This window comes from Shewanella sp. HL-SH2 (assembly GCF_051164935.1).
Classification (GTDB): Bacteria; Pseudomonadota; Gammaproteobacteria; order Enterobacterales; family Shewanellaceae; genus Shewanella; species Shewanella glacialimarina.
The window spans coordinates 4,081,495-4,139,165 of the sequence record NZ_CP195035.1; the positions used below are offsets into that span (position 1 = coordinate 4,081,495).

The 57,671-nt window shown below is 40.3% G+C and carries 47 protein-coding genes, 1 other RNA gene and 3 pseudogenes (2 of these 51 only partly in view); 18 read left to right on the plus strand and 33 right to left on the minus strand.

Annotation, left to right across the window (positions count from 1 at the left end):
- Positions 1-97, minus strand: partial view of a CBS domain-containing protein gene (locus ACRWP9_RS17855; protein ID WP_434927102.1) — the start only. It extends 329 nt beyond the left edge of the window; the window shows 97 of its 426 coding nt (coding positions 1-97); the start codon lies at positions 95-97; its stop codon lies beyond the left edge, outside the window.
- 387 nt (positions 98-484) lie between these two features.
- Between ACRWP9_RS17855 and ACRWP9_RS17860 the strand changes: the two genes are divergently transcribed.
- The 3 genes and pseudogenes from ACRWP9_RS17860 to ACRWP9_RS17870 all read left to right on the plus strand — a co-directional run bounded on the left by ACRWP9_RS17860 (position 485) and on the right by ACRWP9_RS17870 (position 4,626).
- Complete coding sequence (locus ACRWP9_RS17860; RefSeq protein WP_434927103.1) at positions 485-1,783, plus strand: sensor domain-containing diguanylate cyclase; 1,299 nt, start codon at positions 485-487, stop codon at positions 1,781-1,783.
- A gap of 57 nt (positions 1,784-1,840) precedes the next feature.
- Positions 1,841-2,379, plus strand: a pseudogene (locus ACRWP9_RS17865) (catalase-peroxidase); the annotation flags it as partial.
- Positions 2,380-2,718: 339 nt separating this feature from the next.
- Entirely contained in the window at positions 2,719-4,626 is a 1,908-nt protein-coding gene (locus tag ACRWP9_RS17870) for a methyl-accepting chemotaxis protein (protein ID WP_434927104.1), read from the plus strand.
- Positions 4,627-4,804: 178 nt separating this feature from the next.
- On the opposite strand, the gene ACRWP9_RS17875 is transcribed toward ACRWP9_RS17870, so the two are convergent.
- Both ACRWP9_RS17875 and ACRWP9_RS17880 read right to left on the minus strand, forming a co-directional pair.
- The gene (locus ACRWP9_RS17875; RefSeq protein ID WP_434927105.1) at positions 4,805-6,994 is read right to left on the minus strand and encodes a malate synthase G; all 2,190 of its coding nucleotides are present in this window, start codon (positions 6,992-6,994) and stop codon (positions 4,805-4,807) included.
- Between the two features lie 298 nt (positions 6,995-7,292).
- Positions 7,293-8,243, minus strand: a complete 951-nt coding sequence (locus tag ACRWP9_RS17880; protein ID WP_434927106.1) for a LysR family transcriptional regulator — start codon at positions 8,241-8,243, stop codon at positions 7,293-7,295.
- Between the two features lie 109 nt (positions 8,244-8,352).
- On the opposite strand from ACRWP9_RS17880, the gene ACRWP9_RS17885 reads away from it, so the two are divergent.
- On the plus strand, positions 8,353-9,933 hold the full coding sequence (locus tag ACRWP9_RS17885; RefSeq protein WP_434927107.1) for an isocitrate lyase: 1,581 nt from the start codon (positions 8,353-8,355) through the stop codon (positions 9,931-9,933).
- A gap of 308 nt (positions 9,934-10,241) precedes the next feature.
- Here ACRWP9_RS17885 and ACRWP9_RS17890 read toward each other — a convergent pair whose 3' ends face one another.
- Positions 10,242-11,177: an AraC family transcriptional regulator gene (locus tag ACRWP9_RS17890; protein ID WP_434927108.1), complete on the minus strand. Its 936-nt coding sequence runs from the start codon at positions 11,175-11,177 to the stop codon at positions 10,242-10,244.
- 515 nt (positions 11,178-11,692) lie between these two features.
- Here ACRWP9_RS17890 and ACRWP9_RS17895 point away from each other — a divergent pair.
- From ACRWP9_RS17895 to ACRWP9_RS17905, 3 genes are all read left to right on the plus strand, one after another.
- Complete coding sequence (locus ACRWP9_RS17895; RefSeq protein WP_434927109.1) at positions 11,693-13,009, plus strand: PD-(D/E)XK nuclease family protein; 1,317 nt, start codon at positions 11,693-11,695, stop codon at positions 13,007-13,009.
- A gap of 456 nt (positions 13,010-13,465) precedes the next feature.
- Positions 13,466-14,095, plus strand: a complete 630-nt coding sequence (locus ACRWP9_RS17900; RefSeq protein ID WP_434927110.1) for a nuclease-related domain-containing protein — start codon at positions 13,466-13,468, stop codon at positions 14,093-14,095.
- Positions 14,096-14,207: 112 nt separating this feature from the next.
- Entirely contained in the window at positions 14,208-14,900 is a 693-nt protein-coding gene (locus ACRWP9_RS17905) for a transposase (protein ID WP_434927111.1), read from the plus strand.
- A gap of 400 nt (positions 14,901-15,300) precedes the next feature.
- Here ACRWP9_RS17905 and ACRWP9_RS17910 read toward each other — a convergent pair whose 3' ends face one another.
- Entirely contained in the window at positions 15,301-19,470 is a 4,170-nt protein-coding gene (locus ACRWP9_RS17910) for an AAA family ATPase (RefSeq protein ID WP_434927112.1), read from the minus strand.
- Positions 19,471-19,706: 236 nt separating this feature from the next.
- On the opposite strand from ACRWP9_RS17910, the pseudogene ACRWP9_RS17915 reads away from it, so the two are divergent.
- Positions 19,707-19,993 (plus strand): annotated as a pseudogene (locus ACRWP9_RS17915) (IS4 family transposase); the annotation flags it as partial.
- 14 nt (positions 19,994-20,007) lie between these two features.
- On the opposite strand, the gene ACRWP9_RS17920 reads toward ACRWP9_RS17915, so the two are convergent.
- The 12 genes from ACRWP9_RS17920 to ACRWP9_RS17975 all read right to left on the minus strand — a co-directional run bounded on the left by ACRWP9_RS17920 (position 20,008) and on the right by ACRWP9_RS17975 (position 33,380).
- Entirely contained in the window at positions 20,008-20,583 is a 576-nt protein-coding gene (locus tag ACRWP9_RS17920; protein ID WP_434927113.1) for a dTMP kinase, read from the minus strand.
- The gene (locus ACRWP9_RS17925; RefSeq protein WP_434927114.1) at positions 20,583-21,830 is read right to left on the minus strand and encodes a B12-binding domain-containing radical SAM protein; all 1,248 of its coding nucleotides are present in this window, start codon (positions 21,828-21,830) and stop codon (positions 20,583-20,585) included. The genes ACRWP9_RS17920 and ACRWP9_RS17925 overlap by 1 nt, the downstream gene beginning before the upstream one ends.
- Before the next feature lie 77 nt (positions 21,831-21,907).
- On the minus strand, positions 21,908-22,042 hold the full coding sequence (locus ACRWP9_RS17930) for a hypothetical protein (protein ID WP_434927115.1): 135 nt from the start codon (positions 22,040-22,042) through the stop codon (positions 21,908-21,910).
- 558 nt (positions 22,043-22,600) lie between these two features.
- Entirely contained in the window at positions 22,601-23,275 is a 675-nt protein-coding gene (locus tag ACRWP9_RS17935; RefSeq protein ID WP_434927116.1) for a hypothetical protein, read from the minus strand.
- A gap of 195 nt (positions 23,276-23,470) precedes the next feature.
- Entirely contained in the window at positions 23,471-23,749 is a 279-nt protein-coding gene (locus ACRWP9_RS17940) for a hypothetical protein (RefSeq protein ID WP_434927117.1), read from the minus strand.
- Positions 23,749-24,672, minus strand: a complete 924-nt coding sequence (locus ACRWP9_RS17945; protein WP_434927118.1) for a hypothetical protein — start codon at positions 24,670-24,672, stop codon at positions 23,749-23,751. Before ACRWP9_RS17945 ends, ACRWP9_RS17940 begins: the two co-directional genes overlap by 1 nt.
- A gap of 588 nt (positions 24,673-25,260) precedes the next feature.
- The gene (gene gcvP / locus ACRWP9_RS17950) at positions 25,261-28,149 is read right to left on the minus strand and encodes an aminomethyl-transferring glycine dehydrogenase (protein WP_434927119.1); all 2,889 of its coding nucleotides are present in this window, start codon (positions 28,147-28,149) and stop codon (positions 25,261-25,263) included.
- Between the two features lie 200 nt (positions 28,150-28,349).
- The gene (gcvH, locus tag ACRWP9_RS17955) at positions 28,350-28,739 is read right to left on the minus strand and encodes a glycine cleavage system protein GcvH (protein WP_434927120.1); all 390 of its coding nucleotides are present in this window, start codon (positions 28,737-28,739) and stop codon (positions 28,350-28,352) included.
- Between the two features lie 68 nt (positions 28,740-28,807).
- Complete coding sequence (gene gcvT / locus ACRWP9_RS17960) at positions 28,808-29,902, minus strand: glycine cleavage system aminomethyltransferase GcvT (RefSeq protein ID WP_226413396.1); 1,095 nt, start codon at positions 29,900-29,902, stop codon at positions 28,808-28,810.
- A 231-nt stretch (positions 29,903-30,133) separates the two neighbouring features.
- A complete protein-coding gene (locus tag ACRWP9_RS17965; protein ID WP_434927121.1) occupies positions 30,134-31,357 on the minus strand; it encodes an FAD-dependent oxidoreductase in 1,224 nt (407 codons plus the stop codon).
- Between the two features lie 68 nt (positions 31,358-31,425).
- The gene (gene ubiH, locus ACRWP9_RS17970) at positions 31,426-32,709 is read right to left on the minus strand and encodes a 2-octaprenyl-6-methoxyphenyl hydroxylase (RefSeq protein WP_434927122.1); all 1,284 of its coding nucleotides are present in this window, start codon (positions 32,707-32,709) and stop codon (positions 31,426-31,428) included.
- Positions 32,710-32,804: 95 nt separating this feature from the next.
- The gene (locus tag ACRWP9_RS17975; RefSeq protein WP_434927123.1) at positions 32,805-33,380 is read right to left on the minus strand and encodes a UPF0149 family protein; all 576 of its coding nucleotides are present in this window, start codon (positions 33,378-33,380) and stop codon (positions 32,805-32,807) included.
- Between the two features lie 216 nt (positions 33,381-33,596).
- Here ACRWP9_RS17975 and ACRWP9_RS17980 point away from each other — a divergent pair, with 216 nt between their 5' ends.
- From ACRWP9_RS17980 to ACRWP9_RS17990, 3 genes are all read left to right on the plus strand, one after another.
- Positions 33,597-33,905, plus strand: a complete 309-nt coding sequence (locus ACRWP9_RS17980; RefSeq protein ID WP_226413388.1) for a cell division protein ZapA — start codon at positions 33,597-33,599, stop codon at positions 33,903-33,905.
- A 42-nt stretch (positions 33,906-33,947) separates the two neighbouring features.
- A non-coding RNA gene (gene ssrS, locus ACRWP9_RS17985) (6S RNA) lies at positions 33,948-34,130 on the plus strand.
- An 8-nt stretch (positions 34,131-34,138) separates the two neighbouring features.
- Positions 34,139-34,945, plus strand: a complete 807-nt coding sequence (locus tag ACRWP9_RS17990; protein WP_434927124.1) for a 5-formyltetrahydrofolate cyclo-ligase — start codon at positions 34,139-34,141, stop codon at positions 34,943-34,945.
- A 181-nt stretch (positions 34,946-35,126) separates the two neighbouring features.
- On the opposite strand, the gene ACRWP9_RS17995 is transcribed toward ACRWP9_RS17990, so the two are convergent.
- The 6 genes from ACRWP9_RS17995 to gloA2 all read right to left on the minus strand — a co-directional run bounded on the left by ACRWP9_RS17995 (position 35,127) and on the right by gloA2 (position 40,144).
- Entirely contained in the window at positions 35,127-36,449 is a 1,323-nt protein-coding gene (locus tag ACRWP9_RS17995; protein WP_434927125.1) for an O-acetylhomoserine aminocarboxypropyltransferase/cysteine synthase family protein, read from the minus strand.
- 109 nt (positions 36,450-36,558) lie between these two features.
- Positions 36,559-37,284, minus strand: coding sequence for a dihydromonapterin reductase (gene folM / locus ACRWP9_RS18000; protein WP_434927126.1), 726 nt, complete (start codon positions 37,282-37,284; stop codon positions 36,559-36,561).
- Between the two features lie 204 nt (positions 37,285-37,488).
- Positions 37,489-37,791, minus strand: coding sequence for an AzlD domain-containing protein (locus ACRWP9_RS18005; protein ID WP_226413380.1), 303 nt, complete (start codon positions 37,789-37,791; stop codon positions 37,489-37,491).
- Complete coding sequence (locus tag ACRWP9_RS18010) at positions 37,791-38,522, minus strand: AzlC family ABC transporter permease (protein WP_434929134.1); 732 nt, start codon at positions 38,520-38,522, stop codon at positions 37,791-37,793. Before ACRWP9_RS18010 ends, ACRWP9_RS18005 begins: the two co-directional genes overlap by 1 nt.
- A 224-nt stretch (positions 38,523-38,746) precedes the next feature.
- Positions 38,747-39,676 carry an ion transporter gene (locus tag ACRWP9_RS18015; RefSeq protein ID WP_434927127.1) on the minus strand — a complete coding sequence of 310 codons (930 nt, stop codon included), beginning with the start codon at positions 39,674-39,676 and terminating at the stop codon, positions 38,747-38,749.
- Between the two features lie 78 nt (positions 39,677-39,754).
- A complete protein-coding gene (gene gloA2 / locus ACRWP9_RS18020; RefSeq protein WP_434929135.1) occupies positions 39,755-40,144 on the minus strand; it encodes an SMU1112c/YaeR family gloxylase I-like metalloprotein in 390 nt (129 codons plus the stop codon).
- A 181-nt stretch (positions 40,145-40,325) separates the two neighbouring features.
- On the opposite strand from gloA2, the gene ACRWP9_RS18025 reads away from it, so the two are divergent.
- Entirely contained in the window at positions 40,326-41,246 is a 921-nt protein-coding gene (locus ACRWP9_RS18025) for a manganese-dependent inorganic pyrophosphatase (RefSeq protein ID WP_434927128.1), read from the plus strand.
- A 183-nt stretch (positions 41,247-41,429) separates the two neighbouring features.
- Here ACRWP9_RS18025 and ACRWP9_RS18030 read toward each other — a convergent pair whose 3' ends face one another.
- The gene (locus ACRWP9_RS18030; protein WP_434927129.1) at positions 41,430-44,498 is read right to left on the minus strand and encodes a transglycosylase domain-containing protein; all 3,069 of its coding nucleotides are present in this window, start codon (positions 44,496-44,498) and stop codon (positions 41,430-41,432) included.
- Positions 44,499-44,894: 396 nt separating this feature from the next.
- Here ACRWP9_RS18030 and ACRWP9_RS18035 point away from each other — a divergent pair, with 396 nt between their 5' ends.
- Positions 44,895-45,776, plus strand: coding sequence for a DUF72 domain-containing protein (locus ACRWP9_RS18035; RefSeq protein ID WP_434927130.1), 882 nt, complete (start codon positions 44,895-44,897; stop codon positions 45,774-45,776).
- Positions 45,777-46,103: 327 nt separating this feature from the next.
- Positions 46,104-47,180, plus strand: coding sequence for an ABC transporter substrate-binding protein (locus tag ACRWP9_RS18040; protein WP_434927131.1), 1,077 nt, complete (start codon positions 46,104-46,106; stop codon positions 47,178-47,180).
- Between the two features lie 254 nt (positions 47,181-47,434).
- On the opposite strand, the gene ACRWP9_RS18045 is transcribed toward ACRWP9_RS18040, so the two are convergent.
- Both ACRWP9_RS18045 and ACRWP9_RS18050 read right to left on the minus strand, forming a co-directional pair.
- The gene (locus ACRWP9_RS18045) at positions 47,435-48,274 is read right to left on the minus strand and encodes a DUF4339 domain-containing protein (RefSeq protein ID WP_434927132.1); all 840 of its coding nucleotides are present in this window, start codon (positions 48,272-48,274) and stop codon (positions 47,435-47,437) included.
- 23 nt (positions 48,275-48,297) lie between these two features.
- The gene (locus tag ACRWP9_RS18050; protein WP_434927133.1) at positions 48,298-48,729 is read right to left on the minus strand and encodes a DUF4339 domain-containing protein; all 432 of its coding nucleotides are present in this window, start codon (positions 48,727-48,729) and stop codon (positions 48,298-48,300) included.
- A 668-nt stretch (positions 48,730-49,397) separates the two neighbouring features.
- Between ACRWP9_RS18050 and ACRWP9_RS18055 the strand changes: the two genes are divergently transcribed.
- The 3 genes from ACRWP9_RS18055 to ACRWP9_RS18065 all read left to right on the plus strand — a co-directional run bounded on the left by ACRWP9_RS18055 (position 49,398) and on the right by ACRWP9_RS18065 (position 51,546).
- On the plus strand, positions 49,398-50,027 hold the full coding sequence (locus ACRWP9_RS18055) for a helix-turn-helix domain-containing protein (protein ID WP_434927134.1): 630 nt from the start codon (positions 49,398-49,400) through the stop codon (positions 50,025-50,027).
- Between the two features lie 77 nt (positions 50,028-50,104).
- A complete protein-coding gene (locus ACRWP9_RS18060) occupies positions 50,105-50,305 on the plus strand; it encodes a hypothetical protein (RefSeq protein WP_434927135.1) in 201 nt (66 codons plus the stop codon).
- Positions 50,306-50,490: 185 nt separating this feature from the next.
- Positions 50,491-51,546 (plus strand): DUF4892 domain-containing protein, encoded by a 1,056-nt coding sequence (locus ACRWP9_RS18065; RefSeq protein ID WP_434927136.1) that lies wholly within the window; start codon positions 50,491-50,493, stop codon positions 51,544-51,546.
- Positions 51,547-51,707: 161 nt separating this feature from the next.
- Here the strand turns inward: ACRWP9_RS18065 and ACRWP9_RS18070 are convergent, their stop codons facing one another.
- From ACRWP9_RS18070 to ACRWP9_RS18100, 7 genes and pseudogenes are all read right to left on the minus strand, one after another.
- Positions 51,708-52,295 (minus strand): hypothetical protein, encoded by a 588-nt coding sequence (locus tag ACRWP9_RS18070; RefSeq protein WP_434927137.1) that lies wholly within the window; start codon positions 52,293-52,295, stop codon positions 51,708-51,710.
- Between the two features lie 359 nt (positions 52,296-52,654).
- A pseudogene (locus ACRWP9_RS18075) lies at positions 52,655-53,733 on the minus strand (transposase).
- Between the two features lie 116 nt (positions 53,734-53,849).
- On the minus strand, positions 53,850-54,320 hold the full coding sequence (locus ACRWP9_RS18080) for a hypothetical protein (RefSeq protein WP_059746163.1): 471 nt from the start codon (positions 54,318-54,320) through the stop codon (positions 53,850-53,852).
- 2 nt (positions 54,321-54,322) lie between these two features.
- Positions 54,323-55,117, minus strand: coding sequence for a hypothetical protein (locus ACRWP9_RS18085; RefSeq protein ID WP_434927138.1), 795 nt, complete (start codon positions 55,115-55,117; stop codon positions 54,323-54,325).
- A gap of 266 nt (positions 55,118-55,383) precedes the next feature.
- Positions 55,384-55,815 carry a hypothetical protein gene (locus tag ACRWP9_RS18090; RefSeq protein ID WP_432309461.1) on the minus strand — a complete coding sequence of 144 codons (432 nt, stop codon included), beginning with the start codon at positions 55,813-55,815 and terminating at the stop codon, positions 55,384-55,386.
- Between the two features lie 79 nt (positions 55,816-55,894).
- Positions 55,895-56,248, minus strand: coding sequence for a hypothetical protein (locus ACRWP9_RS18095; protein WP_434927139.1), 354 nt, complete (start codon positions 56,246-56,248; stop codon positions 55,895-55,897).
- A gap of 154 nt (positions 56,249-56,402) precedes the next feature.
- Complete coding sequence (locus ACRWP9_RS18100) at positions 56,403-56,858, minus strand: hypothetical protein (protein WP_434927140.1); 456 nt, start codon at positions 56,856-56,858, stop codon at positions 56,403-56,405.
- Positions 56,859-57,244: 386 nt separating this feature from the next.
- Here ACRWP9_RS18100 and ACRWP9_RS18105 point away from each other — a divergent pair, with 386 nt between their 5' ends.
- Positions 57,245-57,671, plus strand: partial view of a hypothetical protein gene (locus ACRWP9_RS18105; protein ID WP_434927141.1) — the beginning only. Its footprint extends 1,334 nt past the window's final position; the window shows 427 of its 1,761 coding nt (coding positions 1-427); its start codon is at positions 57,245-57,247; its stop codon lies beyond the right edge, outside the window.

Here is a 57,671-nt window from a genome sequence, read left to right on the forward strand (position 1 = left end):
GAACATTACGACTTTGCATCAGTTCATGGGCATCTTTAAGGCTAGCCTCATCCGAAATACAAACAGGATTTGGGGTCATGATATCGCATACTTTCATGGTATTACTCCTTTACCGATTTATGCTTAAAGATTAGTCAAAATAATACTCAATAGCGAGAGAAAGCGCTGTCATAGTATTTAAAAAATAACTAATTAAAGAAAAAAAGCTGCTAAAAATTAACCTCATCATAGCCATCTAAATAATCAGACAACAATAAACTGATTAAAAGCATCTTAGATGTTCAAAGAATAGAGTAACACGAAGGAATTAGTCGGTTGTGTTTAACAAATAGAACCAATACACTTTCAGACATATAAAGCGGCATGATTATGTTGATCATGGCAGGTCACATTTGCACACGCTATTTGTAAAGTAGTTGCAATTTCATCTAACACAAAAAGTTTATGCTTGCTTCATTGCATTGTAACTCTTGTAAGGTTAATCATGGCAACACCACCACAAAACAAGCAAATTAACATCAATAAATTAATTGAAACACCACAAACGGGTGTAATAAGACTTGATAGAAATTTTGCTATCGTCGCCATTGATGATGTAATTGAAGCGTTATTGCTCTTATTCTTACCAGTAAAACCAATCAAACAACCACTTGGCAAAAGTCACCTATGTGGAAAACAATGGCTTGATATCATAGGCCCGCTTCAAACCTCGCCACAATGCTCACCCTGGTTACAAGCTGATCAAACCCAGTCTGATCAAACATCACAGTTAAACTTAATCAATAACCAAATTGATATGACATTATCTTTGCGTTATTCACCTGTATTTGATCATCACAGCAACCTACTTGAAATGCTGATATTTATTGTTGTTGCTAAATCAAAACAGCAAATTGAAAAAGATCTAAAAAATGAACAAGCCTTTTACCGTGCAGTTGTAGATGATATGCCAGCCTTGATATATCGCTACACCACAGAAGGTATAGTCACCCTAGCCAATGCGGCAGTATGCAGTTATTTTGGCGCAAAAGCGGATGATATTATAGGTATGAGTATCTATGATGTTATGGATGCTGAAAATATCGACAGGGCTAAAAATCACCTAGCCAGTATTACAGCTGAAAACCCAATTATGGCCCATGAGCATAGTGGAACTGACAGTGTTGGAAACAGAAAATGGTTTCAATGGACCGACAGATTAATTCTTTCAGATGACGGCCAACCACTCGGTTATCAAGGGATTGGACTTGACCTAACAGAACGAAAAATGTACGAAGAAGAACTATTAGAGTTAGCATCAACGGATATGTTAACAGGCTTATTAAATCGACGTCAGTGCATTCTTTTGGGTAAGCAGGCATTACTCAGTTGCCGACAAGAAAATCATTCATTCTCATTGTTAATCATAGATCTCGATTTATTTAAAAACGTCAATGACAGTTTAGGCCATCTTGCTGGCGACCATGTTTTGCAAAAATTTGCTGCTTTATGTACCAATATACTTGATGAAAGTAACATTATCGGGCGTTATGGTGGCGAAGAATTTATCATAATATTACCGAAAACTAATCTTAAACAAGCACTTGTAATTGGCGAAAATCTACGCGAAAAAGTTGAAGCTATGGAGATTAGCTTAGATAAACATCAATTCAACATCACCATTAGTGTAGGAATAGCCGCCAGTAATGACAGCTTACCTAACTCACTCAACAGCTTGCTTGCAAGTGCTGATGAAGCACTTTACAAAGCTAAAGCGACGGGTAGAAATAAAGTAGCATACTAAGCGAGCACTCATTAGCAATATACAATTGCTTATCTTTTACCTATTTTGACCGCTTAAGATGCAGGCGATACAGTCACAGTGCCGCTTAATCCAGGTATTGTGAGCAACACAAGCCATGACAGACGTAAACTCATTTAATGTACTTGAGCTAACATCAGATGGCTTTAAAAACTACTGTGACAGTGAGCAAAGCTACAAGTCACCGGTTGAAATGTTAGTGGATAAAGCAGACCAACTGGCGCTATCTGTGCCAGAAATAACCATATTGGCCGGCGGACTACGAGTATTAGATGCAAACTATCAAAGCCAAAAACATGGCGTACTGACCCGCACACTGGATTTGTTAAACAATAACTTTTCGTCAATTTACTCAACATATCAACAGCGTGGAAACAGTGGACTGCTGAGGGGATATATCAAGGTTTTGAACGTAACACAGGCGAGCTAATTTGGTCTGCAACTTCAGCAGTCTTAATCTTTGGGTCTAATTCAGAGCCTCGCTCAATTGCTGAAGTGTATTCATTTAACACATCTAAACAGAAGTTTGTTAAAGTTTTGTTACCGCTTGGATTAAAGTGATAGCGCTAGATCGTTAAGCTTCACATTGTTGAAAAAGTGTTGGCAACCTATGTGTTGCAGTACTTTTTTCATTTAATCACTCGTCATAGAACTACTTAGCAAAGCACCCACCGAACTTAACACTTGCAAAGCATACAAGTAACACATATAAAACATTGTAATAACACAAATGAATCAACAGCCTACATTTTAACCACCCAGATGTTTGCTACATAAAAATAACTGTTTATTTAAAAAAACAATACGATAATCACTAATAATCGCAACAATCAAGCCGATATAATAAACAATTAAAATTTGGGTCAACCTAAACCACAAACACGCTTTCAGTTTGCAGTGTGTAGGAGTCAATATTCATGAGTTTTCTGTCGACATTATCCATTCGAAATAAATTAATCACTGCCATGCTACTGGCGGTAATAGCATCAACCAGCATAGTGGCTTATGTCGGACAAACTAGTGCTAAAAACGTACTGTCCACAAGGTTAGAGCAATCAGACATGCCTAACTTATTGCAACGTATTCGTAACTCTATTGATGGTGAAATTAACCAAATGAGAGTAATGACTCAATCAATTGCTTCAAATAGCATGATCAAAATGTGGCTCGAGAAAGGCGCAAGTGTTGAAGGTGAGAAACACCTCATCCAATACTTGAAGCAAACAGCAAGTGATAATGGTTTTAGCAATGCCTCATTTACTGATTACGACCAGCAAAGGCATTGGAATACAAATGGTTTCTTAAGGGTGCTCAAGCCAGATCATGATAAGTGGTTTTTTAACTTTAAAGACAGTGGTAAAACAGAATCAACCAGTATCTATAAAGATAGCAAAGGGTCCACTGATATTTACATAAACTACCAACAACCCAATGGCTTCGGCATTGCTGGGGTATCTAAGTCATTTGATGAAATGGTGGATTACCTCAACAGCTTTCAAATAGAACAATCTGGCTTTGTTTATCTTGTCGATGGTAATGGTGTTATCAAGGTGCATCCGAATATCGATTACAAGACGAAACAAACCATTGCCGATTTATATCCTTCTATTAATAGCAATCAACTGGTAAATAAAAGTGACTATGCCTCAGCTATGGTTGGTCAAGAGCTGATTGCATCAAGCTACATTGCAAGTTTAGACTGGTACATAGTTGCCCAAGTGCCATTAGAAGAGCTTTATGCAGGACTAGATGAATCGCGTAATAACATCATCATCACCTTTGTGATAATTGCCGCATTATTTACACTTATTAGTATTTATTTGGGTAACAGCTTAGTGCGTCCGATAAATCAACTGGCAGATACCTTTAAAGAACTGGGTGAAGGCGAAGGGGATTTAACGCAACGACTTAATGAAAATGGCAACGAAGAAATGCGCCGTTTAGCACAAGGCTTCAATGCTTTTATCAATAAGTTACACAATGTCATTCAAGAACTTGCTACTACTACCTTTGATGTTAATAGCGCATCGCAGCAAGTCTATAAGGATGCGCTGCACTCGACAAAACTCACTGAGGTTCAACGTGATGGTGCCCATCAAGTGTCGGTAGCCATTAACGAAATGGGCAGCACCATTGCTGAAATCGCTAACAATGCTTCTGTTGCAGCACAATCAACCACCGAAGCGACTCAAAAAGCACAGCGCGCGCAAATTGTAGTAGAAGAGTCAAATTCAACTATTAATGACATGGCCACAAACATGGAAAGTGTGTCGACTAATATTGTGATCTTAGCCGAAAAAAGTGATGCGATTTCAAGCGTGTTAGATGTGATTAGAGCGATTTCAGAACAAACTAATTTACTGGCGTTAAACGCGGCTATTGAAGCTGCTCGCGCAGGTGAACAAGGTCGAGGCTTTGCCGTGGTTGCCGATGAAGTACGCAATCTTGCTAAACGTACCAGCGATTCTACCGATGAAATTCATAAGATGATCTCTGAATTACAAAATGGCGCTAAGGCAGCGGTATCATCGGTACATCAGGGCCGCGAGCAGGCCAAACTAGGCGTTCAAGCGTCGCAAAGAACTCATCAAGCTCTTGAAGAAATCGCCGCCAATGTGATACACATTTCAGAGTTAAATATTCAGATTGCCGCCGCCACTGAAGAGCAGTCAGCGGTGATCAACGAGATCAATCAGCATGTGATTAATATTAGTGACAGCAGTGATAGCAGCGCCCAAGCTTCAGCCAGTATTGAAGGCTCTAGCGAGGCACTAAAGTCAATGGCAAATGCTTTAGATGGTTTGGTAAAACGCTTTAAACTCTAATCAGTAAGGGAAATTGAATGGAGTGATAGGCTGATGATGCATAACGGATAAACGGTATCACTGATAACTATTGCCAATTTGAAGCTTAAAAAACATTCGACCACAAAAAAGCCCTAATCTTTATAAGATCAGGGCTTATTTATTGCGTTACCACCAAAATAACGATTAACCGTAAAGATTAACCTGCTTTAGCTAGAATGCGATAAGCATGTAGTAAAGGCTCTGTGTAACCAGATGGCTGAGATTTACCTTTAAAAATCAAGTCACATGCCGCTTTAAAGGCAATGCCGTCAAAGTTAGGCGCCATATTAGTGTACAGCGGATCCCCTGCATTTTGAGTATCGACCACAGCGGCCATTTTTTTCAACGCCGCCATCACTTGCTCTTCACTGCATATGCCATGCTCAAGCCAGTTGGTTAAATACTGCGATGAAATGCGTAAGGTTGCTCTGTCTTCCATCAAGCCGACATTATTAATATCTGGCACTTTTGAGCAACCCACTCCTTGATCAATCCAGCGCACAACATACCCCAAAATACCCTGGGCATTATTTTCTAGTTCAAAAGCAATTTGCTCATTGGTAAGTGTTACCCCTTCAGCAAGTAAAGGAATAGTCAACAAACTGTCAATGCTAGCACGTGGGCGTTGCTTAATTTTTTGCTGAACGTCTGCCACATTAATTTGATGATAATGAGTAGAATGCAGCACGGCACCATTTGGCGACGGCACCCATGCAGTATTTGCACCCGCTTTAGGATGAGCCATTTTTTGCTCAAGCATTGCAGCCATTTCATCTGGCATTGGCCACATGCCTTTACCGATTTGAGCGCGACCTTGTAAGCCACATTCAAGCCCAATATCGACATTCCAATCTTCGTAAGCACTGATCCACTTTTGCTGTTTCATTACCGATTTAGGCACAAACGCGCCCGCTAGCATTGAGGTATGCAGCTCATCACCCGTACGGTCAAGAAAGCCGGTATTAATAAACACCACGCGATCTTTCGCAGCCCTAATACACTCTTTCAAATTAAGTGTCGTTCTGCGCTCTTCATCCATAATGCCGACCTTAATAGTATTACGCGGAAGCTTGAGCGCATCTTCTATCTTAGTAAACAGGTCACAGGTAAATTGCACTTCTTCAGGGCCATGCATTTTAGGTTTTACAATATTCACCGAACCTTTGCGGCTATTACTACGACCATTATTGTTGCCTTTAAGGTCATGCATAGCAGCAAGCACAGTGATCATGCCATCAAGTATTCCCTCAGGCACTTGGTTGCCATTTTTATCCAGCACAGCATCAATGGTCATCAAGTGACCCACATTGCGCACAAATAGCAAACTTCTACCGGGTAAAGTGACTGTTTTTACATCAGCATTCTGGTTGGCATTAGCAGCGGTATAGACGCGATCATCATTGAGCTCTCTAACGATCTCTTTACCATTTTTAGTCAGCGAAGCAGATAAATTACCTTGCATCAAACCTAACCAATTGCGATAAATTTCAACCTTGTCTTCAGCATCAACAGCGGCGACAGAGTCCTCACAGTCCATAATGGTGGTAACAGCGGCTTCAACCAGCAAGTCTTTAACGCCAGCGCGATCGCTGCCACCAATAACACTGCTTGAGTCAATTTGAATTTCGATATGCAAACCATTATTAACTAACAAAATAGCACTTGGTGTATCAGCACTACCTTGGTAACCAACACACTTTTCTGGCTGGGCTAAGGTTGTAGTCGAGCCGTCAGTTAATTGCACCCGTAACACACCCGCGTCAAGGTAGTAACGGGTCACATCGGCATGGCTGCCTTGTGCTAAGGGCGAAGCCGTATCTAAGTGCTGTTTGGCAAAAGCGATAACTTTGCTGCCGCGTACCGGGTTGTATTGTTTAGTAAGCTCCGCGCCACCTTCTTCAGATATCGCGTCAGTACCATATAGTGCATCATACAGGCTACCCCAACGTGCATTGGCAGCGTTAAGCGCAAAGCGCGCATTTTTAACTGGCACTACAAGCTGTGGTCCAGCTTGCGCTGCTATTTCATGGTCTACATTTTCAGTGCGAACTTGAAAAGCCTCACCCTCAGGCACCAGGTAACCTATTTCAAATAGAAAAGCTTTATATTTTGCAGGGTCAAAATCTTTGGTGGGATGGTCAATATGCCATTGGTCTATTTGCTGTTGTAGTTGTTGTCTTTTTTCTAACAGCTTCACATTAACGGGCGAAAACTCGTTAATAATATCCTCAAATTTTGCCCAAAAGGTTGCTGAATCAATGCCAGTACCTGGGCAAATGTCACTGTCGACCAGTTGCCACAATGCTTGTGCTATTTGTAATCCACCTACTTGAATACGTGCTGTCATTTTATATCCCTACCTTAATTCCTGTGCGTTGACCGTAAACTTAGCCTTAAATCATTAGCCCCAAATCATTAGCCCATAATTATTAGGGCAAACTCATTCGCCCAAACTTATTAGCCCAAATCATGCCACTGTTAACAGCTTACTGTTCATACGCAGTAATTCTTTACTCTATATCAAAGTTATCTTATTTATCCAATTTATACTTGTTATCACCACTATTCACCAAAGATATGGCAAAATGGGTTTTTTTGATTAATTTACAACATATACGTAACTAAAAATCACAATAACAGTAAGATTAAACATCGCCTCTATTTATCTCTTCTGCGGTTTTAGTGATAAGTTGACGCATCCACTGATGGGCTGGATTATGCTGAAGCAAAGGGCTCCAAGCCATAGTCAATGCAATGGGTTGGATAATAAAAGGCGGCGGAACAATGCTCACCCGATCATTATTGTTGTGATGACGCGCCATCTTACTTGGTATGGTTGCGATCAAATCCTGTTGCTCAGCCAACAAACAGGCGGCTTGATAATGGCGAGTAAAAACGGTTATCTGACGTTTCACCCCAATTCGCGTTAATGCTTCATCTACCCAGCCTAAACGCTGAACATCATCAGGGTTCATCCCAACCCCAACGCCCATTCCTGTTTTACTCACCCACACATGCTTAGCTTTCAAATAACTGTCTAAAGAAAACTTCTTTAAAACAGGATTATTCTTACTAATCAGGCAGCTAAAATCATCACTCCACAATACTTTTTGATGAAATGACTGCGGAATACTGTCAAAACGGTTTATCACCATATCGACTCTTCCTTGTTCTACATCAGGGAAACTAACATCACTTGGGGTCATGATATCTAAAATGATGTTGGGTGCTTGAGTACGAAGCTTGGCTATTAGCGGCGGAATTAACGTCGCTTCAGCATAATCACTTGCCATAACACGGAAGACTTTATCACTTTCAAGTGGATCAAATTTGGCGCGTGGTTGTACGGCTTTTTCCAGCCCAATAATCAACTCACTGATGATGGGTTGTAATTCATTTGCACGTTCGGTCGGCGTCATACCCTGACTGGTGCGAATAAGTAACGGATCATCAAACAAGTTTCGTAAGCGTTTTAGGCCGTTACTCATTGCAGGCTGGCTGATCCCAAGCTGGTCTGCCGCTTTAGTCACATTTCTTTCACGCAGTAAAACATCTAAATAAACAAGGAGGTTCAAGTCGATACGAGATACATTCATATGGTGAATACCGAAAATAGTAAGTATAAATTAGGCTTATTTAACCAAATCTAACTATTATTATCAACGTAATCAATTGCCGCTAATCTATTTGTTAAGGAATAAACACATGACTCACTACAAAAATAATATCGATGAAGCTGCCACCTTGATTAATTCGGAAGGTAGTGCATGGAATGCCATCAACCCAGAGTCAGTCGCTCGTATGCGCCTACAAAATCGCTTCAAAACTGGGTTAGACATCGCAAAGTACACTGCCAAGATCATGCGTGAAGACATGGACAACTACGATAAGGACTCATCGCAGTACACTCAGTCTTTAGGTTGCTGGCATGGTTTTATCGCCCAACAAAAAATGATCTCGATTAAAAAACATCTTTTAACTACCAAGCGTCGTTACCTATACCTTTCAGGTTGGATGGTCGCTGCACTGCGTAGTGAGTTTGGTCCATTACCTGACCAATCTATGCATGAAAAAACCTCTGTTGCTGCGTTGATTAAAGAGCTATACACCTTCCTACGTCAAGCTGATGCTCGTGAACTAGGTGGCCTTTTCCGCGAATTAGATAATGCCAAAGAGTCAGATAAAGCCGCGATTCAACACAAAATTGAAAACTTCGAAACCCACGTTGTACCTATTATTGCTGACATTGATGCAGGTTTTGGTAACGAAGAAGCCACTTACTTAATGGCAAAACAGATGATTGAAGCGGGTGCTTGTTGTATTCAATTAGAAAACCAAGTGTCAGATGTGAAACAGTGTGGCCACCAAGACGGTAAAGTCACCGTGCCACATGTTGAATTTTTAGCAAAAATTAATGCGGTTCGTTATGCATTTTTAGAGCTTGGTATCGATGACGGCGTGATTGTTGCGCGTACCGATTCATTAGGTGCAGGTTTAACGCAAAAAATTGCTGTAACCAAAGAAGCTGGCGACTTAGGCGATTTATACAATAGCTTCCTTGAAGTTGAAGCGGTTGATGCTGCAAAACTTGAAAATGGTGACGTGGTATTCCAGCAAGGTGGCAAACTGGTGAAACCAGCTCGTCTACCAAATGGCTTATTTAAGTTCCGTGCTGGTACGGGTGAAGAACGTTGTGTACTTGACTGTATTACTTCACTGCAAAATGGCGCTGATTTATTGTGGATTGAAACTGAAAAGCCGCATGTATCTCAAATCGGTGGCATGGTTAACGAAATCCGTAAAGTTATTCCTAATGCTAAGCTTGTGTATAACAACTCGCCATCGTTTAACTGGACGCTTAACTTCCGTCAGCAAGTATTTGATGCGATGCAAAAAGCAGGACAAGACGTATCAGCTTACGACCGCGCTCAATTAATGAGTGTTGATTACGATAGCACTGAGCTTGCTATCCAAGCTGATGAAAAAATTCGTACTTTCCAATCTGACTCGGCACGTGAAGCAGGTATTTTCCACCACCTTATTACACTACCGACTTACCATACAGCGGCATTGTCTACTGACAACTTGGCTAAAGAATACTTCGGTGACCAAGGCATGTTGGGTTATGTTGCCAATGTTCAACGTAAGGAAATCCGTCAAGGTATCGCCTGTGTTAAACATCAAAACATGGCTGGTTCAGATATGGGTGATGCACATAAAGAGTACTTCTCTGGTGACCAAGCGCTTAAAGCGTCAGGTAAAGACAACACAATGAACCAGTTCTAAGAACGCTTTTATAAACTGATTTTGTAGACTGATCTTGTAAATAGCTTTTATAGAAAGTGCATTACAACAATAGTGACTAGCTTAAGTGATGTTTTTGAAGTGGACATCGCCAACAGCGAAAGCTAATACCAAAAGGCCTGCTTAAACTAAGCAGGCCTTTTTATGTGTCACACTCAGGTAAAATCGTAGCGGTAACACCTTTCCCCTTTGAGCTTTGTTGCTGCAGTATTTCAAATATACAAACAGCAATAATCATCAATGTTCATGTTATTGTGTTTGACAATGTTAGCCTTAGCGCCACTTTGCCACTACTGCTTAAACAACATAGCCTTAACTTTAACTCTAATTTCCATCTCAACATAACCATCTACTCTGGCGTCATTCAGATAATGCTCTAACATCGGAAAATTATCAGGCTCAAAACCGCTATTTGGCAACCAATCAGAATACAAACTCAGCTGAGCTTGAATAGCCTCTTCAGGTGCGCCTTTAAAATACACCACCGCATACTTGCCTTCGGGGATTTCAGTTGCCGTAAACGGTGAATGAACGTCTACGCTATCACCTATCACTATCGCAGCATCGTAACGGCACTTATCTACTGGCGTCACCGTTGGGTTGTCATAGGCAAACGCAAAACGTTGTTGCTCATCGTGTTTAATGCCATTGTTAGCCGCCCACTCTATAAGCTTATCCCAAGTGGCAAAAATCGACTCAGGTTGATAACCTCGCGCCGAACTCAACATACACACCCGTTGGCTAACAAAGTCTTTTACTTCCACTTTCATATTTATATCCTTCACATTGGCGTTATTCATCACCTCATTGGTAATGCGACTAGGATACAAATCTGCGGGACAAAACACTTTTCCATACTTGCGGTATATTTTTCCAATCTTGCTATCTTTTACTTTGTCTGGGTTTCTAATTTCAGACGGACTAAAACCAAAATAAAGTTTTACCGCCTTAGAAAAATTGGCACTGGATGAAAAACCACAGTCTAACGCCACCTGAGTGATTGACAATTCCGTATTAAAAATCAACATATTGGCAGCTCTTTCAAGCTTACGCCGACCAATGTAATCATTTACAGTCTCGGCCATAATGGCAGAAAAAATACGATGAAAATGATAAGGGGAAAAATAGCTCACTTTCGCCACTTCCGTTAGCGAAATGCTGTCGGTCAAATTAGCCTCAATATACTGAAGCACCCGATCTATTCGTATTTGGTATTCTTTATTCATAGGCTCCACGAGTTCCCGAGCATTAAGTAAGTACGCATTTAAAAAACAGGCAGTAAAAAAACAGGCACTAAAAAAACAGGCAGTAACGGGTTTTATTTTGCCACAACACACGCCAACTTTCCCCAGCAGATAAAACCAACCGATTAACACAACACATTCAGCCATTCATTTACTACCATCAATTAGGATACAAATTAATACAAGTCATTATTCTACAATGACATTTTTGTACTTATTATCACATAAACAGTAAATATTGATTGATAGCAGTAAACAAAATCGGTTACTGTCTGAATACACAAGGAATGCAGGCTCTAATGCAGTAAAAGCGACACAAGTGATCAAACCAAAATCAGGGATGAAACCATAGACACCGCGCTATTGTTTACACAAAGCCACAGCTCACCGCTTAACGCCCTCCCTTTGATCTTTTTGATGCATTTCAGACTGAATAATTGGATCTGTGAGTTAATTTGTAAAAAATTTTCTCTGACACATTTATTAAAAGGTTATCAATGGAACCGTTATACCAAAAACTCAAATCGGACTTGAACAACTTCTTTCAAGACCCTAATTACCTCGCCTTTTACCAGCGATTCAGATCTGTCACTTATCTGGATAGTTATGTCAGTTTTGATGAAAACCGTAAATCGGACATCTTACAATGGCTACTCTCCCCGTGTGAGGGGCACCTACAGCAAGACTATTTTATCAAGGCATTACTCGCAGCTTATTATCAAAGTGCAACTGATGAACAACTAAAAGGATTACCACAAGTATATGAGTTATCGGTAAAAAGCTTTAACCAAGTTACCGTAATGCGCGAACTGGTGATCACCGACAACAAAAGAATTGATTTACTGCTCGCAGATGCTGCAACAAAAACCCTCATGCTGATTGAACGTAAAGACGGCAGCAAAGCCCATACAGGTCAGCTTTCCGCTTATTTTGATTGGGCTGAAACTCACTATCCGAATTGGCAGCGTTATTACATTTTATCTGACAGCCACAAACAAAATCACGGCGTACAAATGCATCATGCCTTTGTGCAGTTAGATGATGCATGGGTAGTCACCGCAATTAAAAGGCTACTAGAATTAGAAGCATTACCGGCTAGACAAGAAGGCATATTAAAAGACATTCAAGCCTATGTGTTTGGTGAGTGGGATGAGCATACTGAAAAATTAGATAAAGACCTCACTAAATATGCAAAATTATTGGCACACAACCATGCCTCATTGCTAGAAACATTAGCCAATGAATCAGTAACGGCAAACGGTAAGCAAATCAAATTAATCGATGTCTCTCCTGAAACTTATTTCAACACTATCGCTTTGGAACCGAAAGTTCACAATGATAGTGAGCACAATGAACTTTTACTCATCTTGCAAGCGTCACATCAGGTACTTAATAACATCCAAGACTACTCAGCATTCGAGCATATTGCCGATGAAATCAAGCGTATTTACCCTGAAATAACCATTGAAGTCAATTCAGAGAGTGTCTACTTCTTATTGAGCCGACATTACACAGGTAACAATGAAGTTGACTTCATGCCTTATTACTTCGATTTAGTAAAACACACCGACAAAGAAACTAATGCTGATTACTATACTATCAGCTGGGAAGCGCTAAGATATTGTAATGATGCTGACGTAAAATATGCCGAGGCTTTTGTAGAAAAAGCGCAGATGAAAGTTAGATCAAATTGGCAAAATAAGACTATAGCGAGGATCACCAAAGAAGATGGCATTGATAAGTTAGACATCTCACCTAACTCCCGCATCCGCATAGAAATTGATAAATTCATAAAACTCGCCAGAAGCTTATAACCCTGCAGCAAAATAGGGCTGAGTACAATTCAGCCCTATTAATAATCACGGAGACCATATTAATTAGCCAATCAGCAAGCCAAGCAAGTGTTTTACTAAAAATATCTCTTAGATACAAATTAATACAAGTCATTCTTATGCAATGATATTTTTGCACTTATTATCACATAAACAGTAAATATTGATTGATAGCAGTAAACAAAATCGGTTACTGTCTGAATACACAAGGAATGCAGGCTCTAATGCAGTAAAAGCGACACAAGTGATGGAACCAAAATCAGGGATGAAACCATAGCCACCACGCTATTGGTTACACAAAGCCACAGCTCACCGCTTAACGCCCTCCCTTTGATCTTTGTTGCTGCATTTCAGGTTAACTTATTCGATTTATAAATATTCTGATCAATAAACTTTATTGACGCTATATTTTCGATCACATTACGCTCAAGGATGAAAATGACAGGCTTCACTTCCGGTATATTATCAGTAGGTATTTTGCTTTCGAGCATGTTTGTCACCTTAGGAGTTATGTATGTCTTACTCAAGCATCGTCATGCCACGGTAAAGCTGCCTGTTGATCGTGATCAACTGATCCGCATACCCGCATTTGGCTTACAGCAAGAGATACAAGATCTGCAAATTAATTTGATAGCCAGCATGTTAATGGGCGTATTGGTTGTATGCCTGCCGTTTGCTATTAACAGTATTCAAGCACATATTACCGTAGGTAAATTCCCCTGGCTGTTTGCCCTAACCTCAATTATCGGATTAACTTATTGCGGTTATAAAACATGGAAGAACTTCTCAAAACTCACCAAGCTACGTTTAGGCCATACCGCAGAAATCGCCACAGCTAATGAGCTCATTGGCCTTCAAGCATTGGGTTATCAAATCTTTCACGACATACAAGCCGACGGCTTTAACATCGATCACTTAGCCATAGGTAAAAATGGCGTATTTGCCATCGAAACCAAAGGTCGCCACAAGCGACATAAAGACCATACTCAACCCAATCAGAATGGCAGTAAAGGTTACGAGCTTTTCTATAAAGATGGTCGCTTACACTTTCCATCATGGATAGAATAAATGGGGTCGAATAAATGGGGTCAGAGTAAACTTGAATAAATGGGGTCAGAGTAAACTTAAATTTATTAGCTATACTCTTTAACTCAAGTTACTTTGCAAATGGATCTTGCACATGCCTAGAAAACCTAGAGTATCCCCTATCGGTATTCCTCAACATGTTATTCAACGGGGAAATAATCGCCAAGTTTGCTTCACATCCGAACAAGATTTCAAAGCCTATGCTGGTTGGCTAAAAGAATACTCACGTAAATTTCATGTTGAAATTCACGCGTGGGTATTTATGACAAATCATGTTCATTTGCTTTGCACTCCTCAAAAAGCGAATGCTGTTAGCCTTATGATGCAATCACTTGGCAGACAATATGTGAGGTATTTTAATTACACGTACAAACGTACTGGTACACTTTGGGAAGGCCGTTTCAAGTCTTGCTTAGTGCAAACCGAAGGGTACTTAATCCAACTATATCGTTATATTGAACTCAACCCTGTAAGAGCAAATATGGTTAATGACCCTGCTGAATATATATGGTCGAGCTATCAAATCAACGCCCTAGGTAAGGCCTCTCAGCTTTGTACTCCACATCAGGTTTACCTGTCAATAAGCCAAAATCCTCAAGCAAGGCAAGCATCTTATCGAGCCCTATTTGAACATCAATTAGATGCAAAAATGATTAGCGATATTCGTCAAGCGACCAATAAAAGCATAGTGATCGGTAGCGACACATTCAAAGATCAAATAGAAAAACTAACTGGGAAAAGTATGCATCCAAAAAAAATGGGGCGCCCTTTTAAGGTAATAGAATAAAGTTTACTCTGACCCCACTTTTCCCACTTTTCCAATGGTTAATGACCCTGCTGAATATGTATGGTCAAGCTATCAAATCAGCGCCCTAGGTAAAACCTCCCTGCTTTGTACTCCACATCAAATTTACCTGTCAATAAGCCAAAATCCTCAAACAAGGCAAGCATCTTATCGAACCTTATTTCAACATCAATTAGATGCAAAAATGATTAGCGATATTCGTCAAGCGACCAATAAAAGCATGGTGATCGGTAGCGACACATTCAAAGATCAAATAGAAAAACTAACGGAAAAAAGTATCCATCCAAAGACAATGAGGCGCCCTTTTAAGGTAATAGAATAAAGTTTACTCTGACCCCACTTTCACAGACTCTGACCCCACTTATACTTACACTTATATCAATCAGCGATTGTGAGTAGGCTCTTCCTTGTCTGCTAACGCATAAGCAATTTTAAATATCTCTTCCCATATATCCTTTTCTGTAGCGCTGTAAAAAAAATGAGATAACTTCATCACGGTTGCCCAGAATAAACGCTCACCAATATGAATACTGGCCAGCCTATCCTGATTATCATGCATATATGTGGTTATCACCGCTTGAAATAAATCATCCATCTCAAGCAGGTAAGGGTGCAAATCAAAGTCTGTATCAATAAGCCTTTTCAAGGCCTGAATGAGAGTCTCATTCAGGGTGTCGTCTTTACTCATGGGTTGCTGACTGATCCTATGCCATGCACTCAATGTCAGTAACGTGAGCTCACTTCGCTGTGTGCTATCATAACGCTTTATCAGCCAATCTATATGCTCTATGACCGTTTCCACTTTGAGACTAAGCGAATAAGTAAGCGCCATATTACCGAGAGACAAAGAATCTAAATTTCTTTTGTTAAAGTAAAAATTTTCGTGACTCTCTTTAAGATAATGACCTACATTAGCAACCGCTTTAAAGTTCTTGAACCTGTCTAAATTTGATTCATACACTGCTGGTTTATTTTCTTTTAAGTCAAGAAAGGCCTGTGTAATCTCTTTCTCTGACGGAAGTTGAGGAAGCGGTATCTCACTGTGTTGTTTAAAATACAACAACCTAAAAACACAAGGAAAGTAATATTCATCAAAACACCCCGGTAACCGCTTTCTATATTCAGACATTATTTTATAGATGTCTATACAGGATAAAATAGCTTCGTCTAATGCATCGACATGCGTATTTCCGGTGTTTAGCACATATGTCACGAGATTAGACTTCGTTTCTAAAACCTTGTAGACTGCCTGCTCACCGTAGTCGGTGTAATTCTCAGTCGCAAATTGACATGCTTTTAATAATAATTGCTCTTTTTCATCGGGCGAGCTTGAAGTCAGCGCAATATTTAATACTAAGCTCACGATCAAATCCCTGACGCCAAACGAATCATCTTTAAATCCATTATCAAATTCTTCAAAGACATTAAGGTACTCATGATGCGCTTGTTCGATTGATATTTTTTTGTTGTCTAATTTCGCGGTGATACCACTCATTTCTCGCGCATATACCCTGTAATTATCTGGGCTATTTTTTTTATATTTAGATGACAATTGATTAAGCTCGTCAAAGGCTGCGACCGATTTTTCATTTAAGCGGGGATCTGCCTGTCTGCTATAAATATGAGCTCGAGACACACTTAATTTCTCAAGTTGCTCTTCCATAGTAAATATGACCTGAAGATATGGTTCAGTGCTTATCTTATGTTCAAGACGAAGTAGCGCTTCCATCGCTTTTTGGTTTTCATTAAGATTGATGAGTAATCTAAGGACGATAAGCGCTTCATCGCAATAGGCGCAAGCCATGAATGTCTGAGTGCTATCCATGTCATAAAAAAATTCAGCTATATCACGCTTTAATATCGTCAAAGGCAGCGCTGTAAAATAGCCCGCGACCCCTTTATCTATATACTTTTGATCTTCACCCAATTCGGCATCTATTACCGTATATATTAGCTGCAACACGCGCCAATTGAGCGAGTTTTCATTCTTTTTTTCATTCCCTTCTATAGTGTTAATAATAAAGCTTAGCTGTTGCTTAAAGAATGTTGCGAGCAAACCATGCTTGTAATTATACTGTTCAGCATAATTAGGCAAGCGCCTTAGTATCTCGTATATTTCATCCATGATCGTATAATGCTCAGCTGTCAAAGATAGGTAATCATACTCAGTCGGGAGTAGCGCCTGAAGCGGGGCTAATAGCTCATCGTCTGAATAAATAATGCCTTCAATGACGTCACGGACAACCTTTGAAGAGAAAGGAGCACCCAGTAAAGAAGAGAACAATAAGCTATAAACAGCACAATCACCAAACTGACCAAAATAAATTCTTATCAGGTTTAAGCGCTCCTCCATTACTGCATAGGCCATTAAACTAAATCCTGAATGTAGATCAGTACTATGATAATGACTTAGTGATATCTGGTATTTTTCGATTAATTGTTTAAATGTCTCATCAAGCACTGATGAGAAGTCAATGATCTCCGGGTTAATTTCATAAGGCTTTTCATTATTTGCTATAAGCGCACGGTGTAATATTAATGGTAACGTTGTCTTATCATTATAAAAGTTGCTATCACACAGCATGTTAATTGTTTCAATCGCAAAAAGTGTATTTACTCTCTCTGATTCTGTGAGTGTAGCGCCCTTCCCTTTTAAAGCTGAAATTATCCCTCGTGATAGCTGTGCTAATTGAGAGTCACTTGAATAAAGAATACGACCTAATATCGTTTGGATCATTAACTGATCGAGCCCCTTCAAATAGAGTGTATGCGGTACAACGTCTATAGCTTGCAGCTCAACTAGATCAGCCTCAATATTTAGATCTGCGCTTGCAACCCCGGCAATACCTAGTTTTGCAAACAGGTAGTTAACATGTTGATAAAAAGCCCTATCTTGTGAATTAATTCTATTAGCAAACAAGGTGGCAGCATCGCTGGGCCGTACTGAAGTGACTATGTAAATATTCTTGTTAAGCAAATGTTTGAGAAGGTACTCAGCAGCAACATCATCGATCCATTGAATATCATCAATGAAGATTGTAACGGGCTGGTTATTACCTACCAGTGATTTAAGCACGTCGATCGCTTTATTTATTTTTTCAAATTGCTGCGTTTTAGTTTCACTATTTTGCCTGTTAAGCGTCTGCTGTCCTTGTTTTTTCAGGTGCGCTATAGAGCTGCTCACACCTATCCGTCCTGTTACCTTATCAATAGTGCTCGCCAGCTTATCGACTCCAGATACTGATACGCCAAAAATAGCCCCTATAGCCTTTACCGCATTTTCTATATTCATCTGACTTTTGAAAAAATCTTTCCCTTTGTTAGAAAGTCCCTTCAATGCATCAAGGCGGTGTGCTTCCTCAATAATACTCTGCTCTAGTGCGCTCAGCCCCGTATTCGTCGATGTACTCCCCGCTTCATTGATGAGTGTCAGACTAATATTACGTTCATGCTTTTGAAGCCGTCTTATATGGTGGTTGATCAAAGTCGTCTTGCCTATACCAGGCTCACCAGAGACGATTGATATAGATCCTTGTTTCCTATTCTCAGAATACGTAAGTAAATCTTGAAGTTCGACTTCACGACCGACAAGGCTAGAAGTCTTCACTGCCACTTTAGGCATATCATGTGTTGGCCTTTCAAGCATTCCATAACGTTGTGCGAAACTTCGCTGGTTATTTAATAGAGTCTGTTTATTTTCAAATTCAGTGGGAAATGGAGAATATGGCTGAAACTGTTCGTCGCTATACTGAAACACGATTGATATACCAGTACTTTTCCCAAGCTCTTTTTGGTATTTATTTTGCGCAAGCACCAAAGAAATTAGTTCTAGTGAGTTTATATCAAGATACTGCGGATTGTTTATCCATAATAACCGAGGTGAACTATGGCTAAGGATCGTCAATAATTTAAACGCGAGCTGAAATACATCTGCATTACTACTTTTATTAAATTTAGTCGATAATTTATCCAGCTTCGCTTTAGCTTCATCACAGAGATAGATATCAGCTGTTTTTATTAATTCAGCCTTCGCAGCTAACTTATTACCCGACGTATCAACGAGGCTGTCTTGTAGGAAGTTTGTTAGCTTGCCACTGATATCGATACTTTCTTTAGTCGCATCAATAATCGTATCATTCACATAATCACTTAGTTCACTGAATATGATTTCCAAACCTTTGTCTAAATAGTCCCCAACTAACGAATCCACCCATCCACCAGTTGTTACTGATATAACACCTTGTAGTGATTTCTTAAGCGCTTCAATACTTTTTATATCTTTAAGTTGTTCTTCCAATAATTGTAGTATTGTTTCTAAAATGACAAAGCAACTTGAAGATGACGTTGGGCTCCCCTCTATGCACAGAAGATTACTTTGATTATCTTTAAGCTCATTATTATAGACTTCCGCTGCTAATGTTAACGGCAAGTTTTTAGTTAGGTTTAATTCATAGCCCGGTAAAAACAGTGCCATATCTTTTCGGTTTATCTCTATAAACAGGGGGTTATAGAGTGATTTTTTTATGTCTTTAACGTAGTTTTCTGTAAGCATCTATTTACATCCTTTTAATTTAAACGCTCTAAGTAATTTACTAATTTATATACTTTTTTGTTATGGTCAACTAATTACGATCAATCAATGGTATAAGTAAAAATAAGTGGGGCAAGAGCCTAACACCCCACAAAATAATTAACAAAAAACAATTAGATAGGTTAACAACTGAGGAGCGTTCATGGCATTTGGTGATCAAATTTATCGCCAAACAAAAATTACCACGAGTAAATGCCATGAATGCGAAACACGTTTTATCAAAATGCCTCTCACATATCCCTCCCGTTAACGCAAAAAGCGCACAAAACACTCCGCTTGAGTTTGTTTGCTGCCGTTGAAAGCACAATGAACGGTGGCTCGCTTTCTATCACAGGACTTGGCCGTGATATTGAGAGTCAAGCCATGGAAAAGATAAGGTTAAACGTCTAGGTAGACTGATATTCATCGCAAAATCGAGTCTTTGTATACCCACATTAAACACTTAATAATTGGTAAAATTAAGTGGCCAATCATTTGTATCAATTGACCACTCTCATATTACAATGCTTTTAGGTATAAACAGATATGCTTCACAAGTTTATCTACAGTATTGTTTGCATTAACAGCCAAAAAACAGCCTGTTATATCATCCTTAGAATACTCTGAATATAGATAACGCAACTCGTCATCTGCTGCTTTTGAAAGTGTTAAATTATCTTCTGAATTTGAACTTTTTCGCTTAGCTAGGCGGCTTTCTCTTTGCGCTAATGGTAATTCAAGATAGATCGTCACATCTGGAACCAATAAACTCTCTTTAATATCCAAAAGCTTAAAGTTGTTACCTTCGCTTTTCCAATGGTGATACACCTGTGTAGATAACCAATACCTGTCAACGATAACCGTTTTCCCTTTTGAAATGAGTTCACGGATATCATCAGCAACCGAGACTACCGTGGACATATAAAATAGCTGCCGAGCTTGAACGCTGTCTTTATATATCAACTCTAACTCATTACGTATGTTACTAAACTTATCGCCTGGCGTAGTAAGAAACACAGCACCCATTTCTACAGCCAATGCTTTAGCTATTGTTGATTTACCTACACCATCAAGTCCTTCTATTACAATAAACATTATGATGCCACCTTAGATATCATTAGGTCGTTGGCGTAAGAACGCATCAACATCCACTCTGCGCGGGTAAAGCTATCGCACTCAACCACATGAGGAATGCCGCTATCATCGATGATCTCTTCAACAATACTATGACGGTTCTTATTTTCAGCGAGTTTTGTACCTTCGAGCAACATCAAAGGAAAAGCCTTAATGTTACTGATATTTCTCTGCTGTAAATATGCAATACTTTGCTTAAAACTTTCGAGAGTTTGACCGGGCAACCCATAAATAAGACTTACCTCAAAAGACTGCTTCCATTGCTGAAGTAACTTAATATTTTTATCAACTCTATTCATATTGTTTGCCCTTTCAATAATCTGGGATTCTTCTTTATCCGTGGTTTGTAAGCCAAACTCCAAATGAACATTTAGTTGAGCGCAAAGTGCTAGAAACTCATTAGTTATCCGCTCAAAACGAACCTGTAATGACAATAAAGCCGTTAATTTTATTTTTATTGCATAGTTAAGAATTTCAATATGATTAGGTTCATTATTAAAAATAGGATCAAGAATGTTGATTTTTTTTACCGCTTTTATTTTAAATAAATCTAACTCAGCTTTTATTTTCTCTATTCCAAGTAAGTGAACGCCTTTATCTTTTAAGTCCCGATGAGCGCAGAAATTACATTTATAAACACAGCCTCGTCGAGTTTCCCAATGGATCATTTTCTGCCCAAATTTAAGCGATATTGTTCCATCTAAATAAGGTGATGCTAAAGTCTCAAAGTTTACGGTTTTCTCAATGATCTGACTTGTTATTGCGACATCATTCAATATAGATTCCGGTAACGCTGCTTCACCATAGCCTGGAATATAAAAGTCACCACTTGGGTATAATTGGCGGCAGGTTTTCTTATTTATTTGATAACCACCAAGAATGATTTTTCCTTTAAACCCTTTTTCTCTACAAAGTTTAATGATGGGTTCAATAAGATCAGAACTCCATACATAGCAAGCTAACGCTAAACGATCTAGTTGCACTAAAGGAGTTACTTTATTAATCGAATCAACTATTTCAATTATGGATAATTGCTCTTTAGCGACATCTGTCATAGGTATGGCTAAATGCTCGATTGTAAACTTATTGTTATAATCAGCATGACTTCGACACGCTGATAGTAAACTACCTGCGGCAAAGCCTGTTCCACTTTTTCCACGCTGGGTAAAGTCAAAAGTAACTAATAATGCACGTTTAATTTTATTCATTTCTGTAAAATTCCATCTTTAACATTGAAGTGCTCACTGCTGAGATGAGCACTTCTCCTATTTACGAATATTTAGATTTACTTGTTATTCTGCTGCTTTTGCTTACCACGATTACCTTGTGCTTGATCGTATTGACGGTTAGTACCATCAGTACCTTTGTTAGCATTTTTTTGATTAGCAGCATTATCTTGAGGCTTAATTTTTTTAGACATTTCAATTTCCTTTTTCATTAACTTAATTGAGTTACGCAACCAGAATGATTAGCGCCTTCGTCTATTGATTAAGGTGGTAAAATACTGACGGGGATACAGCCCTAATGAAATCCATTCCTTCCCATTAAAACCAATAAGCATGCGGTAACTTCGTCCCATACGCATACGATATAGATTAGGTAGACAACGAATTTTTTTGCTCCAAGCGCTTGTGGATGCTCGCCAACGGTTAGTTGTGTGATGAGCTCTCGATGCCTTTTAAGTAATGACCTAGAAAGGTTACTTAATGAAGAGTTAGGATTAGTTTCATAAGCCGTGGGGACATTTGTAAGATTCTTTTTTAGCGACTTAAGCATCATTCGTTCCTCTCGCTGGTTTACTAGCTGAGTTTAACTTAGATGTTAATTGGTGCTTTAAGGCTTTATCAGTGGGACTTAAATGTTTTGCATTAAGCAAATAAAACAAAATTAGTTGATACATAATCTTCTCCTGTTAGTCAGCACACTCTGCGCTGACTTCAGGAACAAGTATCAAACTGTGAGTTTCACAAAAAAGACCTTAATTGTATTTATTTAGTAATTCGTAAAAATCCTTATACTCTTTGCATTTAGCTTGATAAAGTTGCACTAACCATTGCCCTTCAACACTAACAAAATGCTCTGGTGAATGGTCTAAAATCTGGCCTAGCTGCTCAAACTGATTTGTTATTACTGCTTTAATTGCACAATCATATGGAGAGGGATTATTGTCAGCCATAATCACTTTAGTAATTAAATCTACCGAGCTGTAATCACCATCACTAAATGGATAAGGTACTTCATCCTGTTCCCAGTCGATATTATCTCTGGTAAAAAATGCCTCTAACGCAGGCAAGTTTGACTCTAATGCTTGATAAAGCATTTTTTTAGCCCGCCACTCAGCAAAAAATTGCCCTAGTGCTTCTTTACTAGGTACATCATCATTGAGACACTTGGTCACAATTCCATAATCATTAAACAAAGTATCTAGTACGACTAGATTTCTAACGAATTTACAACTCCCAGTACGAATTGGACGTGGGGTATATTTATTAGCCTCAGAGTTAACATCTGGCTCACTTAATAGCCTATTTTTAAGACTTTCATTTTTAACATAATAATTAAGGCGATCACGCAAACGCTCAGGAAGAAGTTTTCGTTCCACTCCAAGCGCACGTGATGCTACCGCTGCGATACTGTTACCTTTACTGGCCATATTGATACTCGTTACAACCAAAATGGTAACCAATACGATTTACCGCATCCTCAGCACTGAGGCCAACAATCCCTTTAGCAATATCTAGATACCTGACTCCATAAGCCTTATTGCATATTGTCGAGACTTTATAGATGGCCCCAACACACATTCCTGCTAGTGTGGCTTCGGATAATGAGGTACTCAAAAAGGGAACTAAAGCTTCTTTTTTTCCACAAACTCAGAGCAAGCATTAGGTAAATCTTCAAAGCTATCAAGGTAGATTATCTCGTAGCGACTATAGCGAACGTTGATTTTTTCAAAACCAATACATTGACCGGACAAAAAAGCTTCAGAGTAAGATGTCGACATTTTGCCAAACATGGCATTTTGTTGCTCTTTGTTTTCTTTACATGCTTCAGTTATATCGATATCTAATGCCGAAACTGAACGGCAAAAAAGTAAAAGTGATAGTAAAATTATTATTCGGTGCATTATTTTTTCACCTTTGCATCTGCACAATTTTCAGTATCATTCAGCACTACTTTTTTGTTATCAGAACCAACTTTAGGTTTACTCGTCTCACGAGAGTGCTCCCAAATGACCAATGAAAAAATTGCCAATCCTATGATTATAAAATCATCGCGCCAATGAGGCTTAACGTCAAATATAACTACAGAAGGGACCACTATAAAAAACATTGCGTATAAAGCAACATTTTGGGAGCAAATACTGAGAAAACTAACCAAAAATCTCAATGGAGTTCTAGCCGATATCTTATATTTTTTTATTTTTTTTATAGCGATAGAAAAAATATGAATAACAGAAACAAAAACTAAAAACATTACGATTAAATTTTGTTGAGTTAATATAAATAAACTTAACGCTACAACAGCTAATATTAAACAGCTAACAATTAGTAATATCGAGTGGAAAAGCGCATAGAACCAAGGGATCGTCTTTTTTTGTTGCGAGACATGCTTGGCACGAGAGAAGAAATAAAATTTTGCCGAAGCCCTCTCTTCTTCAGCTTTTTTTTGTTTATAAAGTTCTGTAAAAAAATTTACAACTAATAAATGAGCGGACTTATATTTTTCAAACCCCAAGTTCGATAAAGTAAAATCGCTGTCAAGCTTGAGCTGTTCATCTGTTTTCTTAAGATAATGTAGCTTTTCGATTATCTCGGAATTGATATCTTTAAGTTCGCTAACCAGCATGTCATCACTAGATTTTAAACCCAATTGTTGAAGTAGGTGGTGTAGATTACGCCTCCATAACTCCATCAATTCTAAATTCGATAATTCAGATTTAGGATGTAAGCTGCCATCTGAAATGACAGTAGCTGTATTATTTTCAATATCGAGTGCTTCAGAGATCCCTTGATGATCATGTTCTGAACTTTTAAATGTAGATTCCATCCTAACCCTTGAATTATTATCTAAAAAAACGGCATCACATTAACAAAGTTCAATATAAATTTAAATAACTTATTTATATTAGCAGGTTAGATTAAAGCATTTCACATCTACCTTTATTTCATCCAATAAAAAAGCGAACCGCACTATTCGCTTTTTTATTGCTTTTATTCGGATCATTGAACGAAGCCCACTGCCACCATAATTGCGTGATTGGCGATGATAAGAGAATGATGTTTGAGGTTTTCGCCTCCGAGTTGACTGGTGTCAATGTAAATGAATAAAGCTGGATTCCGGCTCAAAAGCATTACCGGAATGACGTAAATAAACATTACCGCCATGAGGTGTGTTTAGAACTTTTCTGGTGTGACACAAACAAAAAAGCGACCCGAAGGTCGCTTTTTTAATGCTTTAGGTTCCGGCTCAGAAGCATTACCGGAATGACGTTTGGCCTACTACGACCATAATTGCGTCGCTGGCGATGATAAGACAATGAAGTTTGAGGTTTTCGCCGCGGAGTTGACTGGTGTCAATGAGCAGTAAAAACCTTAAACTGAAGCCGTATTATCGAGGCCAAGTAGCCATTATCATTTACTGATAATCTTCCATTGGTGCGCAAGAACACATCAAATTACGATCCCCATAAACATCGTCAATACGGTTTACCGTTGGCCAGAACTTGTTAGCTTTAGCTGATGCTGTTGGGAACACGGCTACTTCGCGGCTGTATGGACGTGAGTCAAACTCGCTGTCCATAATATCGGCTAGTGTGTGCGGTGCGTTATGTAATGGGTTATTGTCTGCTGGCCACTCGCCTGCTTCTACCTTGGCAATCTCACCACGAATAGAGATCATAGCTTCGATGAAACGATCTAATTCAACTTTAGATTCAGATTCCGTTGGCTCAATCATTAAGGTTCCCGCTACTGGGAAGCTCATAGTTGGGGCGTGGAAGCCGTAGTCATTTAGTCGCTTAGCGATGTCCATTTCAGTTACGCCTGAGGTTTCTTTTAGCGGACGTAAATCAATAATACATTCGTGCGCTACGCGGTCATTACGGCCAGTAAATAATACTGGGTAATGTGGTAGTAGCTTTTTCATGATGTAGTTAGCGTTCAATAATGCTGTTTGGGTTGATTGCTTAATACCCTTAGTGCCTAACAGCTTAATGTACATCCAGCTGATAGGTAAAATGCTAGCACTGCCGTATGGCGCTGCTGATACTGCACCGTTATGGTCGCTTACACGACCTGGCTTAACGACTACGTGACCCGCTACAAATGGCGCAAGATGGGCTTTAACACCTATTGGGCCCATACCTGGACCACCGCCGCCGTGCGGGATAGCAAAGGTTTTGTGTAGGTTTAAATGCGATACGTCAGCACCGATAAAGCCTGGAGATGTTAAGCCAACCTGGGCGTTCATGTTAGCGCCGTCTAAGTAAACTTGACCACCAAACTCGTGCACTATGTCACACACTTCGCGGATGGCTTCTTCATACACACCGTGGGTAGATGGGTAAGTGATCATGATACATGACAGGCTGTCTGCAAGTTCGCTTGCTTTAGCACGTAAATCTTCTAAGTCGATGTTGCCTTGCTTGTCACAAGCAGTCACCACCACTTGCATACCAGCCAATTGCGCCGATGCTGGGTTAGTACCGTGAGCAGATTGTGGAATTAAGCAAATGTTACGATGCGCGTCGCCGCGAGATTCGTGGTATTTCTTAATCGCTAATAGACCAGCGTATTCGCCCTGTGCACCTGAGTTTGGTTGAATACACACTTCATCGTAGCCGGTGATTTTAACTAAATACTCAGATAATTCGTTGATTAACTTAGTGTAACCCTTTGCTTGGTCTAGTGGGCAGAATGGGTGCATGTTAGCAAATTCTGGCCAGCTTACCGGTAGCATTTCTACTGCCGCGTTTAGCTTCATGGTGCATGAACCTAACGAGATCATTGAGTGATTTAGAGCTAAATCTTTGTTTTCCAAACGCTTGATATAACGCATCATATCGGTTTCGCTTTGGTAGCGATTAAACGTTGGGTGGGTCAAAATAGCGTCTTGACGCACTAATGCATCAGGAATTGATTGGCTACCATTTGCGACGATTTGCGCATCTAATGCCGCAACATCTAAGCCATGGCCTGCGCCTAAAATCACATCAAACAGTGCAGCAATGTCTTTACGTATGGTGGTTTCATCGAAGCTGACACCAAACACGCCATCGGCGTCGATACGTAGGTTGATTTCTGCTGCTATAGCACGGGCATTAATGGCAGCAACATCGGCGCCTTTAACACTGATGGTATCAAACCAAGTGTTGTTCACTAGGCTTAAGCCTTTAGCTTGTAAGCCTGCTGCAAGAATGTCAGCAAAACGGTTAATGCGCGAAGCAATGGTTTTTAAGCCTTGTGGGCCGTGGAATACAGCATAAAACGATGCCATGTTGGCTAATAATATTTGTGCTGTACAAATGTTTGAGTTGGCTTTTTCACGGCGAATATGTTGCTCGCGCGTTTGCATCGCCATACGCAGTGCTGGGTTACCACGGGCGTCTTTAGATACACCAATGATACGACCTGGCATTGAGCGTTTGTGCTCGTCACGGGCAACAAAGAAGGCTGCGTGTGGTCCGCCGTATCCCATTGGTACGCCAAAACGTTGTGCACTACCAAATACGACGTCTGCACCCATTGAACCTGGTGATTTTAATAACACTAATGACATAATGTCAGTCGCAACGGTAACGATAACTTTATTGTCACGTAATGTGGCAAATAACTCAGAATAATCGCTAATTTGACCATGACGGTTGGTGTATTGGAATAACGCGCCAAATAGCTCGTAATTAACGGCCTCTGATGCTGGGCCAACTACCACTTCAAAACCAAAACATTCAGCACGGGTTTTGACTACGTCTAATGTTTGTGGGAATACGTCATCGGCAACGAAGAATATGTTAGCTTTTTTCGCTTTCGACACGCGCTTGGCTAATGCCATAGCCTCTGCCGCTGCGGTGGCTTCATCTAATAATGATGCTGAGGCTAAATCAAGACCGGTTAAGTCCATCGACACTTGTTGGAAGTTAAGAATAGCTTCTAAACGACCCTGGGCGATTTCTGGCTGGTAAGGGGTGTAAGCTGTGTACCAACCTGGATTTTCAAACACGTTACGCAAAATAACATTAGGCACTTGTACGCCGTAGTAACCCATACCGATATAGCTTTTGAATACTTTATTTTGATCGGCAATGTCACGGATGTAGCTAATACCTTCAGCTTCGCCACAAGAATCACCTATGGTGAGGTCTTGCGGTAAACGAATTTTTCCCGGCACAGTTTGTGCGGTTAAGTCTTCTAAAGACTCAGCGCCGACAAAGTTCAACATTTCTTGTTGTTGAGCTGCACTAGGACCAATGTGACGAGTTAGAAATAATTCGTGCTGTTCTAATTGTGTAAGAGTTTGCTTGGTCATGGTTAACCTTGTTCCAAAAATGCCAGTTGTAGGCTGTAGGGCACAGTAACTGGGTATGTGTAAAATAGTGGTATGTGTAACAACAGTCTAATACGCCGTTATCATCAAAAAAGGCTCATTTTGCTGATATTATTTACCAGGCCTATTAAGTAACACAAAACAAAGAAGCTCCCGAGGGAGCTTCTCAGTGTCGACAAGATTTACTCTTCGTCGATAACCTCTTGATAGCCGTCAGCATCTAATAAACCGTCAACTTCTGACGTATCAGATGGCATTACGCGGAAAAACCAACCTTCGCCGTATGCATCGCTGTTAACGTTTTCTGGTGAATCTTCTAATGATTCATTCACAGCAATCACTTCACCTGAAATAGGTGCATAGATATCTGATGCGGCTTTAACAGATTCTGCTACTGCACAATCTTCACCTGCAGTAACTGTGTCGCCCACTTCTGGTAATTCAACGAATACCATGTCACCTAAAAGCTCTTGAGCATGTTCAGTAATACCTACTGTGTAGCTACCATCGGTTTCAAGACGGATCCACTCGTGTGAAGAGGCGTATTTCAAATCTGCTGGAATGTTGCTCATTGTCGTTATCCTTTATCTGATATTTTAGTGCTTAATCAATAATTTTTTCTTGGTACAAAACTATACACTTAGAATGCTTGTTTACCATTGCGTACAAAGTTTGGTGCTATTACTTTTACCGCAACGCGTTTTTTACGCATTTCAACTTCAGCTGTAGCACCAATACCATTAGGTACACGTGCCATGGCAATAGAATAGCCTAAAGTTGGCGAGAAAGTCCCGCTGGTGATCGCACCTTGATGCTCTACACCGTTTTCGTCGGTAAAAAACACTGCCATATCATGGCGTAAAACGCCTTTTTCTTCCATAACCAGTCCGACTAATTTGTCAGTACCAGCGGCTTTTAATGCCGTTAATGCGGCGCGGCCAATGAAGTCACGGTCAGTTGGTTCCCACGCGATAGTCCAGCCCATGTTAGCGGCTAATGGATTAATGCTTTCGTCCATGTCTAAACCGTATAGGTTCATGCCGGCTTCTAAACGCAAAGTGTCACGTGCGCCTAAACCACATGGACGCACTTCAACGTCTAACAAAGCTTGCCATAGGGCTTCAGCTTCGTCTTCAGGCACAATAATCTCGTAACCTGTTTCACCGGTATAACCTGTGGTAGCAATGAATAAGCTGCCTGATTGCACGCCAAAAAATGGCTTCATGCCTTCAACTGCGGCATTTTGCTCAGCATTGAATACTTTGGCGGCTTTTGCTTTAGCGTTAGGACCTTGAACAGCGATCATTGCTAGCTCTGGGCGTTCGGTAATGGTCACATCAAATGCGGCGGCTTGCTTGTTGATCCAGGCTAAATCTTTGACACGTGTGGCTGAGTTAACCACCACGCGGTAATGGGTATCGGTCAGGTAGTAAGTGATTAAATCATCAATGATACCGGCGTTTTCGTCTAGCATACCGCCGTATAAGGCTTTGCCCGCGACTTGAAGTTTAGCAACATCGTTAGCTAATAGTTTACGTAAAAATGCACAAGCGTCTGTGCCTGTTACATCTACAACGGTCATGTGTGACACGTCGAACATGCCCGCATCTTGACGAACAGCGTGATGCTCTTCTATTTGTGAACCATAGTTAATTGGCATTTCCCAGCCGTAAAAATCGACCATCTTGGCTTTTGATGCTAAATGCTTATTGAAGAGTACCGTTTTGCTAGCCATTATTATCCCTTATTGTGGGTAGTGCCATGTTAGAAACACGACCTAGGTATTTGCTAAAATTTGGACAAAATTATACTCGGCAGAGTGAAATTGTATACCAGAAAATTTTCTAATCCGACTTACTTCGCATTAGTTTGGCTAATGCGAAAGCTGTAATAAATTTACAGTTGGTTTAGATTAAAAACATCAATCGCGCTGGATGGCCTGATATATAAGCGATTTTAAGGATTATTAGGAAGAAATCGATTCACGACACAGTTTAGGTAATGTCATCTTGTTACCCATGGCTTGTCTGATGAACACTGTTTTTAGCCCAGCAACATTATCCACCAGCGATAATCCGATGTCGCGGATGGCTTTTTTAAGCGGATTGCGTCCAGCAAAGAGTCTTTTAAAGCCTTCCATAGTGGCTATCATCTCCATTGCATCCGCTTTGCGCCAGCGTTCTAATGCACGCAAATGGCGATAATCACCAATATCTTTGCCTTGTTCATGCAGTTCAGCCACAGTTTGAATAATACTGGCAGCATCTAAAAAGCCTAGGTTTACCCCTTGTCCCGCCAATGGATGAATCGTGTGGGCGGCATCTCCGGCTAATACTAAACGATGGCGGGCAAAATGCCGGGCATAGCGCATTCTTAACGGAAACGCATGGCGCTCGCTTACCACTTCACACACACCTAAACGGCTGTCTAATGCGGCGGTAAGGGCTTTGCCAAAGGCTTTATCATCAGCAGCAAGTAACTGCTCAGCGTGCTGCGGTGATGTTGACCACACAATTGAGCATAAATTGTCATCATATAACGGCAACATAGCTAATGGGCCGTCGGGTAAAAAAGCTTGTCTAGCGGTTGCATCGTGACTAAGTTCGGTGCGAACGGTGGCGACAATAGCATGGTGGCCGTAGTCCCAGAATGTTAGCGGTATTTGGCATTGCTGACGCACCCAGGAATTGGCGCCGTCTGCACCAATCACCAGCGCGGCTGAGATATTGTCGCCATTTTCAAGGGTTAACCAGGCTTCACGTTCACCAAAGGCTATGCGTTGAAGTTTTTGTTGTTCAATATAGGTAATGTTGCTGAGTTCACTGACACGTTTGGCTAGGGCAAAGCTTATGGCGTCGTTTTCAATGATCGCGCCGAGATGATTTTCGCTGATTGAGTGGGCGTCGAATTCAATTTTGCCCATGCCGTCTTTGTCCCACACCTGCATTTTTTGATAAGGGCTGACTCGGCTATGGTCCAGAATTTGCCATGCACCTAAGTTGGTTAACAGTTGCTGACTGGCTTTATTAATCGCACTGACTCGTAGTTTAGGTTCACCACTGGGAGCTTGTGTACTGCCAGCATCAATAACCACCACAGTTAAATTGGCTTCAGCTAAACCAATTGCGGTCGCTAGGCCGACCATACCGCCGCCCACTATGGCGACATCAAAAGTTTGGGTGGTGTACATAGCAGTGTCCTTTTAAAGCGTCAGTCAAAATTTAAGTCGTTTAATCTATAATAATCAGCACTAAGCCGCTAACGCCAGCCCATCGCAATTTGGGCAACGGGACGTTTTAACGGCGGCAGCCAAGACAGTAATCGTAATCCTATTGAACGTCCTGCCACGAGTGGCCAGTGTTGATTAGAAAACCCGCGTACTAAAAACTCAATGTTACGTAGCGTGCTGTCGCGATCACTTTGGCGAGAGGCTAAATATTGATGCAAAATAGCGCTTGTACCAACATCAATTGCTGCATCCGTTTTAGTCTCGGCATCTAAATTTCTATCAGCAGTTTGTTGACGATTAAGCTCAGACTCAATCACTTTGATCAAGCCCACCACGTCACGTAAGCCTAAGTTAAACCCTTGCCCTGCTATTGGGTGCAGTGTTTGCGCCGCATTACCAATAAACACGCAGCGATGAAATATCGGTCGTGCCATGGTGGTTAACGTAAGCGGATAAGTGACTCGTTTACCCACTTGAGTAAAACGCCCTACTCTATTACCAAAAGCTTGCTGCAATTGCTGTAAAAAATCGGCTTCATCTGTGTGTGCTAATTGCTGTGCTTGCGCTGGCGATACGGCCCACACAAGCGATAATCTAGCACTATTTTTGGCTTGCATTCCCTTTACATTGCCCATAGGCAGCAGAGCTAGCGGGCCTGTTTCGGTAAAGCGTTCATAGGCACAGTTTTGATGCGGTTGGTCGGTTTGAATATTGGCGACAATGGCACTTTGGTTAAAGTCTATACTGTCAGCACCTTGATTAAGTTGCTGACGAACCACTGAGTTGGCACCGTCTGCGGCCACCAGCAATTTAGCACTTAGCCTGCTGCCATCGTCCAGAGTTAAATAATGGCCGTCGGTGTCTGTGGTTAACTGGCTGAGTTTAGCCGGACAAAACAAACTGATATTGGCTTGTTGCAGTTGTTCAAATAACACTTTACCCACTTGGGCTAGTTCAACCACCTGACCTAATGCCGGTAAACCTAATGGTTTGGCATTGAGTTCAGTCATACCAAAATGACCACGATCAGAGATATGAATGTCGGCAATGGCGGTACCTAAATGGCTCAGTTTGGGCCAGATACCTAAACGTTCAAGTTCAAAAATAGAGCCGTGGGCAATGGCAATTGAGCGGGCATCAAACCCTGGGTGACTGTCGTCGGCTTGATGTGCTTCAATAAGGGCAATAGATAACGTCTGTGTTCGGCCTTGATTTAGCTTAGCTAAGCCTAAGGCTAATGAGGCACCCGCCATGGCGCCGCCAACAATGACGATATCAAAGGGTTGTAATACTGCTGTGGATGCTGAACTCATATATCAACTCATTGCTTACTGGTTAAAGCACACCGTCTATTGGTCAAAGCACACTAGCTAAACATACGATCAAAACCGAAACGGGCGATCAAATATTAATGCACTTTTTGAGTGTCATCTGCGTTATCCATTGATGGCTCAGGACCAAACTCGGCATAACATAAAATCGCGGCCATACGCACAAACTCTTGTAACTCTACGTAAGCGGTTTCTGATTCTTCATCTTCGCCAACATCAAATTCAACTTGGGCAATTTCGGCTAAATCTTTTATCACTTCTTTGACGTCGGCCGATGCCTCGTTCAATTTAGGCTGAATAATGGCAATACCGGTTAAAAAGCTTTGGGTCCATAACGACAGGGCTTCAACACGATGTGATAACGACACTTCTTCTTCTGGCAGTAGTAAGGTAAAACCAAAATCAAAATCTACCAAACGGGCGACTGTGTCCTGGTAAAGCTCATTTATTAACTGCAGTAAACTGGTTTCTAGCGGCTGGCCGTCATTCATTAAATCAATTAACGGCGCTACCCATGCATGGTTTTCTTGATCTACACCACCACAAATTAATCCGACTAATGCGCCATGTACTTCAACAGGATGCTGGCCAATTTCGGCGTCGTCGAGCGCTTTTTTAAGGTTGTCGATACATAATGAAGGTGGGGTTGCCATGGTGATTTCCTAATGGGCGATAACTTTCCCAATGCTAGCAGAGTTCGCTATTTGCGCCAAATACTTGCAGCCATGATGTGAGATAAAAGACAGATTTGCTCAGACATCCAGCAAATAGTTAAAAAGGCGTGCGCTTGCCTTGCGCTTTGATAGGCACACCTATATAGTTCGGCTTTAACAAAATAAGCTTTTATTAAAGGATCTTGCCGCGACATTATGAGTACCAGCGCAGTTGAAATAACCCTTCTAGGGCGCACCTACTCTATCGCATGTCCAAAAGGACGCGAGGATACCTTACGCTCGGTGGCTAGCGAGGTCGAAAAACAACTGACCAACCTTAAAACCCGTACCAATAATTTAAGTCGTGAAGAATTAGCCATTATGGCCGCGCTTAATATTGGTAACGAGCTGTATGAAGAAAAGCAAAAAAATAGACACTATATGGCGCAAATGGACGAGCGTATTTCTTTGTTACAATCAACATTGGAACATTCGTTGATTGAAAGAAGCCGCAAGGACGACTAAAATAAGTTTTAGATACTTGCTTTAGCAATTATCAACCTGTTTTGCTCCCTGGGATACGCGTGTGTGGGTAATGTCCCTGTGCCGATATTTACAAACCCAGGGTGAATGCTTTCATTGACATTGTGCATGCTCGGCTCGTATCGAGAAGCCTTAGGATATGAACATTTACCCGCCTTGAACCTACGGTTCAAGGGCTTACACCTACTACGGTATCTTGGGGAGCATCCTAATTTATGACTATTACTCGCTACATGAACACTGCTGAATTACCTGCAGAGTCAGAGCCCGCTAACACTACATACTTTTCATCAGTAAATAAAAACTTAGACAGTGCTAATCAAGCCCTGTCTGCTGTAGATGCCAATAATCAACACTTACATATTGATAATCTAGCCCATCAAGATTCTGGTTTTGAACTAAGCAACCAAGAGCGTTATGCCTTGTTCGATAGTCAGGGCATGAGCCGTGACTTTATTCGTCGCCACATTCGTCATGAGCGTAAAAGCTTTACCGTTGCGGAACAACACCAATTAGCCTTAATTGCTAGCCGCCATATGTTAGCTGAAATTCAGCAACGTAATGCCGAGCACGTAGCATTGTACTTTAGTCATGATGGTGAGTTAGCAACCGAAAAGCTGATTGAAGCGTTATGGCATATTGGGGTGAAAACCTATTTACCCTTAATACATCCATTCAGTCCAGGTCATTTATTATTTTGCCACTACCATCGCGACTCGGTATTGATTAAGAATAAGTTTGGTATTTCAGAGCCTAAACTTAATGTACAAGACATAATTCCTACGCCCAAGCTAGACATGATTGTCACCCCACTGGTGGCGTTTGATGCTAGTTGTAATCGTATGGGAATGGGTGGCGGCTATTACGACCGAACCTTAAAAAACAGCGTGAACAATAAACCTCTGGCGGTTGGATTTGCCCACGACTGCCAACAGGTGAGCCATTTACCGATTGAGTGTTGGGATATTCCGCTGCCATTAGTGATAACCCCAACACGACGTTTAGCCAAAGCAGGCGTCTAGGGTCTGTTGAACTTTCAAGATTGTTTTTGCAGCGAAGTTCAACGGACCTAGTCATTTAGCCCGCTTAGCTTTTATAGGCTGCTTGATAACAAAAATCCCCATTACATTGATATGTAATGGGGATTTTTGTTTAAGCTAACGTTTACTTTTAGCGCTTAATTACACTGCAGTTAACAGTGCATTAACTTGAAGCTTTATCCAGCGCCTGACTCACATCGGCAATAATATCGTCGATATGTTCAATACCCACTGAAATTCTGACCAGGTCCTCTGATACACCCGCTTTAGCAAGCTCAGCGGCATCCAGTTGTCTGTGGGTGGTGCTGGCAGGGTGACACGCAAGTGACTTGGCATCACCAATATTCACTAGACGTAACACCATTTGCAGTGCATCAATAAACTTACCGCCCGCGACTTTACCAGCCTGCGCATCTGCCGCTTTAATACCAAAGCTAACAATACCTGAGGCTTTACCGCCAGTAATTTTCTGGCAACGTTCAAATTGTGGGCTATTCGGTAGCGCGGCATAATTCACCCAGCTGACGTTAGGATGATTTTCTAAAAACTGAGCTAAAGTTAAGGCGTTACTACAATGGCGCTCCATGCGTAAGCTCAATGTTTCTAGACCTTGTAGTAACAAAAATGCGCTTTGTGGTGATAATGCAGCACCCGTATTACGTAGCGGCACTACGCGACAACGGCCAATAAATGCAGCAGGGCCAAAGGCCTGGGTATAAACCACGCCGTGATAAGACGGATCTGGCTCATTTAATAATCCAAAACGGGCTTTATTCGCCACCCAATCAAATTTACCTGAATCAATAATCACTCCGCCAATGGTAGTACCGTGACCGCCTATGTATTTGGTCAGTGAGTGAATAACAATGTCAGCACCGTGGTCGAATGCACGACATAACACTGGTGTTGCTACGGTATTATCAACAATTAACGGCACACCATGTTTATGGGCAATTTCAGCTAAACGCTGTAAGTCGACCACATTACCGGCTGGATTACCTATTGACTCACAAAATAGTGCTTTGGTTTTATCATCAATTAGCGCATCAAGACCCGCGTAATCATCATACGCTGCCATACGCACTTCAACGCCTTGGCGCGGCAACGTATGGGCAAATAAATTATAGGTGCCACCGTATAACTGGCTAGTACTAACAATGTTATCGCCGACCTGGGTTAACGCCTGAATCGCATACGTAATTGCTGCCATACCTGATGCAACGGCCAAGGCTGCAATGCCACCTTCAATGGCTGCCATGCGTTGTTCAAGCACATCCGTTGTCGGGTTCATTATGCGAGTATAGATATTGCCAGGCACTTTTAAATCAAATAAATCGGCACCATGCTGGGTATCATCGAAGGTGTATGACGTGGTTTGGTAAATCGGCACTGCAGCAGCCTTGGTGGTCGCTTCTGACTTATAGCCATGGTGTAACGCAAGCGATTCAAGCTTTAAATTTGCCGTAAACTGAGTATCTGCTGACATAGACCTTCCTTGTGGTGATGGTTAGTGTGAAATATTGATTAATATCCACACTAGCAAATAGCCATCTAGAAGTCTAAATGTTTTTTATCTTCATTTAAAACTGTGTTGATTACACCAAATGCCTGCCACCATCAACCGCATAACTGCGGCCGGTAACGTAATGGCTTGATTGTAGGTATTCCACTAGCGCAATAATTTCGCTATTACCGGCTTCTTTGGGTAAAACCGCTTTAGCTAGCGCTTTGATTTTGTATGCTTCATCGTCGTGTTCGTTAAATAAAATCATTGCCGGTGCAATAGAATTTACTTTAACGTGTGGCGCTAATTTTGCGGCAAAAGATAAGGTTAAGTTGTGCAGCGCGGCTTTACTAGCAGCATAGGCAATGTGTTTTTTACTGCCCTTTTCGGCGACATAGTCAGTAATATGAATAATATTGCTGGCACCAATAGTCTGATGATTTAACTGCGCTGTTGAGATCAGTAAGTCAGCTAGCGCTAAGTTGATTTCGTAAGGGGCATTTACATGCACTTGCATCATACGATTAATGGTTTCACTGGCGCTTAAGCCGCTGTTATCGGGTAACCAATCGGAGGCATTATGAATGATGCAGTCTAAACGAGTAGATGCGTTAACTTGCTCAATCAAGTGCGCTATCGATGCTGCATCAGTTAAATCGCATTGAATAAGGGTTGCACCTAACTTACGTAACTGCTCTATGCTGTCATAGTGGCTGCGATAAGTGCCAATCACATTATCTCCACGGGCTAAAAAGTGCTTTGCTAGTGCATAACCTATCCGTTTACCCACGCCTGTAATTAATAGCGTTTTATTCATAACATCCTCTTTATTAACTACCACAGTGTTTTGGATCATCAAAAGCCTAATAGATTTAACGTCTCATATCGTTAAGTATTTAACGTTTATTTAATGCAGGTTTACATGCTTAATTTATCCGATTGAATAAAGTTGCATTGATTATTGTAACTGACTCTAAATACAACTAGATGACAGTTATTACGTCCAAAGTTACTGTTCGGTTTAATAAATAATAAAAAATAGTCCCATACTCACAATAGTGGTTAATAGGGTATTTTTAGTCAGCCATGCCAGTAATGTCGCAACGACGGCGCAGATAAGGTAAGGATTAGACAATGAAATATCGAGCTGACTTTCAGGCGCAAACACGATAGGAGCAAAAATAGCCGTTAACACTGCAGGGGCGGAATAACTTAAAAAAGTCAGTGTTTTTTGGTTTAAGCGTATTGGCACTTTAGGCTCTAATAAAATATGCCGACTGGCAAACACAATAATCGCCATTAAAATAATTGTTAACCAAATCATTATTGCACATCCTTGTTTGCAGCCTGCTTACTAGCATCGTCGGGTTGAAGAGGATTAGGCTCTGAATGCTGACTTTCCGACTGTAATTCGCCGGTTAATTTAGCGTAACTGTAACCCGCTATCATGCCTGACAATGAGGCAATTAATAACCCAGATTGTAACCCTAATACCGCACAGACTACTGCTAATACTAATGACACCAACACACAAATTAACACCGAAGGTTTAGTCACTGTAGGCACTACAATGGCAATAAAGGTGGCAGCAATGGCAAAATCTAGCCCAAGCTCACCAAGATTATCAATATTTTGTCCTGCTATAATGCCAATGAAGGTCGCGATGTTCCACCCAAGATAAAAGGTAAAGCCGCCACCAAGGGCATACCAGGGGTCAAACTTATGTTGCTGGCCATGGTTGGCTATCGCAAATAATTCATCGGTTAATAGAAAACCTAACGACAGTCGCCACTTCAATGGTAATGGACTAATTCGATTACGCATTGCCATTGCATATAACACGTGACGTGAAGTGATCAACAAGGTGGTGATAAGAATACCGCTTAAACCAACGCCGGCTTTTATCATCCCTAACGCCACTAGCTGGGCGCTACCGGCAAAAATAATTGCAGACATGGCTTGGCTTTGTAAGCCGGTTAACCCGACCTCAAGCGCAAATGATCCCGCTAATATGCCCCATGGAATAACCGCTATGGTTAATGGCATCACCGCCAAAGCGCCTAACCAATACGATTTAGCCCGGCTAGGTGATGCGCTTTTAGACGTTGATAAAGTAGGCGTCGACACTCGAATTCCTTGTGCTTATAAATGAACTATTTAGATTAACCTGAACCCATAAAAAAAGCCCTTGAAAATTTTTAAGGGCTTTGTTTTTAATATCAACAGGTTCAATTCAGCTAGATGCTGCCAATGTATAGGGTTGGTACATTAACCAGAACTTACTTCACTTTTGTAGTAGCTGCGCTATTTGCTAAAACAGATGCTTGCTGCTGAATGACCAAGGCGGTGAGTTGATCAATTTTATCATGCAACTTTTGCATATCTTCCACGCTGGCGTATGCCGCGACTTGGGATGTAGTCGATGTTGGCTCCGTCGATACTTCAGTCACTTCAGTAGTTTTTTCATCAAGCTGTGCGTCCAGTGCTTGCTTCGCCTTTGCCTCACTCATCAGACGGCTTTCTTCACTCATTACATCTAATACCGTGCCCACCATCATATTTAAAAAGGTGAAGGTGGTTAAAAAGATAAAGCTTAAATAAAACATCCAACTTAACGGATAAACCGCCATGGTTTCATACATAATTGATGTCCACGACTCGAACGTGGAAATACGAAACAGGGTCAACATGGCAATAGACACATCGCCCCATAAAAACTCATTGATGTGAGCAAAGAACATGCTGCCTACTGCGCCATAAATATAAAAAATGACAAACATCAATAACACTATGTAGCCCATGCGAGGAATGGCTTTAAATAAAGCATTAATCAGCATTCGCAGCTCAGGCACCATAGACACTAAACGCAGTACGCGAAATATTCTTAATAATCGAGCCAGTAAAACGGTTGAACCGCCGAGTGGAATTAAGCTGCCAATCACAATAATGGTGTCGAAAATATTCCATCCTTTAGAAAAAAAGCTTTTAACGCCATCACTGGCAAGGTAGCGAATAATTAATTCGAAAAGAAAAAACACCGTAATGCCGATGTCTAACACCCATAAGCTACTTTCTAACCATTGGGGTAAATGATAGGTGTGAGCGCCAATCGATAATGCCGACACCACGATGACAAAAATCACAAACCCCTGGAAGGTCTTACTGCGATCAATGATTTTTAGTTTATTTTGTATGGCGGTAATAGACATAAAAATGAGCGCTCCTGCAAATATAAGTACAACAGATAAAATGTTGCAGGAGACTACAGAGTTTGGCTTAATTTTGCATTAAAAATGATCAGCATAAAGCTCTAACGGTAAACCGTCGGGGTCATTAAAAAAGGTAAATCGTCTTTGAGTGTATTCATCGACACGAATAGGTTCAACATCAATGTTATGGGAAACTAAATGTGCAACCACTTGATCAATATCATCGACCCGAAAGGCTAAATGGCGTAACCCTTGAGCCTCGGGATAACTGGGTCTAAGCGGTGCATTATTAAAAGAGAAGAGTTCAATTTGGCTGCCATCGGGTAAGGCTAAATCCAGCTTGTAGGAGTCACGTTCGGCGCGGTAATTCTCAGCTATTATCCGTAAGCCTAATATATGATGATAAAAGGTCTTTGAGCGTGCATAGTCGCCACAAATAATGGCCACATGATGAATACCAAGTAACATAGTAAAATCCTCTTTCAACATATAATGGCCCTAATTTTATAGTACAGTTAGGTCAAGGGCTAGATTGGGACTCAGCCAGCTTAAGCTTTTTAACACCGCATGATAGCTTTTTTTCGGATAACGATTGGTCAAGCATTTAAATCTTGCTAAAATCAGCAGCAAATTTACAGGAGCCTTTATAATGTCAATGTATGTAGTGGGTCACAAGATCCCTGATTCAGATTCAATTTGTGGTGCGATCGCGTTAGCTTATTTAAAAAATCAAATTGGTGAGCCTGCTATTGCAGCACGTTTAGGTGAATTATCACCTGAAACGGCTTTTATTTTAGACAAATTTGGCTTTGACGCTCCTGAGTATAAAACCAGCTACGCTGGCGAAGATGTGTATATTGTTGATCATTCTGAAGTGACTCAAGCACCGGACGATATTGCCCAGGCGACGATTGTCGGTATTGTTGATCACCATAAACTCGGCGACTTAACCACTTCAACACCACTAGAGTGTTGGATCCGCCCAGTAGGTTGCAGCAACACTATTATTAAAATGATGTTTGATTTCTACCAGGTAGAAATTCCAGCTAATATTGCTGGCATTATGATGTGCGCTATTTTAAGCGACACGGTAATCTTTAAATCACCTACCTGTACCACAGCGGATATTCGCTGTGTTGAAGCATTAGCCGCTATTGCTGGTATTGAAGACTTTAAAGACCTAGGCATGGATATGTTTAAGGTTAAGTCTGCGGTTGAAGGCACTCCGGCACGCGACTTAGTGATGCGTGACTTTAAAGACTTCAACATGAACGGTAACCTAGTGGGCATTGGTCAATTAGAAGTGATTGATTTAGCGGTTTTTGATGCTATTAAAGCGGATTTAGTGGCTGATATCGCCTTATTAAAGCAAGAAGGCAATCGTCATAGTGTGTTGTTATTGCTAACAGACATTATGAAAGAAGGCTCTGAAATGTTGGTTATTTCAGACAGCGCAGATTTAACAGAACGTGCTTATGGTAAACCGACAGTCGATGGCAAAGTGTGGTTAGACGGCGTATTAAGCCGCAAGAAACAAGTTGTGCCGTCATTACAAGATGCTTTTGCCTAATATAGCAGCATAGCGTTGAGCTTAGTCTCCGTTGATCCTAAGCTTAACACTAGGCAGTTAAGCAGGCTTTAATAGCCTGTTTACGCAATAAAAAAGTCAGCAATAATCGCTGACTTTTTTATTGCTCGGTTTTGGGGACATCACCCCGCCTCTAGCTCACCTTGTTTCAACTATTTAGCGCGACTAAATGCCAGCAGATTCTGCTACACATAAAGGCTGCTGGTTAAATAATTGCGGCGTCAGTATTGGCAGCATGCCCTTCAATACTTGTAACGGCAGTGCTGAGGTAAAGCTAAAATCATCTGCTTTAGCCCCAGGTACAAAGGCGGTTAAGGTGCCAAAATAATTGTCACCCAAGTAAAATACAAAGGTGGCAGTACGGTTCATAGCAGTAGAAGACACCTTACGTCCGTTACGAATTTCAGTCGCGATGCGGTTATCCCCGGTACCCGTTTTGCCACCTAGGCGAACAAAAGTACCATCGACATTCATAATGCTGCCATTTAATCGCCTTCCAGTGCCCTTTTCTACTACATTAGCAAGCGCATTTTTCAATGCGGTTGCTACCTCAGGCTTAAATACTTGAATAGGTTGCGGAGTACTATTGGCTAATTTAACCTCATAGGGCGTATCTGTAGCAAACTGTAATTCTTCTATCCGTATTGTGGGTGCCCGCATACCGTCATTTTGAATAATGCCCATTAGTTCAGCCAAGGCTGCTGGACGATCGCCAGAACTGCCAAGGGCCGAGCCTAGTGATGGCACGATAAAATCAAATGGATATCCCATTCTCTGCCAGCGTTGATGAATACTTAAAAAAGCCTCAACTTCCAACATCACTTTAATGCGACTGTCGCGAGCATTTTGATGACGGGTACGGAATAACCATCGATAGACCTCAATCAAAGTGGCTTGGCTGTCTTCTAACACTTGCGTCATATTGGCGTCTGGGTAATCATTCAGATAACTCAGCACCCACAGCTCTAGTGGATGTACCCGCGCAATATAACCTTGATCAGCAAGATTAAACTTATCTGAGCCATACTTGTTATATAAGCTGCTAATTTGTTTATCACTAAAAATTTTATCCGGTATTTTTTCAGCCAAAAATAGCTTTAAGTCCTGATCACTTTTGTAAGGTTGTAGGAAACGATATGTCGCGCTAAGTCGATGTTCGCTAGCCTGCACACCATTAAAAAATATCGCTAATCTAGCTTCAGGGGATAACGATTGATACTTGCGATAAAAGCGTCGCACAAAGGTGCTGCCTTCTCGCTTTGCAAAAGCTTTTAAGTATTCTTCACGGCGAGGGTCTTTATCATTGCGCAGTAATTGCGCCATGCTACCTTCACTATTATAGCTACTACTATAGTTAACAATATCTTGCATCAAACGTACAAACGGCAAGTTAACTGAGTCTTGCAAGGCTTCATATAAAGTTGGATTTCTGCTGTCTTCCTTCTTTTGGAAGTTACTGAAAACATGCAAACCACCGCCGGTAAAAAAGCGTTCATACGCCGATGCCGAATAGCGTCTTTCAAGCGCCGCATTTAACATACGCGTTAAATTACGGTCACGGGTTTCAATTAAATAATCGACCACCCAACGGGTGATTTTATCTTTGGGTTCAACATCGATTCGATATAAATCGGTGACGGTTTTATCTTCAAAGCGATGCTGTAATTCTGCAATAATTTCCAGATATGTCGCTAATACTCTTAATTTAGCAGTAGAACCTAACTCGAGTTTACTGCCCTCGTTAATATCAAAAGGTTGATCGGTACTGTCTGTTTGTACCCGGACTCGATTAGCACCTTGATGCTTTTCAAATAGGGTAAAACTATAAAGTACATTAGGGAGCTGTTCAGGGGTCAGTAATCGCTCACCTAACAACCCCACCTTTTGAGCGTATTCTTGCTGACCAAGGCTACGTAAGTAGTCACCCACTTGCTGTTGTAAATCACCATGGAAGGTACTGTTAACCGTTAAGTCTAAGCGGTCTAAGTCAAATAAACTGCTCGACAACATGCTCGCGGTTCTAATGCGAACCGCATTAACGCCCTTGTTGTTAGGATTATCTGGATGGCCTCTGCGTCGATCAAACTGCAGCTGTTGTTGCATGGCCGAGTTCATTAGCTTAGGGTCAATCAATGCATAGCTAACCAGCAAGCGCAAATGACTGTCTACCAGCACTTCTAAGTCATCATGACCTTTTAGTAAGTAATATGATGGACGACGCTGTGCAATCATTAAGGCGACAATTTGTCGAAACACTTGCCCACGCTCAGCAGCAGTAGCGGGATCATGTCCTGACAGCAGTAATCGGTTGGCTCGATTAAAATCGGTTTTAAACCAGGCCCACAAACCATCGCCAATACCGTGAACCTCACCAAAGCCTGGCGCAGATGACAGGGGCACAGTATTTAAGTAATCTTGAACAATACGCTGCCTAGCCGCAAGGGTATTTTCACCTTGCTGATAAACGCGGATCATCGCCGAACCAATTTGCAGTAACTTATCTTCAATACTAGAGGTTAAACCGAATTCAGAGTGGCGAAACTTTTCAATTTGGGTCGCTAAAGTACTGCCACCAGCATTTGACATATTCAAGCCAGCTTTTTCGGCAATTTGGGTAATACCAGCAACCACAAATCGAGGCCAATCAATCACAGGGTTGTGGTTAGGCTCTGGGTTCCAAAGCTCACGGTTTTCAATAAAAAGTAATGTATTAACCACTTCACTGGGGATCATGTCGGTGTCTTGATACGCACGACTAGGGTATAGAGCATCGAATACAGCTTGATTACGACAATCTTGAATAATTAAACCAGATTGTGCTTTTTCATGGTACGGCGGAAAAAAACCATATTCGGTATAATCCATTAACATAGGCGAAAAGCTAGCTTGCTGCTCGATAGTGAAGCCATTTTTAACTAGCTTATCAATATATTGGGGTAACTTAGTATAGCCATGACGGATATCAAACGGGCCATACTTTGGATAAATAACTTTGTCGGTAGCAAAAGGAACAACTTGATAAGTCAGCTGTGTGCCGTAATGATGAACTAATTTAGATTGGTAATGGGAGGTTTTAACTTCAAACGCAACAAAAACACCAACAGCCACTAATAAAATGATGAAAAGCAAGATAAACAGCAGTTTACCTCTGCGGCTAGAGTTGGCTTTTTGCTTTTGTTGAGAAGATTGAGGCCGATAATTATCAAACTTCATATCTAGGTTTGGATCTGACACAATCACTCCGGTGAAAACCAAAACACTGACAACATGTCAGCAATGTTCCGCGCGATAATATAACATGAAATCGCCGAGGCATTTTATCAGATAGCGGTAGTGTTGAGATAGATAGATAAATGATAAGAAGTGTCTTTTTATTGGTTTGTGGTGAAAAAAGGTCATAAATGCCCATTTTACTAAGGCGGGTTAATAAGTCACTCTGCTCAACTTACGATTAAGAGATTTATAAATTACCGTGAAAATTGATAAATTCAAATACTTGAGCTCAACTGTGAACGGTAAGCTCAATTTTGCACTTTAAATCTTGCGCTGATAAAACGTAAATTTACTGCAGCTAGCGGCACCAAGCCTGCTGGGTATAAATTTATTATCTTGAATTGAAGGTGGCTACAAATGAATACCGAACCTTTACTAAGATTGGGCTTAGCCATGTGGTCTCAAACACAGTGGAAGCAAAGCGTGTATGGCGATTCGCCAGTATCGGCACGGTTAGAAAGATATGCACAAATATTTAATACCGTTGAAGGCAATACCACATTTTATGCATTACCGACATCCCCGACAGTAATGAACTGGCGAGATGCTGTACCAGAGGATTTTAGGTTTACTTTTAAACTGCCAAAAACAATCACCCATGACTTACAATTACAACATGCTCAAGCAGAGTTACTCCACTTTTTTAATGTGATGGAGCCGTTAACTGACAAAACCGCTATGTGGAAAATTCAGCTTCCAGCAAAGTTTGGTCCTAGCTCGTTGCCAGCTCTTGAGAGATTTTTACAACAATTACCCAAGGATTTTACCTACGGCGTAGAAGTTCGTCACTGGGCATTTTTCAACAAAGGCGAGCATGAAAGAGCGTTAAACCGACTATTAATAGCGCATCAATGCAATCGTATTATTATGGATAGTCGGCCGCTATTTGCCGCAAAAGCAGATAATCCAGCGCTAATTGATGCACAAGGTAAAAAGCCTCAAGTCCCTGTTCATCCTATTGCAACCGCTCATCAACCTGTGGTGCGCTTTATTGGCCAATGTGACTCACAAATCAATCAGGCCTTTTTTCAACGCTGGCGAATTAAGCTTGCACAATGGATAAGAGAAGGAAAGCAGCCTTATATATTTATTCATACTCCTGATAATCTTCAAGCACCTGAGCTCGCGGTCGCACTTTACAACACCTTAAAAGAAGCCGTTAAACCAAATGAGCTCGCTGAAATAAATTTACGCCAACACAGTGACAACAAATCTGACCAATTAGATTTGTTGTTCTAAATAAAACTCGATTGCAGTAAAAAGTAAGACGCATTTAAGCCAGAAATGAAACTATTATTATCTGCAAGCTAACCCGCAATAACCCTACTAATCTCCACCTCATACAAGTACCGTACACGAATGCCACAAGGCTAAAATAATTTCTCGTTATCACTACAATCACTTAGCAACGATTACGGCTATATATGGAATATAAAACCAATCCCAAACTGGCTAAAGTCCCTTTTATGAGCAATCCTTAAAGCACATGATGTACGTCTTTAGACGTACTCACACTTACTAACATTCGCTACTATCAAAACACGAAGCTAGATAAGGACACACATTATGCAAGTAGGTAAATACTTAAAAGTACACATCCTGTTGATAGTAGGTCTGTTGATGTCGACAAATATCCTAGCTGTAACTCTGAACGTACTAGAATGGGAGGGCTACATAAGTCCGTTTAAAGACGATTTTAAGGCCTATGCCAAAACAAAAGGAATGGAGGTGGAGTTAAATATTATGGACCCCTACATCACAGACCCTGAGCTTATTTTCAACAAGATGCGAGCCAGTGCTGCGGATGTTACTACCCCTACTCACAATTACTACAAGATGAATCAAGACAGATTACTTCAAGTTCTTCAGCCGATAGATTTCAGTAGACTGACCAACTATTCTAAAGTACTTGGTTCATTAAGGATCAGCCAATACGATGAATTTAAAGGCGAAAAATATTCAGTACCTTTGTTAGGAGGCTCCTATGGCCTGGCTTACAATGCGGCGAAGCGGGATGAACCTAAGTCATGGGAAGTCCTATGGCAACCAGAAAACAAAGGTAAATACGCCATCACAGGTGATCAATTTGAAGCCAATATTTATACCACTCTATTGGTATTAGGTTATCCACCTGAATCATTTTATGACATAGATGCCGCAACATTAGACAAGTCTAAAGTACAAGCAAAATTAGATAGCCTAGTACAAAATGCAGACTCATTTTGGGGCGGGATGGCTGATGTAGAACGCATGAAAGATCTAGAGCTGGTTACAACCTATTGGTTTGGCGTTGCTGCAGCCAATCAAAGCGGACAGAATTGGAAATTGGCTACCCCAAAAGAAGGCCAAACTGTGTGGTTAGATACCTTAGCCATAGGTAAGCACCTCAATGGCGAAAAACTAGATGCCGCCTATCTATTATTAGACTTTATGATCAGCGAGCCAGTGCAAAAGCGCATATTAGAAATGTACGGTTCAATCATAGTTAACGGTGAAACGGCCAAGTTACTTGACCCTCAGTTGGTTAAGGATGCCAGAGTAGGCGATGAAACATTTTTCTCAGAGCAGTATTTATGGCGTCCACTGAGCTCAAGAACACGTAATACCTATAAGCAAATGTGGAACAAAGCCAAGGCAAATTAACTAAAGAATCAAATCATAAAAAATAGCTCATCAATATAATTGATCGTTATATTTATTTTATTCTTTAATCATTAAAAAGCTAAGTTATTAACAAATGAACTATGTTAATGACTAAGTTATGGTATCAAACCGTGTCAGTAACTCAATGCTACAATCCTTTTGTAAAAGTTAATATGAGTTAAGCAAGATTAAGATTGCCGATAATTTATTTTACGGCAATCTTAACACTCATAATAACGGCAGCATTGCTCAAGTTAATAGATTGTGCGGGGCGCGTTCAGCATGTTCCAATAATGGGGAGCAGCTTGCTTTTCATCTTTAACGACTTCATCTTTAGCTTCAGAATTATCGTCGGTGATAGCGCTTTTTACGAGTGGAGTATCGGTTGTTTTGATGCTGATTTCAGCTAAAGGATTCAATTTTTTTGAATCACCTTTGAACACTGATTTAAGCATATTAGTTACGCCAGATTTCTTAGGCGATTGAGCAACCGGATCTAAACTTGTTGTCGCATTAAGTGGTTGTGTAATCACATCAACAACATCACTTTGAGAATCTGCAACGATTTTGTCGGATATTGAAAGACTTGCCAACGTTTCAGCTTTTCTTTGTGCCACACGTTGATCAAATTCTAAAACAACTTCATTAATTTCACTTTTTGCAATAGCTAAAGCTGCCACTAATTCATCAAATATCCGATTAAAATTATTATAGTTTTGCGCATAAGGAGTAATATTCCCCTTCATATCGTCGCTTAAGTTATTGGTCAAGCGTTTGTAAATATTGATTTCTTGCTCAAGTTCGTACAAATAAGTTTTAGTAAACTTGATATTGTCGTCCATCGATACAATGTCTAACTCGAGTTTGTTCTTTTTAGTAATAAAATCATCAACTAGTGACTGAGGTACTTGTGCTGGAGGTGTAATAGCAGAGACGTATTCGTCAAACTCAGTAATCATACCAACTGGCTTCCACTGAGTAAAATGTGGGTTCCATCCGTAACAGTTTGCATCATTTTTAACAAATGCTATTGCTTCAGTCGTTGTTAAAGGGCCTGTAACATCGCCTTTTTTTGAAAAAAACCACGTATTCATATTTATTATTCTTTTATTAGTTATTAAGTATGTGAACTAGAGACACCAGCCAGGGCTTTCTGCAAGGCTTCATACTGCTCATTAACCGCTCTAATAGTCGCCTTAACCTGCTCATTTAAGTTTTGGGTCTTATTCTTACAGCTAATCGTGTCGCGATCTAAATCACTCATTGAAACACCAATAACTTGCAAAGTAGTTTCAATCCGACTCAAAGCTGTATTAAGTTCTTTCTCTTTTACTAAAAAACTCTCAATAAGCTCAAGCGGAATTTCAATAGGAGATGGTGGCGGTGTTATTGTCATTTCAAAATCGGCAATATCGCTCACTGGCATCCAATAAGCATAAGAAGGATGCCATGCATAAGTGTTTGGATTGGTTTTTACATACTTGATTGATTCAGCTAAGCCTAATGGTCCATTAAGTTCGCCATTATTTGAGAAATACCATTCTTTCATCGTTCCACTCTTATCCTTAAATGGTTTTTGGATGATAATTGTTTAATAAAATCATATTATAGTGGTGATTTTATACGACGAACATATGAAAAATATATGTCGATAAAGGAAGGTATGTATATAACACCGATACAACCTTGAGATAATATATCATGTTGCTTAATTCGACTACTTTTGAGCGGATATTTAACCAATTCACTCATTCAAACCAAGGTCACAACAAAAGCACAACCACTCTGCAACATTAAAGCGCCATATATACAACAATGCGCTGTTCAATGATTAGCAAAAACTGACCCCAATTCATAACAATAAACCGCAAAAAATGGGGTTATTTTATACGCCCAACGCCATAGCCTTACTTCACCTTATAATTCACTTCCTGACCAACTAAATACCAGCCGAGCCCGCCAGGGCAAGCATTATTGGAAAACAAAAATAAGCCATGATAATACACCTATGCTTGGGGAATTTTTAAAGGCTGGCTTTAAGGTTAAGTACTCATAAGATGGCCCTGTCATTTTTATTTACATCGGCATGATTATTCAAAGCGAAAACTCAATAACATTGGGGGTTAAAACACTATTTAACTGGCTTAAAAATATGTTAACCTAATGAAGGATTTCTTTTGCAATGACTGCAAATTATATTTTTACAAGGATTGTTCAATGTCTTTACAGAATATTATTACAATTGATTTACCGCTACAGCAAACCAATCAATTTTTTCATATTTCAAATTTACTGGCATTAAATTTAATTCAGTCTCACTCAGATGATGTTAAAAATACATTAAACACCCTTGAGCCTAACCCTAAAGATATGCATATAATCGTGCATTATTTCGAGTCCCCACTAATATCACTTCAACACATAGACAGCGACTTACTCAATACACACCTACATATCGCAATCTGCCCTAAATTAACGACAGAACTGGAAGTCACCTTTATCTCATCGGGATTTCATTGCAACATGCAAGCTGATGATTCTGTTGTAGATAAAATAAATTCTATTAAACAAGTACAAGCGAAAGAGATAAGTTTTAGCCATAAAGCTATTTCACGTTATGTATTACAAAAAAAGCGCTTACCTTCGTTCACCAATCGCACCAAAATTTTGGCGCTTACAACCAAAAAAGAGCAACAAATACTAGGGTTTATTTGGGATGGGCATTCAAATGAAGAAATCGCTCACAGGCTAGGCATTTCGATAAACACGGTCAAAATGCATGTGCAGAATATATATAAAAAAACCAAAATTAAAAGTCGTGGTCAATTATTTGCATTGGCTGGATAAAGATATAAAAACTTGAGCAACATATTTTTATCTAACCCGACAACTATCTCTCACTTAAATCGTCTACAGGGGACAAAATGTCTATAAAGTTACTATTCATATTTACATTAATCGCTATTTCACCATCAATCGCGGCAGCGACACAAAATGACACCTTGTTTAGTCCCCCTAAAGAAGTGAGCAAAACTAAAACGGAAACCAGAAACTTCATCGCCTATGACATTATCACCCAAATTAGCAAGGCTAACATTGATAGCAAAGTGGTAAAGGGCAACTGAGCAGAATTAATTATCAATTACCCGTTTCATTTTCGCCACAAAACCTCATTAATAACTATAAACAACAAATTAACGCACTCAATGGGCAAGTTATTTTTGAATGTCATACACCTAGCTGTTTTGATCAGGATGATTTAGCACGATTCATTTCGCCGTTAGATACCACTCCAAAAGATGAACCGTCATTGATAACCGCTAAGATCCAATTGGCTCAAAAACAGCTTTATGTTTCTGTGTATGCCATGAACTGGAAGCGCGCGGCTCACGTTCAATTAGACATTATTGAAGTGATTGAAGAGCCTTTAGACCTACTTAACATTAATCAAGCTTACCTAGGCACGGATATTATTCAGAAAAATTTTGCCGACTTAAGCCATAAAGACCAGAAAAATACTAAAGACCATCCTATGCTAACCCGTATTCCTGGAGCATATATTGATGAATATCAACAGGTGGAATTTGGTGAAACATCTTTGGTAACAGGCATTCTGGACAAACAACATCAAGTTAAAACCTACCAAGGTAGAATTACCGATATTGGTTACACCCTGCCACGTGGTTATTCTGAATTTGAAGTTGATGCAAACTATCAAAATGCATTAAAGCAACTCGGCTTTATAGAGCAATTTAGCTGCTTAGCTAAAGCTTGTGGTAAAACAAGCCAGCTTTATAACCATATGAAATTATTAAAATCAAATGGCATGGATGACAGCCAGCGCTACCGTTTATATCAATTACAAAGACCACAGGGTAATGTTCAGGTCATGACGTTTGTGATTGGCTATAACAACGGCTTATCCGCTGAAATTCGCATTATTGAACAAACCGACCTTAACGATAAAAGGGTCGCAATTGATTTGGAAGGGTTAACCAATAAGCTTGCCGAAACCGGTCATGTGGCGCTGGAAGGACTCATCTTCAAATTTGATAGTGATGAACTAGAAGCTGAAACCATAGATGTGATTAAAGTGGTTGCCCAATATCTACAAAGTCATCCAAAACAACAGTTCTATGTTATTGGTCATACAGATGACCAAGGCAGCCAGGCATACAATTACACTTTATCAGAAAAACGCGCCGCGGCGGTTAAAAGCATTTTGCAGCAACAATTTTCTATCCCTGAATCACAGCTAGAAGCCAAAGGTATAGGAGAATATGCCCCAGTTGCAAATAACCTAAATGAAGCCGGAAGACATAAAAATCGTCGAGTTGAACTCGTCTTACGTTCAGATGTCAAATAACCTCAGTGCGGGATAATAAGCTGAATTCACACTCTTACAGCTAACATCTAAATCTAACATCCATAAACTAAACCGACTTAAGCAGTCCCAATAAATAGACATAAATATATGTTTATTTATTGGGCTTTTATCATCGCTTAATGACTTGATATTGAAATAGACTAATTATTTTGCTCAGCCCTTTGGCGTTCTACATCCGCTTTAGTTAGCCCCATAGCATCTGTCATGTAGCACACTTCTACTAACTGAAACATTTGTACTAATGCACTTATTTTTCCTGCATGCATTTGCATGTTTAGCAGCGCCATAGTCGCGCCTACCTCATCATCACCTACCGATAAAGCGGTTTGACTTAATGCTGAATTCGCCTCGGTCAACTCAGCAATCATACGTTGGTATTCGGTAACATTTTCAGGCGCGTAACAGGTAGATGTTTCTGGCAGTTGGCTTAAAAAAACCTGATACTCTTCAACAAACTTATTGGCCTCAACCAGAGTCTGCTCACCGAGCTGTTGCAACTGCTGTACTTTACCGCTTTTAAACACACCTACAGCACTAGTGCGCGCTTGCGCCAGTTCATTAAACTCTTCCATTAGTGCTAACTGTTTATTGGTTATTACTTGGCTGCGTTCTGTTATCGGTAACGTTTTAGCATCAAACGATTTAATAGCCGCTTGGTTTCCTGCCGATGATGCAAAACTGATTGTGGTAAGTGCAGCCACCATGAGAGTGTTTCTTGTCAATTTCATTTCAAATTCCTTTTTGGTTGGTATTTCATATACCAGCATTTCATATAGTGTCCTAAAAAGCAGCGCAGTTATAAGGTGCTGCTTTATTAATTGTAATGTTATGAAGATTAGATGCTAATGCCCATCTATGATGCCACCTAATGCCACCCATTTTTATAATGAAATAACTTACTGCCTTTCCACTTGAATTACGATAGCTCTTTGTGACTATAAATAAGCCAAATACATTCTTTTAAACAATAAATAAGCCCGAATTCAGCTCCGGAGTTTGATAATCAGCTTATAGGCAGAAGTAGCAGCAACACCTTGATTGATATCAATCAAAGTGTCAAAAAGTTATCAATTTCAGATGGTAAACTTTAAGCGCACAGCCAGCGCTGACAGTTGGCCACGCCTTGTCGTCGCTTTCGGTCTAAATGTTCACAATAGTCAGTTAATGCAGGTAAAGCCCCTACTGCACCTTTGAATAATGCGCCAAATTCGGTAGTGATTTTCAACCAGTTTTCAGCAGGTATATTTAATCTATTGAGAATACCTTGGCTACTTGAGCTAATGGCACCACGCTTACCTTGTCGAATTATCCTGCCGGTATCTTCAACCAGAACAATGTAGTCTTTTACACTGAACATTAACCCATTAGGCATGTTCAAACGCTCATTACCCACAAAAGGCAACAATTCTGTTGGTTGCTCACCTTTTATCGCTGAATTTATTCGACGTTGAATGCTGGTGTAGTCTGAGCTTTCGGGGGTAGCAGCCATCCTAGCCCGAATAGGATTCAAATCGACATAAGCCATACAGGCTAATACTGCGGCTTCATCTAATAATGTCTGGGATTTAAAACGCCCTTCCCACAAATTTATCGGGAATAAATTTGAACAGCTTTAGCTGGCCCGAAGGGTGAGTGCCATGGATGGCAGCGAATAAAATCTTCCGGTACATTTATCTTCTTTATTGGCCATTCTGGCTATTGGCTCACTAAGTGAGCGCATAAACCAGCTGATATCTATTAAGCGTTGTCTATACTGAGTTATGCAATCATTCACAGTATTAAGTTCAAATTCGTTTAGGTCTTCACCTTTTACAAACTTATGTGTCAGTAAAGTACCTTTAAAACCTTTATACCTCTGCATCAGTACGTCTTTATCTGACCAGTTTTTTGCTTTTTCTGCATCAACCTTAATCACCACATGGAAATGGTTACTCCCTGTTCATTACAAAGAATGCATATGCACAGATATCGATAGCAAAGATGGTTACCAATTCAAGAATACAAGAATCGACCCACTCTCGTCGATGCTCAAAGTTTTCGCCTGTTGAGTTATCAAAACCGCACAGAAAAGCCTTACGCACCACACGCGAACAACAGTGACTACTCTCTATTTGCAGGAGAAGGCGTATCTTCTAGCCTGACGATTGTCTGTCTTGGTCTGGCCATCTTCAAATACCATTTAGGAAGGGTAAATAAAGCGTAAGTTATTGCTTGATATTTAGCCAGTAATCATGGGTGGCCATGTTATTATCATCCAAGGTTCATTCATATTGTAAATACCATTAAGATACGTCCGATAGTAAGGGAACCATACAAAACTGTGAGAGTTGCTGGCCAGTTTTCTTTATGTGTGACAGGTTGCCATAGTCAAACTTCAGCGGCTCAATTTGACTATCCAATACAATACATAACTCATAGCCTTTTGAATCACCAAGGCGTCGACGGATTTGAAATGCACTAATATTTTGTATTGGGATCAGCTGTTGACTCAGAGGATAAAGAGAGCTGACGTGGTTGGTGATTAATTGTTTATCTAGATCAAACTCAACATAACTACGGAAAAAGAGAAAGTGCCAACTGAGCAAAGCGACAAGTGACCAAATAAAAACTTCATCGTTTGACCAGCGTTCAAAACCTGCAGTCGCAAACAGAACCAAAAAGGCCAATAGACCTGCAAAAATCCGTCGAGTGATAATATGCGTGTGAGTGTTGGCTATGACTGCTTTGCTTGCAGAAAGTTGTTTAAAAGGCATGTTTATAAACTCCCCACATATTTCATGATAAAGCCAAATACCATTAAAAATGGCAAAGGATAAAAAATCCGTATTACCAATTTAGGCTGCAAAAGTGGTTCGATAAATGGCGCACTGTTAATTGGAACTGCTGATTGATTTTTTTGGTTGTTATCCAGCGGGTGTCGTGCCTGTGACAGTGTTACTTCAGCACAAGGTTTGCTTTCGACTTGGGCTTGTTTGTTCGAAGTATTTGGTATTTTTTCACGACTAACACTGCCAGTTGCCGAGTCGAAAGTGAGTTGATGTATATGAGGAAAATCGCTAATTTGCTCTTTGGCTGTGAGCTTAAATAAATTTGCAAAAAACATCGCTAAAAGCTTGGTGTCTGCTAAGTCACCAATGGGATAGACAATATCATGCAATTTAAGCTCAAACTGACTTCTGTTATGACTATTATGGCGTAATAGCAACTCTGTCGATTGCAGCGGTGCCAGATGTGACTTTTTGCCGTGGTAGCCTAAGATGGTTAATTGTACAAAGCGTTGCTGGGTCTGATTATCCAGTATCAAATGATGCTTAAGAAAGACAAGCAGCAATAGAGGAGGACACAGTAAACACGTGACAACCTGATAGAAAGTTTGTTCTGCTCCACTCAGTGTTAGCGCCATTAATACAGAAGCAGATAATGGCAATAAACCTAATATTGCGAAGCCGCGAAAAATATAATGATATTTGGTAGGCAAGCGTACCTTATCTGGCAAACCCGCAGGCTTTATAAATCGTTGCGCTTGTTTGGGTAGCTGCGAATACTCCATGTACGACGTCCTTGTATTACGGTTAGCTTATTGGTTACGCATTTAGTTGTTGTTAATTATCACTGTTTTTCAAAGCACTATTGAAGTCAAGTAATATCCCTTGAAGAAAAACAATCTTATTCCTTAAGAGCATGGGGCACCCTTTTGATATAATAAAACCAAGGGCATTGATGATAATGCACCTTGGTAAGCTCGTTTATGGTAAGAGGATCTATTCTTGTTGTAAATGGAGCTGTCACTCATTGCTAACAACAATTATTTATTGATTAGGGCAGTGAAGATAAAAACCAGCCATCAGCGGTTCTCATGTATTTACATCTAACATAAGATGTTAATGAGTCACTTTCAATGTAGAGATTTATTTTTGCTAACTCAATTGCAGCAAATCTTTCCTGCTTTGCTTTTGGTGCATCTTCGTAGCTAACCCCTGTAATCTTTACTGTGTGAGGCTCACCTTTACCAAACCTACGCTTATTAGCTCGTTCTAATATTTTTGTTAATCGTTTTTCTTGGCCTTTTGTTGACTCTGGTGGCATTTCTGCCATAAAAGCTGACAAATTTTGGCTCTTAATAAAATCAAGCGTGCCTAAGCAGCGTTGGCCTAATTCATTATCAAGGCTTTTATCACTGTTTGCCAAAGCATTATGGGAGCCAAGTAATATGGCGAGAAGAAAAACAATCTTATTCCTTAAGAGCATGGGACATCCTTTTTAATATAATAAAACCAAGGGCATCGACGGTGATGCACCTAGGTTAGTTTGTTAATAATACGAGGGCCTACTCTTGTTGTAAATAAAGCAGTGGTTCACTGTTTTGAAAGATTTTTTGAGTGGTGTTACCAATTACAACGGTAAAGGTCTTCACACTGTCTTTGAGTAAATCTCTACCTTCTAATGCATCGCCATTTACTGACACTACATTCCCAGCAAATTCGATATAATAGGTTCTAATTTCATCTTCAGCACGTATACCAACTAATTTGACCGTATGAGTACCTGCTGCGAGAGGCACAGATATTGGGCCGACTTTTCTTTGAGGACTTGAACCGTCTGTAATAACTTTATCATCGACGACTAATTTAAAGATATCGTCGTTAAAATTACCGTTATCCCCAAACGTAATATCAAGCAATAATTTTGGGTGGCCATGTTATTAGTAAGCACAGTAATTTTGGGTGGCCATGTTCTTCTTTATTTTTTTGACATTCCATGTCGATGACTCGCTTAGCTTTTCAGTAGCATCGTCGCTACAATAATTATATCTGATCTAACAATTAGGATACTTGTTATAAATCAGCAAAATGTTGATGGTCTTGGGCAAGACACCAATCCCAAGCGGCTTGGGTTACAGGTGACTCGTCACTGGTTTTATCACCGTCAGCTAAATCTGCCATTTCAAAGGCCAGCCCCATTATTTTCTGATTAATCACATCACGAAAACTATCATTATCCACGGGATAAAGATCAAGGATTATCTCACGCGCAAAATCATGATCTTCTTTGTTAGATTGCACTCCTAGAGCCATTCGGTCAGTCGAAGTCGCCATCATTGAGCATTCATCCCACTGCTTATCTTTATTTATCAGGTCTTGATTGTTAATACCACTTAGTTGCTCCCTATAAATATTACTGTCAAAGTCCCACGGCATTTGTTTTTTTTCTGTGGCGTAACTTTGAGCACAACACAATAGTGAGGCCATCACTAAAGTGAGTTTTAGTTTAAAAAGCGACCTGGTTGACATAAAAATCTCTTCATTTAAATAAAAAATCAGTGCGGGAGACCCGCACTATAATGTGATACTGTTTTTTCAATTATTTCTTAATTGATGATCCTGCTGTCGCATTATATTTATCTAAACCACCTTCTTTAGCTGCAATTCGTGTCACAATAATATATTCAGTCATACCTTGACCTTTTTGTTTGCAATTAAGCATTCCATTCTCCAAAAATATTAAAGTGAAAAACGGTCAGCACCATTTCACATTTTCTCAACAATTAACATTATCACTAGTAATTATAAAAAATATAACTACATACTTTATGATAACTAAAGGGATTTAAATTTTACAATCCTGATTTAATCGTTATTATGGCATCGTTTTTAATTAACGTTTAAAAGGATTTTCTGTGAAAAAAGGATATTTGTTTTCATTTGTTTATTTAGCATTACTTTCTGGTTGCGGTGGTTCATCGGACACGCCAGTACAAGAAGTTCCAGACCTAAAACCACCTGTACAACCAACAGAGTATAATCATCAAGTTACAGGTTTAGCGGTTTATCAAGGTGCTTTATCCGGCGCAAGTATCTGCATCGATTTAAACCAAAACTATGTGTGTGATAATGACGAACCCACCTCTGTTACTGATGTTAATGGTAACTACCAGATAGATTGGAAAAGTGAAGTTGAAATACCTGAGTATTACCTACTGGCAAATTGGACCGCGTTAACTGCGGCATCAATAACGCCTGCAAAAGTGCTAAGCGCTAATTTTAAAAATCCGCAACCTATTCAAGCACCGTCTTCTGTCGTCGATGAAAATGGCCAAGGTATGT

Bases quoted from the DNA above. Each gene is read 5' to 3' on its own strand.
- ACRWP9_RS18015 (WP_434927127.1), bottom strand. From the start codon at position 39,676: ATGTCTATTACCGCCATACAAAATAAACTAAAAATCATTGATCGCAGT.
- ACRWP9_RS17935 (WP_434927116.1), bottom strand. From the start codon at position 23,275: ATGGCCAGTAAAGGTAACAGTATCGCAGCGGTAGCATCACGTGCGCTT.
- ACRWP9_RS18080 (WP_059746163.1), bottom strand. From the start codon at position 54,320: ATGCCTTTTAAACAACTTTCTGCAAGCAAAGCAGTCATAGCCAACACT.
- folM (WP_434927126.1), bottom strand. From the start codon at position 37,284: ATGAATAAAACGCTATTAATTACAGGCGTGGGTAAACGGATAGGTTAT.
- ACRWP9_RS17910 (WP_434927112.1), bottom strand. From the start codon at position 19,470: ATGCTTACAGAAAACTACGTTAAAGACATAAAAAAATCACTCTATAAC.
- ACRWP9_RS17975 (WP_434927123.1), bottom strand. From the start codon at position 33,380: ATGGCAACCCCACCTTCATTATGTATCGACAACCTTAAAAAAGCGCTC.
- ACRWP9_RS17980 (WP_226413388.1), top strand. From the start codon at position 33,597: ATGAGTACCAGCGCAGTTGAAATAACCCTTCTAGGGCGCACCTACTCT.
- ACRWP9_RS18005 (WP_226413380.1), bottom strand. From the start codon at position 37,791: ATGATTTGGTTAACAATTATTTTAATGGCGATTATTGTGTTTGCCAGT.
- ACRWP9_RS18045 (WP_434927132.1), bottom strand. From the start codon at position 48,274: ATGAATACGTGGTTTTTTTCAAAAAAAGGCGATGTTACAGGCCCTTTA.
- ACRWP9_RS17990 (WP_434927124.1), top strand. From the start codon at position 34,139: ATGACTATTACTCGCTACATGAACACTGCTGAATTACCTGCAGAGTCA.
- gloA2 (WP_434929135.1), bottom strand. From the start codon at position 40,144: ATGTTACTTGGTATTCATCATGTGGCCATTATTTGTGGCGACTATGCA.
- ACRWP9_RS17885 (WP_434927107.1), top strand. From the start codon at position 8,353: ATGACTCACTACAAAAATAATATCGATGAAGCTGCCACCTTGATTAAT.
- gcvT (WP_226413396.1), bottom strand. From the start codon at position 29,902: ATGGCTAGCAAAACGGTACTCTTCAATAAGCATTTAGCATCAAAAGCC.
- ACRWP9_RS17900 (WP_434927110.1), top strand. From the start codon at position 13,466: ATGACAGGCTTCACTTCCGGTATATTATCAGTAGGTATTTTGCTTTCG.
- ACRWP9_RS17965 (WP_434927121.1), bottom strand. From the start codon at position 31,357: ATGTACACCACCCAAACTTTTGATGTCGCCATAGTGGGCGGCGGTATG.
- ACRWP9_RS17925 (WP_434927114.1), bottom strand. From the start codon at position 21,830: ATGAATAAAATTAAACGTGCATTATTAGTTACTTTTGACTTTACCCAG.
- ACRWP9_RS17920 (WP_434927113.1), bottom strand. From the start codon at position 20,583: ATGTTTATTGTAATAGAAGGACTTGATGGTGTAGGTAAATCAACAATA.
- ACRWP9_RS18055 (WP_434927134.1), top strand. From the start codon at position 49,398: ATGTCTTTACAGAATATTATTACAATTGATTTACCGCTACAGCAAACC.
- ACRWP9_RS18085 (WP_434927138.1), bottom strand. From the start codon at position 55,117: ATGGAGTATTCGCAGCTACCCAAACAAGCGCAACGATTTATAAAGCCT.
- gcvH (WP_434927120.1), bottom strand. From the start codon at position 28,739: ATGAGCAACATTCCAGCAGATTTGAAATACGCCTCTTCACACGAGTGG.
- ACRWP9_RS18070 (WP_434927137.1), bottom strand. From the start codon at position 52,295: ATGAAATTGACAAGAAACACTCTCATGGTGGCTGCACTTACCACAATC.
- ACRWP9_RS17995 (WP_434927125.1), bottom strand. From the start codon at position 36,449: ATGTCAGCAGATACTCAGTTTACGGCAAATTTAAAGCTTGAATCGCTT.
- ACRWP9_RS18035 (WP_434927130.1), top strand. From the start codon at position 44,895: ATGAATACCGAACCTTTACTAAGATTGGGCTTAGCCATGTGGTCTCAA.
- ACRWP9_RS18025 (WP_434927128.1), top strand. From the start codon at position 40,326: ATGTCAATGTATGTAGTGGGTCACAAGATCCCTGATTCAGATTCAATT.
- ubiH (WP_434927122.1), bottom strand. From the start codon at position 32,709: ATGAGTTCAGCATCCACAGCAGTATTACAACCCTTTGATATCGTCATT.
- gcvP (WP_434927119.1), bottom strand. From the start codon at position 28,149: ATGACCAAGCAAACTCTTACACAATTAGAACAGCACGAATTATTTCTA.
- ACRWP9_RS17875 (WP_434927105.1), bottom strand. From the start codon at position 6,994: ATGACAGCACGTATTCAAGTAGGTGGATTACAAATAGCACAAGCATTG.
- ACRWP9_RS17895 (WP_434927109.1), top strand. From the start codon at position 11,693: ATGGAACCGTTATACCAAAAACTCAAATCGGACTTGAACAACTTCTTT.
- ACRWP9_RS18100 (WP_434927140.1), bottom strand. From the start codon at position 56,858: ATGTCAACCAGGTCGCTTTTTAAACTAAAACTCACTTTAGTGATGGCC.
- ACRWP9_RS18060 (WP_434927135.1), top strand. From the start codon at position 50,105: ATGTCTATAAAGTTACTATTCATATTTACATTAATCGCTATTTCACCA.
- ACRWP9_RS18040 (WP_434927131.1), top strand. From the start codon at position 46,104: ATGCAAGTAGGTAAATACTTAAAAGTACACATCCTGTTGATAGTAGGT.
- ACRWP9_RS17905 (WP_434927111.1), top strand. From the start codon at position 14,208: ATGCCTAGAAAACCTAGAGTATCCCCTATCGGTATTCCTCAACATGTT.
- ACRWP9_RS18050 (WP_434927133.1), bottom strand. From the start codon at position 48,729: ATGAAAGAATGGTATTTCTCAAATAATGGCGAACTTAATGGACCATTA.
- ACRWP9_RS17940 (WP_434927117.1), bottom strand. From the start codon at position 23,749: ATGCACCGAATAATAATTTTACTATCACTTTTACTTTTTTGCCGTTCA.
- ACRWP9_RS17930 (WP_434927115.1), bottom strand. From the start codon at position 22,042: ATGTCTAAAAAAATTAAGCCTCAAGATAATGCTGCTAATCAAAAAAAT.
- ACRWP9_RS17870 (WP_434927104.1), top strand. From the start codon at position 2,719: ATGAGTTTTCTGTCGACATTATCCATTCGAAATAAATTAATCACTGCC.
- ACRWP9_RS17890 (WP_434927108.1), bottom strand. From the start codon at position 11,177: ATGAATAAAGAATACCAAATACGAATAGATCGGGTGCTTCAGTATATT.
- ACRWP9_RS17945 (WP_434927118.1), bottom strand. From the start codon at position 24,672: ATGGAATCTACATTTAAAAGTTCAGAACATGATCATCAAGGGATCTCT.
- ACRWP9_RS18090 (WP_432309461.1), bottom strand. From the start codon at position 55,815: ATGCTCTTAAGGAATAAGATTGTTTTTCTTCTCGCCATATTACTTGGC.
- ACRWP9_RS17880 (WP_434927106.1), bottom strand. From the start codon at position 8,243: ATGAATGTATCTCGTATCGACTTGAACCTCCTTGTTTATTTAGATGTT.
- ACRWP9_RS17860 (WP_434927103.1), top strand. From the start codon at position 485: ATGGCAACACCACCACAAAACAAGCAAATTAACATCAATAAATTAATT.